Here is a 57,671-nt window from a genome sequence, read left to right on the forward strand (position 1 = left end):
AAATTAGGTACTTGTTCACATGCTTTTTCAATGATTGTTTTACTTTTTTTTCATAACTTCAATTCTTATTTTGTGAACTCCGAAGTTAGAAGTTCTTTGGCATTCCCCGAAGGGCTTCCGACGAAGGAGGTTCGTTCAACACAAACAATGAAGGAATAAGTATTCTATTAGCTTTCTCCAACCCATTGTTTATTCCTTTGGAAAGTACATAAACTGCTACCAATACAACAGCAATAAAGATGATTATGGTAATTCCATTTCCATTAGAAATATCAAGCCAAAATTGATCAAGGTATTGGGGATTTTGATTGATTGAATCTGCTATAGAAGAAGAAAACACATGTGAAAGAGCAAAACCAAAATACCTCAAGGCCCAAGCGGTAACCACCGAATAGTAAAAAGCTATGCCCAACGTGCATACTGCGATAAAGAAGCCAAGAAAGGTGTACTTTTTCCCAATTAACTCTCCGTAAGAACCAATTACTCCTTTTCTGAATTTCTTTCCTATTGAAAATTCTGCCAACAGCAAAGGAATGGACCATACAAATAAGAAAAGAATCCATAGGATAATGAAAGCACCACCATATTGCCCTGCCAATCTTGGAAACCTCCAAAGATTACCCGCACCAATAGCCATTCCCAACGATGCTAGTATGATTCCCCAACGGTTACTAAATTGTTCAGTAGTAAGTTCTTTCATTCATTATTACTAATAACTCTTAATACTAATCAAAGTAAAATTAGAATGAAAGAAGTTCGTTTGAATAAAATAAGTAAACTAAAATTTGGAATAAGAAGGTTAAAAAAGAAATTTCATTACATTTTTATCAATTCCAGATTCATTTTAATATCTACATTTTCACCAACAACCAAGCTTCCAGAATCTAGTGTATCGTCCCATTTAAGGTTAAAATCAAACCTATTGACTGTAAAGTTAACTTTAAACCCACTTACAATCTTCTCTCCGATTGTAATTGAACCAGTGTGTACAGCTTTCATAGATACTTTTTTAGTCACATCTCTAATGGTGAGATCTCCGGAAAGTAAGTATTCATTATCGGCCACTTTTTTGAAATATTCACTTTTAAATTTAATTTGAGGAAACTTTTCTGCATTGAAAAAATCATCTTCCTTTAAATGATTGTCGCGTGTCAGGTTCTCGGTAGTGATGCTCTTCACTTCTACATTAGCTTCCACTTTGGCATTTTCAAATGAGTCGTTTTTAGCTTCTACAGTACCTGAAAACTCTGTAAATTTTCCGGTAACAGTAGATACAACTAAGTGCGTGACATCAAACTGTATGCTTGAATGTACAGGATCAATTTTCCACTTGTTTTGCGCATTTATCGAAATAGGTAATACAAATAATAACAGTAGAATAGGAATAAAATTTTTCATGGTAGTAGGATTTGATACACGTAAAAGTTAGTCATTTTTTAAAATAATAGCACTATAAAAGATTGTCAATCACAAATAAATTTTAACATAAAAAAGAAAAACCTAACTTACGAACGGTAAATATTGAAATTTAAACACCTAATCAATACATGGATAATTACGGATTCTGGTCTCTTCTACCACCCATTGTTGCCATTTTCTTAGCACTCCGTACCAAACAGGTCTATTTATCTCTAACCTTAGGAATTTGGATTGGCTGGCTAATAGTCAACAATGGAAATATTTTCAGTGGATCATTCGATACTCTTAATTCATTCGTAACGGTTTTTAATGATGCCGGAAATACCAGAACCGTCATCTTTACTCTTTTGGTGGGCTCCCTGATAGCACTTATCCAACGATCCGGTGGTGTGGATGGATTTATTTCAGTTGTAAAAAATAAACTAAATAATCTGGAAGATAAAAACAATCTGAAGGGCAATAGAAAGAAAATACAATTGATTGCGGCACTCACAGGCATACTTATTTTTGTCGAATCCAACATTTCTATCCTTACTGTCGGCACATTGTACAGACCCCTATTTGACAAGCTAAAAATACCAAGAGAAAAGCTCGCATATCTTGTTGACTCAAGCTCTGCCCCTTCTTGCATCATTTTCCCTTTCAACGCCTGGGGTGCTTACATCATGGGCTTGCTCATTTTACAAGGTATAGAAAATCCATTTGCAGTGCTTTTTAAATCTATCTTCTTCAACTTCTACCCTTTTCTGGCACTCATTACAGTTTTCTACATCATTCTAACATCCAAAGATTTTGGAGCAATGAAGAAGGCCACAAAAAGAGCGAACGATGAAGGCAAATTGTTGGCTGATGATGCCGTACCTATGATATCTGATGAAATTACACTATTGTCAGCAAAACCAAATGTTCCTAACCGATCTATCAATATGATCATACCCATTGGAATGATGGTCTTATTGATGCCCATCATGCTCACTTATACCGGTTGGAATAGCTCTGATTCAAGTCTGAGTTTTTTTATGCAAGTGTTTGATGCTATAGGAAAAGGTTCAGGCTCAACATCCGTATTGACCTCAGTAACCTGCTCTATAATAGTAGCCATGCTGATGTATAGGGTTCAAAAAATAATGGGAATAAAAGAAATGATTGACTTGTCTTTAAAAGGCATGTCAGGAATGGTATCATTAGCAATACTTATGGTATTGGCGTTTGCAATTGGTAGTCTCTGTAAAGAACTGGGAACGGGTCTGTATGTAGCCGAAATGACTAAAAGCTGGCTCACTCCTGCTTTAGTTCCGGCTATTGTATTTGCTGTAAGTTGCTTTATAGCTTTCTCCACTGGCACTTCATGGGGTACATTTGCCATTATGATTTCGATAGCAATACCTATGGCTCAATCTTTCGACAGCAATATATATTTAGTGATCGGGGCGGCTTTAGGTGGTGGAGTATTTGGAGACCACTGCTCTCCTATTTCGGATACGACCATCATCTCATCTATGGCATCAGCCAGTGATCACGTAGATCATGTAAAAACTCAATTGCCTTATGCTCTGGTCGCTGGAATGGTAGCATTTCTTATGTATTTAGTGTTGGGATTTTTAGGTTAAAATCTAAGATCACTCTATTTCTTAGGTATTGGCTTGGGAATAACTTTAGCATCTTTTGCCCATTGATACCAGTCTTGAGCCATTTGACTGACAAGATCAGGATTTTGGGAAGACAGGTCATTTATTTCCGTCCTGTCTTCTTCCATATTATACAATTGCCAATCGGTTAGATTGATCTGATCTTGCTTATCAAATACGAAACTATTGCTAAGGTCTGGTTTTGAGACCAATTTCCATTTTCCATTTCTGATCGCTCTATTCCCCTCATGCTCCCAATATACAGCACCTCTGCTTAACTGTTCATTGTTTTCAAATGTAGGCAGTAAACTCACTCCCTGCATTGGTATTATTTCCTTTCCATTTTGTGTTTTTGGATATGTAGCTCCAGATACATCGACAAATGTTGCCATTACATCTATTAAATGACCATACTGATTCCTGAATTCGCCAGTAGTTTTAATTTTTTCTGGCCAGTGAACTATCAGCGGAGTAGAAATTCCTCCTTCGTTCACCCAATGCTTGTACATTCTAAATGGCGTATTGGAAGCATTTGCCCATCCAATATCATAACCAACATAAGTGTCAGCTGCCCCCGAATATACACCTCTTGCTGAACGTACAGGTCTTCCGTCACGTGTTTGCTTAGGTTGCATTCTATACTGCAATTCTCCTTTGTCCATAGGTTTCAAAGTATCCGGATCAACGTCTATTTCATTTTCCCTCCAAAAACCCCATTGTTCAGCACAAGCTCCATTGTCCTGTAAAAACAATATCAAAGTATTATCTAATTCACCTTTCCTTTCCAGTTCCGCAACGATTCGTCCAATTCCCTGATCCATATTATCGATCATAGCCGCATACACCTCCATACATGCTGCCTGCCAGTCTTTCATCTCTGTATCTTCCCATTTATTATCACCTGGCGTTGGCTCAGACATCTTCCATTGCTCTTCTATGATTCCCATTCGAATCATACGTTGATACCTCTCCTTTCTCAACTCATCCCAGCCTTTATTATATACACCTTTGTATTTAGCAATATCTTTTGGAGGTGCTTGCAAAGGCCAATGGGCAGCAGTGTAGGCCACATACATAAAAAATGGATTTTCAGACGAATGATCATTGATAAATGAAACAACAGTATCACTAATAGCATCTGTATAATAAAAATCTTCTGCAGGAGCTATAAATGTATTTCCGGATGTCAGGGAATTAGGGTCATAAAAACTACCCGCACCGTGAATAGTACCAAAAAACCGATCAAAACCTCTTTGTAATGGCCAATTGTGTTTGCTTGGATTTTTATTACCGGGTAATAGTGGAGTAACATGCCACTTACCAGCCATATAAGTAGAATAACCTGCTGTTTTCAATACCTGTGCAATAGTTAAACTATTCTCACTTAAATCTCCTCGGTAGCCATCCGCTCCCCGATCTCTCATCATGTGACCAATACCAGCCTGATGAGGATACAATCCTGTAAGTAGAGACGCTCTGGTAGGGCAACAACGGGATGTATTGTAAAATTGGGTGTATCTCAAACCATTTCCAGCCAATGCATCAAGGTTAGGCGTTTTTATTTCACTTCCATAGCACCCTATATCTGAATACCCCATGTCATCTGACATAATCAAAATGATATTAGGTTTCTTTTTTTCTTCTTTTAATTGACTGCACCCTATGACAAATAACACTACTCCGAGAAATATCAGTATTCTTGTTTTCCTACTAACCATGACAGTGATTTTATGTTATCATGCCAAAATAATGAATTTGACTGAAACGGTTGTTGGAAAAGCTAATTTCCTTGCTCTGATCACTATGTAAGTCGAATTACTAAATATTTACAAGTGTACCTAAAGGATGATATAAGTCTAATAAGGATGCAACATCCTTCTTATAGCTAAGATATTATTTTGGAAATAAGATGGTTCAATTTTTTGAACAACACCGCTGTACACGCCCACAAATTCATGCTCTGAAATAGCAATAAAAGCACCGTTGGGTCTGTCACTACCTGTATAAACAATATCTCCGGATTCTATCTCTTGCAAACCAGCCACTTCACTTCCCTGCTTCACCTGGTCGGTCAATGTCCGCCCAATCCGATAACCACAAATTTTGAAAATCTGCTGAACAAAACCACTCTCATCTATTCCAAATGGTGATTTTCCTCCAAACAAGTACGGAGAATACATATACTTTGAAACAATGGTTTTGAAAAACTCAAATTCACGTTTTTGATTCAAGCTTTTGGATGCTCCATTAAAAGCAACTTGCTCCTCTATCTTGAATAGTTCATTGGTGGAAATAGGTAAAATACTCCCCAGCAATATGCTGACATGCTTCTTTTTGAAGAAAATATTACCAGAAAGATCGGTACACACTTTGTAATCAGAGTCGTTGATTTGTTCGAAGTATTCGACTGAAATTGATTCGTGCTGATCTCTTCGAATCCAACCTTCGGAGTTGTCAAAATTTAATACAATTTTCAACCACTCCTTTTTTTTATCAATTACTGAATAGTGTTCACCAAATAAAATTTGAGAAACCATAGCCTCTGTATCCTTCGGCTCACACCTCATTGGCACAAGGCTCATGCGACAAATGCCCTTTTCATCTTCAATCATGGACTTAATATTTATTACGATCCAATTCCCTCTTTACATCCTTTTCTTTAATGGAATCTCTCTTATCATGTATTTTCTTACCCTTTGCCAAAGCTATTTCAAGTTTTGCAAATCCTCTGCCGTTTACAAACAATCGCAACGGAATTATTGCCAACCCTTTTTCTTTAAATTTAGAATCTATTTTTCTAATATCATTCTTTGAAAGCAAAAGCTTTCGCTCTCTAACCGGATCATGATTATTGTAAGTGCCTTCGGTGAAAACTGCAATGTGCATTCCCTTGATGTATAATTCTTCTTTAAAAATATGGCAATGTGCTTCCTGTAAACTGGCTTTGCCTTCCTTGATTGATTTTATTTCAGTACCCTGTAGCACGATTCCGGCCACATATTTATCAATAAATGTATATTCATAACTCGCTTTCCTGTTTTTGATGTTCACATCATTACTGAACCTTTTCTTATCTTTTGACATTACATTTTATTGTTTATAACAACTTCAAGTTCTAAAATATTCATTTAGATTCAATCTCCTTCTATAATTTCGTAGTTAAAATGGCATTCTGGGCATAGGAGCAGATGATAATAAAGCAAAATCATTTTTCAAATACTTAAAATGGCCAGCCATAGCGATCATTGCCGCATTATCAGTACAGTATTCAAATTTTGGAATATATACATTCCACCCTTGCTTGTCTCCTTCTGTCATCAACGCTTGTCGCAATCCTGAATTGGCGGACACGCCACCAGCAATGGCTATTTCATTTATGTCTTCCTTTTTAGCAGCCTTGATCAATTTTTCCATCAACATAGAAATGAGACTTTTCTGAATGCTGGCACAGAGGTCGTTCATGTTTTCTTTGATGAAATTCTCATTTTTTCTCATTTCTTTTTGCAAAAAATAAAGAATAGATGTCTTGATACCACTAAAGGAATAATCAAGATCCGGCATAGAAGTTTCTGCAAATTGAAATTTATCCGGATCACCTTCTTTAGCGTGTTTGTCGATCAATGGCCCGCCTGGATAATTCAGCCCCAAAAGCTTTGCTGCCTTATCAAAGGCCTCTCCTACAGCATCATCTTTGGTTTCACCAACTATACGCATTTCCAAACTTTCATCAACCCTCACAAGCTGAGTGTGTCCACCGCTTACCGTCAAACAAAGCATTGGAAATGTCGGTTTTGGATCATCGATAAAATGAGCGAGAATATGAGCCTGCATGTGATTAACAGATATAAGAGGTATGTTTAGTCCCAAACAGAGCGACTTTGCGAAAGAAGACCCCACCAATAAAGCACCCAACAAACCTGGTCCCTGAGTATGTGCCACAGCACTTAGTTCTTCCTTTTTAATCCCTGCCTCTACCAGTGCCCTGTCCACTACAGGAACGATCTGCTGTTGGTGAGCTCTGGAGGCCAGTTCAGGTACTACACCTCCGTACTTTTCATGTACCTTTTGAGTCGCTATTATATTGGATAGAATCACCCCATTTTGCATTACTGCTGCCGAAGTTTCATCACATGAAGACTCTATTGCTAAAATATTAATATCCATATTCAAAAAATTGAAACAAAAATACGTTACCAATATGGAGAAGACAGTAGGAAAAAAGAAATTTTGGAATCTCAAAGGCAAAAAATGGATTTTCAAACGAAAAATACCATATCTAAAACAAGTAAGTAGAAGTACTGGTAACGGATAATAAGACTGTTGGAAAAAGAAATTCTAAAGATTACAATTTAGTTTTGCATAATTGATGGAAGACACTGAAAACAAAGAAAATTTGATCTGGAACTGGAAGCAGGTATTGCTTTACATTCCGGTTTTCTTTCTGATCTTTTTTGCCTTGGTTGTAACTATCATCCAAATTCCAATTGTACAAACAAAAATACTAAACTCTCTCAGTCAGGTTGTATCATCAAAAACAGACTACAATATTGAAATAGGGCATGTTAATTTATCCTGGTATGACAATATTCTCTTTGATGATCTGAAAATCTATGACAACCAAGACAGTGTACTACTGACAACTCATCACATATCAGCTAACATTGGGCTTTATGATCTCATTGTCAACAAAAAAGTAATTTTTGATGAAATAGAATTGCAAAACCCTGCGGTACACCTGATAAAAAAAACAGACAGCACTGCCATCAATATTTCTGAATTTATTATACAATTAAAGCAAAATCAACAAAATAAGAGTAGTCAGTCCTCTCCTGTCATTATAGAATCTATCAAAATAAACAACGGCACATTTACTTATAATGATTTGACCAAACCACTACTAGAAGAAAGAAAAGATTACACTCATTTTGGTTACAAAAATATTTCTGCTACAGCCAATCACTTTGTTCAAAAAGCTGATTCTATAGATTTTGATTTGATCTCTATGAATGCCACAGATATTAAAGAGCAATTAAACATTAAAAGTTTAAGCGGTCTTTTTAGTTATTGTAATCAGTCTATTACATTTTCCAGTCTCGATTTAAAAACCGACAAGAGCCAAATCAGGGATTCACTTCGTCTGAATTACGCATCGTCATCAGCCCTAAGCTATTTTGTGGATAGTGTAAGCTTCTTCGTGAATCTCGACAGTTCTTTTATTAGTTCAGATGATATTGCTCTCTTTGCTCCTAATATTGACCACATCAATCAAACGTATGAATTATCCGGTGAAATACAAGGTTTGATAGGCGATTTAAGAGCCAAAAACATACATCTTAAATTTGGTCAAAACACTTTAATTGAGGGTGACCTCAACTTTTTCGGTTTACCTAAGGTAAAAGAGACATTTATAGACGTCAACCTTGGAAGAGCCACACTCTCACCAGAAGACTTTCTAAGGTATATCCCTGAGCAATACCGTAAAAACCTTCCCAATACGGGTACGATTGAATTCAAAGGTCAATACCTGGGTTTTCCAACAGATTTTGTATCTCATGGCACTTTTACGATGGCTGCAGGTTTTATAAAATCAGATCTCAACTTCAAATTGGAAGAAGGAAAAAAAGCCCAATATTCTGGTAATTTGATTTTAAGAGATTTCGATCTGGGGCAGGTATTCAATAACGAAAAGCTACTTCAAAAAATATACTTCAACGGCAATATCAAAGGCAAAGGGCTGGATATAAAAAGTGCCGTTTTACACCTCAATGCTAAAATAGACTCCATAGGTGTCATGGGCTATAAATATTCCAATATATACGCTAACGGAGACCTTGCCAACGGATACTTTGAAGGAATCCTACAAACTAAAGATCCCAACCTTGTCTTTGATGGTCAGGTAAACATCGATATCCGCAATCATCGGGATAAAATCAATATCAGTGCCTGTTTGGATGCACTCAACCTACAACCATTAGGCTTCTCAGAGAGAAATATTTTTATTTCATCTCGTATAGAAGTGGATATAAAAGAATTTCATATTGACAGTCTCAAAGGATACATTAATTTAAAAAATCCGAAACTAATAATAGATTCAGACAAACTAGAATTAGACTCTGTGAAATTCTTGTCATTTTTGGTAGGAGACGAACGGACTGTTTCTTTGGAAACCGATGGGCTCAGCGCAGAAGCAAAAGGAAATTTCAAAAACAGCACTGTCTTAAATGAATTTAATAATTTATATAAAGAGCTGTGGCTTAATATACGAAATAATCAAGACAGTATAGACTTATATTACAGTCAAAAGGAAGTTGAAATTGAAACTTTTGAAGTTGCTCTGAAAATAAACTTAAGAGATGCCAACAAATTCGTTCAACCATTTTACCCTAATATTCAATTATCAAAGGGAATAATTTTAGAAGGAAAGTTTGTTTCAGATAAAACATCAATATTAAGCCTTAATACCAACTTAGACAGCTTAATAATTAACAGCAACCTATTTCTTCAAAATCAATTGGATATCTCCATTTCCAAGAAAAACTCTTACAGAAACACTCTTTCTTCCTTTTTCCTTTCTTCCAAAGAGCAAAATTGGAATGGAAACTCACGCACTGATAATATTTATTTAGAATCTATATGGTCAAACAACCATGTCGATTTAGAATTCAATTTAGATCAAAAAGAAATAAAAAACACATTAAACTTAAGGGCTACAATTGACTTTTCACAAGATTCAATAAATTTTCATTTTTTGGAATCAGACATACAGGCTCTGGGAAAGTATTGGAAATTTGACAGCACAAATCAAATCACTTACATCAATGACAAGCTTGATTTCAATAATGTAAAACTTATTCAAGGCATCCAATCACTCGCACTGAATGGCACTCTATCAGACAATGCCAGTGATCAACTGCATTTTGATATCCGGGAGTTTAACGTAAGTAGTCTAAATTCCCTCCTTCCGATGCAAATAAGTGGAGTAGTGGACGGTAACATAGATATTAACAAACTGGAAAATGACGTATTGATAGAAAGTAACCTTAGAGCCAAATCTTTCTATATCGAAGATTTTCTTGTAGGAGACATTGATTGTTTTTCGGATTGGGAAAACAATAGAGACCGTCTGGGCATGGATTTTACAGTAAACCGTGCCAATAAAAGAATTATTGATGTAAATGGATATTTTTATCCTAAAAAAGACAACAATCAATTAGAAATGTCTGCTGTCTTTGATAGTGCCAATCTTAATGTCATTCAACCTTTCGTCAAAGACCAATTTAGCAATTTAAGTGGTTTTGCATCTGGAAAATTTAGCATTTCCGGAAACCCATCCTCTCCCATTCTAGACAGTAAAGATGCATCAGGAAAAATCACAAAAGGAACAATCAAAATCAATTACACCAATACCAATTACTCATTCTCAGGAGGCATCTTATTCAGAGAAAACCAAATCGGAGTAGAAAATCTGGTACTGGTAGATGCTCTCAACAATAAAGCCACCTTTAACGGGGGTATTTTTCATGATAGCTTTCAACATTTCGTACTTGATATTTCAGGAAAGTATGAAAACTTCAAGCTGTTAAATACGGGTTCTAAAGATAACAAACTCTATTATGGTTCGGCCAATGCTACCGGAGACATCAGTATCTTGGGAGCAATAAACAACCTACAAATAGATGCCAGAGCAAAAACCACTAAAGGAACAAGAATCTCTATACCTATTGGTGAATTATCCGAGTATAACGTAGAGCAAAAAGATTATATAACGTTTGTTGACCTTAAAGATCCGGAACATCAAAAAAGAATGGCTGAGATTGCAAAAGAAGAAATCGACCTAAAAGGTTTAAAGCTTGATTTTGATATAGAATTGACCAATGATGCCTACACAGAATTAATATTCGATGTGAAAGCTGGAGATATCATCAGAGGAAGAGGAAATGGAAATATTAAACTCCAGATAGACCCTTATGGAGATTTTAACATGTTTGGAGATTTACAAATAGAATCTGGTGGATACAATTTCACTCTTTACAATATCATCAACAAAGAATTTGATATTCAAAAAGGCAGTAGCATATCCTGGTATGGTGATCCGTATGGAGCAAAAATGAACATTAATGCGAGATACCGCCAGCTCGCTTCACTAGCACCTATACTTACTGGTGTCAATGCAGACAATTCCCCGGATTTAAGAACAAAGTACCCCTCTATCGTTGATCTCTATCTAAAAGGAAATTTACTTTCTCCCGAAATAAGTTTTGATATCAATATTGAGGATTATCCTGATAATGTTAACCTTAACACAGGAGGAAGCATCCCTTTGGATGCACAGATCAGTGCTTTTAAAAACAGGTTAGCAGCAAATGAACAAGAGATGAAACGTCAGGTTTTTAGTCTGGTCATATTGAGAAAATTTTCTCCTGAAAACAGTTTCCAGGTTAATGGATCACAAACTTTCGGCAACAGTCTTAGTGAATTTGTATCCAACCAATTGAGTTATTGGGCTACTCAGGTAGATGAAAATCTGGAAGTAGATGTAAATCTTCCTGTCTTAAGTGATGAGGCCTTCAACACATTTCAGTTACGATTGTCATACTCATTTTTAGACGGTAGATTAAAGGTAACCAGAGGTGGTGGTTTCGCCAACAATAACAGCAATAGCAATTCTGACCTTTCTTCCATCATTGGTGATTGGACAGTGGAGTATTTACTAACACCAGACGGCAGATTCAGAGCAAAAATGTATAGTCGCTCCAACATAAACACTGCTGCACGAGAACTGGGGGAAAATAGCACAGAGACAGGATTTAGCCTTCAATTTGTCAGAAGTTTTGATCAACTCAAAAACATTTTAATTGATTCCCGAGAAAAGAATCAGAAAAATAATGAAACCAGTGATTCAACATTAAATAAGGTTCAGGGGGTTCGTAAAGAGGAAGAGGAAAACTCAGTTTCAAAAAGTAAATAAAGATTTGCTTACAATAAATTTTCTGATAGTTTATTATTATGTATTTTTATGTAATTGATTTGTCCACCTTTTAATTCAAAAAAATGCATCTAAATGAATTTATGAAGTCATATGCTGAGGAGATTAAAGGAAACTACTCTGAATACGATGACGAAAGATCTGTAATTATCGTTCCCTTACAAGATGAGCGGTTTCAAGCTGTCATTGCAGAAATTACAGAAAAGGAGCAAAGGATAAACATTTCCTCCAAAGTATGCGACTCGGAAGAAAACCTCGATATAAGAGAATTGTTGATAGAAAATCATAAATATCCTTATTGCAAGTTCTCATTGTCTAATGGGTTTCTAAAAGTAGAATCAGTATTCAATACCAAAATTTTCAATGAAGAGTTGTTAAAAAAAGTGATACTGGATGTAGCAAATCTTGCCGACCAATGGGAGTTCAAAATAACAGGAAAAGACATTTTCTAACGTATTCTCAAAAATCTTCCTTTATAAATTCATAAAGCTCAGTCTATTCATTCTTAATTATTAAATTTGTGCTTAACAGACCGCCTTATCGCTCCATATCATGGAGAGGAAAGTCCGGGCAGCATAGGGTATCGTACTTCCTAACAGGAAGGTGTTCTTTTAACAGAGCACAGAAAGTGCAACAGAAAATATACCGCTTCTTCTGATTCGTCAGAAATGGAGTAAGGGTGAAATGGTGGAGTAAGAGCCCACCGCATTTTGAGTGATTAAAATGGCAGTGTAAACCTTACGAGCTGAAAGATCAAATAAATCCTGTTCAAAACGACCCGTTTTATCTCAACTTGTTGAGAAGCAGGAAGGGTAGATTGATAGACTTTGTCAGCAATGGCAAAGCCAGATAAATGATAAGGATCCATTTATGGATACAGAACCCGGCTTATAGGTCTGTTTTAAAAACAAATGGCATAGACATTCATCTATTAAAACACAAACAACTATTATGGCGAAGAAGATATTGATCATTGATGACGAAATAAGCATTAGAAACACTCTCCGCGATATCCTTGAATATGAGAAATACGACATTGAAGAAGCCGAAAATGGAAAATTAGGGCTTGAGATGATTCTTCAAAATGACTATGATATTGTCCTTTGCGATATTAAAATGCCTGAAATGGACGGAATGGAGGTTCTGGAAAAAGCTCAGGAATCCGGCACAAATGCTCAATTCATAATGATTTCAGCGCATGGTAACATTGAAACTGCAGTTGAAGCTACCAAAATAGGAGCATTTGATTTTGTTCAAAAACCCCCGGATCTTAACCGATTGCTCTTAACTATTCGCAATGCGAGTGAAAAATCAAATCTGGTAACTGAAACAAAAATACTCAAGCGGAAAGTGTCCAAATCGATGGAAATCGTGGGAGAATCAGAAGGGATACTTGAAGTCAAAGAGATGATTGAAAAAGTAGCTCCAACAGAAGCCAGAGTCTTTATCTTCGGAGCTAATGGTACTGGAAAAGAACTTGTTGCCAACGCCATACACAAGCTAAGTAACCGATCCAAAATGCCGCTAATAGAAGTAAATTGCGCTGCTATTCCATCCGAATTGATTGAAAGTGAGTTATTTGGCCATGAAAAAGGATCCTTTACTTCAGCTATAAAAAGGAGAATCGGAAAATTTGAACAGGCTGATGGTGGTACATTATTCTTAGATGAAGTAGGCGATATGAGCTTATCAGCTCAGGCCAAAGTTCTCAGAGCTCTACAAGAAAACAAAATCACCAGAGTAGGTGGAGATAAAGAAATTAGTGTTAATGTCAGAGTAATCGCAGCAACAAACAAAAACCTTAAAGAAGAAATTGCCAACAATAATTTCAGAGAGGATCTTTACCACAGGCTTAGTGTAATCGTCATTAATGTTCCAACTTTAAAAGAAAGAAAAGAAGATATTCCACTTTTAGTTGATAAATTTCTTGCCGACATAGCAGAAAGCTACGGAATCATGCCTAAAAAAATTGATCCAGAAGCTCTAAGTTTACTTCAAAATGGAAATTGGAGTGGTAATATTAGAGAATTGCGTAACGTATTGGAGCGACTTATAATAATGAGCGATAAAACCATCTCAGAAGCGCATGTTAAAAAGTATGCGGATATATAACTACATCCACATATCCTGATTTATTTTGACAAGTTCACACTCTTCACATCATTCTGTGCGTAAGTAGGACAAGTTCTTTGAGTACAAGCAGTTGCTGCTAAAACAACAAAAGCTAAGATTAAGGCTTTTAATTTCATAATAGTAGAGTTTAACACAATTTTACCTATCTAGGCTTAAATATATATAAAATGACAATCAGTTCAAAAAAAAATAAATATAATACAATGTGCCAGGCCAATTATACAATAAAAGATCTATGACACCAATAAATTACAACCTCTGATATCAGAGTTGTCAATTCTTCCCAAAACCTCAAATTTATTGTCATTATTTATCATTCCAATATCTTTTGTTTCAATAAATGAACAAGAATGAATATTTGCCAAATCTATTACATTTATTCCTCCGATTTTACCCTTTTGTAAAAAATTAAACGGATCATTAATATCACGTATTATAACTCTCATCCATTTTGACATTTCAAATTGACCTGCACCTTTAGAGTAAGCCTGGGACATCAACTCCGTCATACCATATTCTGAATGAATTGTTTCCACTCCAAACTTCTTTTTCAAATGAGCATGAAGTTCCTCTTTTGTCAATTCATCTCTTCTGCCCTTCATCCCCCCTGTTTCAATAATTATTAGATTAGGAAATTTCTTTTTTATATGTTCAGAAAAATCGAGAAGTGCAAAAGATACGCCGAACAACACAACATTTCCCTTGTCTTTTGATGCGTTTTCAATAGTAGTTAACAAATTTTCATAGTCATACAAATAATATCCCGAAAATTCCGAATCACTATTTTCTATAAAGAAATCTATCATATCTACCAAACCGGAATCTCCCTGCTCCTGATAAGAAGGCAATAGGGCCAGGATCACAGTATCTTTTATCTCATCAACATACATCTTTTCATAAATATCCCTTGACACCAAATGGTAAAAATCAGTATCCTCCACAAGATGACAACTCCGTACTGAAGAAGTAGTTCCACTACTCAAAAATTTCTTTTGCAACTTCCAATCCCCGGTCTTCACTTCAAAAGACTTGAAAAATTCGATTGGTAGAAATGGAATTTCTTTAATTTCGTGAACATGATCTGGAGATATATTTAAATTTCTAATATAATCGCCGTAAACCAAATTGTTGTGGTATTGATAATTAAATATTTCCAGAGCAATATCTTCAAATGAATTTGAACCTTTGTTGAAAAGAGATTTTTTAAAATCATTTAAAGAATTCACAGTGAAATTAGTTAAGGGTTTATTGTATAATAATTGTATTATATTCGATTAAATTAGCAAATGTAATTGGAATACGAATGGTGTGTAAAGAATCCTGTGGAATTTATATTTTTTCTAAGTTGTCAAAACTGATTTTAATCGTTTTTGGAGTTTTTTTATTCTCTTGTAATGCTCCTGATGACTTTCCTATTGAACCAAAAATAATAGGTTTTGATCAGGTAATATTCAAAGACCTCACCGATGCTCCCGACTCTCTTATTATATATATTAAATTCGAAGACGGAGATGGAGATCTGGGACTTAATAGGGATGAAAATGATTACCCCTATCAGGATTTCGATTTTGTGATTGATGAAGATGGCAGAATAGTCACACTTAGTGCTACCGATGTGAAACCCCCATTTCACCAGTTTGCATTTGATTCCGGAGTGAGACCCACTGAAATCAGTAAAACCGACAACAGGCCTACCTTTAGTTGTGATGATTACGACATATTATTTATAAATGAAGAACGCAATGTATTTATCCCCAAAGGAGCTAATACCAATAACATTGACTTAAGCCAATTTCATGAAGACACCATTTATGTTGTAAAAAATGAAAATCGTAATAATATTTTCGTTGATTTTTATAGAAAAAGAGGAAGTTCTTATGAATATATAGATTGGAAAAGAGCTTTTGACACCAATGGATGTGGCATAGATTTCAATGCAAGGTTTCCAATTTTTGATATTCAAAGCCTAAACTCTTCTCTGGAAGGTACAATAAAGTACGGTATGACATCCAGTGGATTTAACATATTACTCCGCACTGATACATTCAAACTGTCAGTAAAAATCAAAGACAGACAGCTTCACGACAGCAATGTCATAGAAACTGGTGATCTTACTTTGCAGGATTTGACAGAATTCTAATACAAGGACGGAAAGCTAATAGGGTCAGTTTCCGACATTACTTCATAAACCTTTTCAAAAATTTCTTCTGCATTTGGTTTAGAATAATAGTCACCGTCAGAACCATAAGCCGGCCTGTGCTCCTTTGATGATATGGTAAGAGGCTTAGAATCCAGGTACCTGTATCCTCCCTGCTCCTCCAGTACTTTTTGCATCATATAAGCAGTAGCACCACCAGGCACATCTTCATCTGCAAAAACAATACGATTGGTTTTCTTAAGCGATTTCAATATCTCATTATTCAAGTCAAATGGAGCCAATGTTTGTACATCGATCACTTCAACATCAATACCAAAATCAGCCAACTGCTTAGCAGCCTCCATTACGATTCTACACATAGAGCCATAGGTCACTACAGTAATGTCTTTACCTTCTTTTAGTATTTCCGGTTGACCAAGAGGCACCCTTATTTTTCCAATATTTTCAGGCAATTTTTCTTTTAGACGATACCCATTCAAACTTTCAATGATAATGGCTATATCGTCAGATTCAAGCATAGTATTGTAAAACCCGGCTGCCTGAGTCATATTCCTTGGCACCAACAAATAAATCCCTCTGAGAGAGCCCAATATCATACTCATTGGAGAACCTGAGTGCCACACTCCTTCCAATCTATGTCCTCTGGTTCGGATAATCAAGGGTGCTTTTTGCCCTCCTTTGGTTCTATAATGCAAACAGGCTAAATCGTCAGTCAAAACCTGAATACAGTAATATATATAGTCCAAATATTGGATTTCTGCAATAGGCCTAAGTCCACGCAGCGCAGCACCTATCCCCTGGCCCATGATAGATGTTTCACGTATCCCGGTATCAGTTACCCTTAACTCGCCATATTTATCTTGCAAACCAGCCATTCCCTGATTCACATCTCCAATTTTCCCAACATCTTCTCCCATAGTAAAAACCAATGGGTTTCTTCTGAAGATATCATCAAACGCAGCATTCAATACCTCTCTGCCATCAACCAGCTTAAACTCCTTGGCATACACAGGGTGAATTGGGGCAACTTTTAGTGCTGACTGTTCAGACTCACTATATACGTGGCTTGAATATTCATCATGCCTTAAAAGTTTTCTTTCGTTGATCCAATCAATAAGTAACTGTCTTTCCGGAAAATTTTCTTTGCGTGTCCACCTCAAACTCTTTTTTGCTGCCTTCTCAACATCCAGTTTATTAGGACTTACCGTCTCCCTTAAGGTGGTCATCAATTGAGTCAACTGTGTCCTATATTGACTCTTGGACGCCAGTTTATTTATTATTTTCAGTACTTCGCTTACCTCGCCTTTAACACTTGCTAAATAGGCTTTCCAAGCAATATTCTTCGCATTTTTGGCAGTACTCTTTGCTTCTTCTTCTATTTCATCCAACTCATTGTCCGTTGCAATTCCTTCTGACAATATCCATTCACGCATTTGCTTAACGCAATCATACTTTCTTTCCCAGTCCAGCCGTTTTCTTGACTTATATCTTTCGTGAGATCCAGAAGTGGAGTGCCCTTGGGGTTGAGTCACCTCAATCACATGAACCAAAACCGGCACATGTTCCTCTCTTGCTATTTTATCTGCCTTTTTAAATGTCTCACATAACCCTAAGTAATCCCATCCTTTTACTACAAATATTTCAATACCCTTTTCATTTTCATTTCTCTGAAAACCTGCCAAAGCTTTAGAAATACTACTTTTGGTGGTATGGTATTTATTTGGTACAGAAATACCATATTCATCGTCCCATACTGCAAGCACCATCGGCACTTGTAGTACTCCGGCTGCATTTATCATTTCAAGAAATGCTCCTTCTGAAGTAGATGCATTTCCAATTGTCCCAAATGCTACTTCATTTCCTTTATCAGAAAATGTCTTATATGAATGCAAATCAGGATTTTCTCTGTACAACTTAGAAGCATAACCCAACCCGAGTAAACGAGGGATTTGTCCGGCTGTACAGGAAATATCTGCACTGGAATTCTTCATCTCCATGAGATTTTTCCAGTTTCCGTTTTCATCTAAAGACCTTGTTGCAAAGTGTCCATTCATTAATCTGCCAGCCGAAGCAGGCTCAGCTTTCACATCAGTATGAGCATATAATTGCGCAAAGAATTCCTGTGAAGTCAACTCTCCAATCGCCATCATAAAAGTCTGATCACGATAATATCCGGAACGGAAATCTCCGTTTCTGAATACTTTGGCCATTGCTATTTGTGGGATTTCTTTGCCATCACCGAAAATACCAAACTTGGCTTTTCCCATGAAGACCTCTTTTCTACCAATGTAACTATTCTCCCTGCTCTCTACTGCCAATTTGTAGTCACTCAATATTACCTCGGTTTGGAGTTCACTATCAACCGATAACTGAGTAAGGTCTTGCATACAGACAAAATGTATTTAGTGCTGAAATGTTAAATTATTAAGCCTCAAATTTATATAATTCAATGAATTTATCAAAAAGAATAAAACGACACCAAAACCAATTTTTATATTGTTAATATTAAATAATATTAAGTAATAATAATATAATTCGTTTTTAATACATTTATTAAAATTTTATTCTTTAAATATTGATTTTATTGACTAAAGAATACTCTTACAAAATATTATTAAAATAAAGTATTGAATATTAGCCTATAGGCTCTCCTGAGGATATATTTTTTAGCTTCTCCAATATATTTGCCTCACCAACAAATAAAATCGAGCCATGATAATAGGAGTGCCAAAAGAAATTAAAAACAACGAAAATCGTGTTGCATTAACTCCTGCCGGAGTTAAGGAAATTAAAAAACACGGACATCAGGTGTTTATTCAAAAAACAGCCGGAGTAGGCAGTGGTTTTAGTGATGACGACTATAGCCAGTCTGGAGCAGAACTACTAAATACCATTGAAGAAGTGTATTCATCTGCTGAAATGATTATAAAGGTAAAAGAACCGATAGCACAGGAATACGGCCTGATCAAAGAAAATCAACTTGTATTTACATATTTCCACTTTGCTTCTTATGAGCCTCTAACCAAAGCAATGATTGCCAGTAAGGCTATCTGTTTGGCTTATGAAACAGTTGAAAAAACCGACCGGTCTTTGCCTTTGCTGGTACCCATGTCGGAAGTAGCAGGAAGAATGGCCATACAAGAAGGAGCAAAATACCTGGAAAAACCTTCCGGAGGCCGAGGCATACTTTTAGGGGGAGTACCGGGAGTAAGACCTGCGAAAGTAATGATACTAGGTGGTGGTGTGGTAGGAACCAACGCTGCAAAAATGGCTGCCGGATTAGGTGCAGATGTCACCATATTGGATTTAAGTCTGTCCAGACTCAGGTACTTAGACGATGTAATGCCTGCCAATGTCAATACATTTATGTCTAATGAATACAATATAAGAGAGCTTTTAAGCACCCATGATTTGATAATAGGTGCTGTTTTGATCCCAGGCGCAAAAGCACCTCACCTGATAACCAGAGATATGTTGAAAGAAATGAACCCCGGAACAGTGCTGGTTGATGTGGCAGTAGATCAGGGTGGGTGCATTGAAACCTGCAAGCCAACAACCCATGAAGATCCTACTTATGAAATAGATGGAATTTTGCACTATTGTGTAGCCAACATGCCCGGTGCAGTTCCATACACCTCTACTCTGGCTCTGACCAATGCTACTTTACCTTATGCCATTCAACTGGCCAATAAGGGATGGAAGAAAGCATGTAAGGAAAACAATGAGTTGAAACAAGGGTTAAATATTGTAAATGGAGATGTAGTTTATAAAGGCGTTTCTGATGCCTTTGATCTGCCTTATGTTCCTGTAGAAGATGTATTATCAGGAGTACAAATGGTTTGAAAAAACAATATTATACCTAAACGAGGTTGTCTCAAAAGACAGGTAATTCCCAGATTTATTCTGGGATCTGTTGGATTAACAACTCTTCAGGCTTTTTGAGGAGTGTCGGAATACCTGCCTAGACGACAGTCAGGAATCCGACAACAATCCTTCCAAGACAACCTCGTTTTTTTATTTCAATCTAACAACGCACAGGTTATACATTATCCATGTGAAATGGTATCTTCCAATTGCTCTAAGGATTTTCCCTTCGTTTCGGGCATCATTCTCCAAACAAAAATTAGCTGTAACACCATCATAAAACTAAAAAAAGCAAATAATGGACCTCCACTGAATTTGTTAACTATGAATGGAAATATATTGGCTATGATGGCAGCAAAAATCCAATGGATAAAACATCCAAAAGACTGGCCTGATGCTCTTACTTTATTTGGGAAGACCTCTGAAATGAACACCCAAATCACTGCGCCCTGTGACATGGCGAAGAATGCAATATATACGAACAGATAGATTGGAACTAAGGCAAACGATTCTGTAAAGAATGCATTGGACACCAGAGCCAATGTAGCAATAAGTCCAATCGATCCGATAAACATCAGCTTCTTCCTACCCATCTTATCGATAAGTGTCATACCAATCATCGTAAAAATTAAGTTGATAAGTCCTACTCCTGAGGTTGATAACAAAGCTGAATCAGCACCTAAACCTGTTAATTCGAAAATCCTTGGTGCGTAATAGATAATGGCATTGATTCCACTCCATTGATTGAAAAAAGCAATCAAAAATGCCAGTAATAAAGGAACACTGTACTTCTTCGAAAACAATGAACTTTTAATTTCAGACACATTATCCTGCTCTGCTGATTTTAAAATGGCATTATAAGATTCATCCACAGTGTCTGAGTTGATCAAAGCCAACACTTTTTTAGCTTCATCATGCAAGCCTCTTTTCACAATAAGCCACCTTGGGCTTCTCGGTACAAACATTACCAGCAATACAAAAAGCAAAGCAGGGATTCCCTCCACTCCCATCATCAACCTCCACGGAGTTTCTTCCGCACCCAACTGGATCAGGTAATTGCATAAAAAGGCAATCAATATGCCCAGTACGATATTGAATTGGAAAATGGCTACCAATCTTCCACGCTGATTGGCAGGAGAAATCTCAGAAATGTATAATGGTGCTACTACCGAAGAGGCACCCACTCCCAGTCCACCAATAAACCTGAAAACCATAAATGTATAAATATCCGGCGCAAGTGCAGAACCTATGGCAGATACAAAATACAAAACACCAATCCAGAAAAGTGTCTTTTTCCGTCCTAAGCTATCGGCAGGAATGCCACCAAGCATGGCACCTATCACTGTACCGTACAATGCAATGGCTACTGCAAACCCATGCAATCCATCACTTAAACTCCATAATTTCTGAATGGCTTGCTCTGCACCTGAGATCACCGCTGTATCGTACCCGAATAGAAAACCACCCAGTGCTACGGTCACAGACCATAATACTACTTTTAATTTCATGTTGATTTGTTCTTAGTTGAATAGTTATTCCAAACATATAATTATTTGAGGCAAATCCATTCATGAAATCAAAATATTAGGATTTATTGTAAGAAATCGAGGCTTCTTGAGTAAGTTTATATAATTGTTGTGTGTAAGGACAGAAAGAAAATATGACTCCAGAAAATTTCAAAAATCATCAACTGTTTGAGAAAATTGAACAGTTATCACAAAGGCTAAATGAAGAAGAGTCTAAGGAAAAAATTGACCTAGAGAAATTCTCTTTTTTTGAATCTACACATCAATACATAAGTGATAGAATCAAGTTAACGATTCCAATTCTTGTTCAAGCAGCAGAAATGAACGACTTAAGTAATGAAATTGAAGCGGGATTACAACAGATAAATTCATTCCTAGGCAATAACAATGTTGGGCATCTCAACAATGCAACTAATAACTTTCACTCTGCATTAGCAAGAACAAGAAATTTCCCTCTGCCATATTCAAAAAATGACTTCAACTTCTCTAAAGCCATTGCTGATTTCCAAAACTCAGTTTCTGAAAAGAATGAATTGCTTACAAATGAAAGTAAAGAACTTTCTAGCACTCTTAAATCATTTAAATCTGATTTAGAAAAAAAGGACTTAGAAATCCAAAGGCTTTTTAAACTAGTAGAAGCAAAAGAAACTGAAATTCAGAATTTAAATTCGAATTTTCAAACGGAATTTACCAGCATAAAAACAAAGGCCACTCAAGAATATGAAACTGATAGAAAGACTTTTAGAATTGAAATAGATAGTGATAAAAAGACTTTCGAAGAAGAAATTCATGCGTTAAAAGAGAGTATTGATACTGACACTTCTGGATTAATAGAAAATTTAGATGAAAAGTTAGATGAAGCTAAAAAGATTGTCAACGTTATTGGAAATGTTGGAGTAACAGGTAATTATCAAATAATCGCAAACGAACATAAAGCTTCAGCTAATTTCTGGAGGTGGGTTGCCATTATTTTCATGACGGTCTTTTCTGGGCTATTAGTTTGGACAATAATTGACTTAAGTAGTAGTGGCTTTGATTGGACGAAATCCTTACTTCGACTTATTGCTGCAGCTGCTTTATCCTACCCTGCAACCTATGCAGCACGAGAATCCAGCAAGCACCGAAAACTTGAAACTACCAATAGAACAGCCGAATTAGAACTTGCTTCAATAAATCCTTTTATTGAAATTTTAGATGAAAATAAAAAACAAAATATTAAGGAGAAACTGGTTGATAAATATTTTGGCAACAATCATTATGAACACATAATTGAAGGGAAAGAAGAAGAAGTTTCAATTGGCGGATTTGAAAAAATACTCAAAGCTGTGTTGCCGCTGTTAAAAAAGTAACACTTGCGATCCATTTCAAACCAAATATCATTAACAATTAGAGTTGTTACAAATCCGTCTTAAACTTATATTTATCCCAAACCTTACCATTGGAGTCAATCATCTCCATGCTTATCTTATTGCCATTGATTTTGACAGAAACTACAAAATAGATTGCTTCATTGAAGGTAACGTCTTTGCCTGATGACGGATGAAACCTGAATTTCTGATTCTCATCGGTACTATCCAAATCCCTGCCATAATATGCATCACCTTCTATAGCATCTTTTTCACGTTTCAAGCTGTAAATGTTGGCTCCTGCTCCTGCAGAAATCACATAATGAACGCCTTCTCTTTTTGTGCGGTAATACAAATGATCATGGCCGGAAAATACTGCCGTAACATTGTACTTGCTAAATAGCTTGGTAGTCACCGTGGTTTTTCCCTCTACATCAGAGTAGCTCTTGTTTCCTACTGTATAAAAAGGCCTGTGTCTAAAGATAAAGATGTGCATGCCCTGCGCCTCTTTCAGTTCTTTTTCCAGCCAGGCCAGTTTTTCAGGATCTTCTGAAACCTTTGGCCAGTCCAACGCTATAAACTTTGCATTGCCATAAGTGAAACTATAGGTAGGATCATGCAAACCAAAGAAATCAGCAAAATTGCTTTGACCAGATTCATATCCTCCTTCCGGTAAACCAGAAACTTCATGGTTGCCAAGTGTAGGCCATGTAGGGTACTTTCTAAAAAACCACCCTGCTTCTTCATCCAACATTTTGTATTCTTTGACACCCTGATCTCCTGCTCCTCTGTTGACTAGATCTGCAGTAGTAATACAAAACTGCGGATTCAACTTATCCGATTGATTCAATACATCCTTCAAAAACGGGCTGTGTTTGGCATCTCCAAAAACAAGGAAATGCATCGGCTTTTTCAACTTGTTTTTTTCACCAGGCCTTTTTATTTCATTTTCACTTCTCAGCTTGTCCATCCCCGGTTTAGGGTTGTATGGATCAAACTCCTGAGAAAAACCAACATGATTGAGAAAGGCTGCAAAAAATAAGACGGCTATGTGTTTTTTAAAATTCATATTTTCGATTGCTAACGGTGGGATTTAATTTGAGCAACGAAAATAGTAAAAATCAAACCACATCAAAAGCTACTCAGATCTTTAATCTTTTCATCCGTCAAAGCACCTTCATAAACCACCATTCTGTATTTCAATACCAAAGGGTTGGACTTCTCTATAAAAACCGGTTCTCTTCCAGGATAAGCTACATTCTGCATACTTTTCGCTTTTCTTAAAATCCATGCCTGAGGATGACTGGGATTTGAATGATGAGACACAACCAAAACACCTTCCTGCGCACCATGTCCAGTCAAATCTCCCCTAATATCTATCCAGGGGCCTTCATCCAAAGCCAAAGTCTGGGGCTCAACAGCACCTCTTTTTCCTGTAAATTGAACATCTTCTGAAAGAGGAATCCTCCAGGAAAATCCGCTATATCCCTTGGGGTCTTCAGAGCCACCTATTGCCAGACTGTCTTCCAATGCAGTAATCTTAATTTCAAAATCAATAATCCTGTATTTGTCTTTGGCTGCATGAACCGTAATCGCAGCACTTTCATGTGCAAAAGCCTTTTGCTCACCGTTTTCATCGAGCCATAAAGGTGATTTCCAATCTACTGAAGTGGTCACCACACAAGAATCATTATACTCCTTAACAGTAGCATCATCGATATCCCATTCAAAATCCTCCAGTGCCCAGGCATCTCCTATTCTTTTACTTCCAATATATGTTTGATGCCATGCCCAGAAAACACCACGATGATGCAAATGGTCGGCAGGAAAATCCTCTGTCAAAATATGGCCATTAGTTCCATACAATGGATGAATGTAATTGGATCTTTTAAACTTACCGTCCATTGATTTTGGTTTTTGTTGATAAAAGAAAACACTATCAGTGCCTTCCATTATCAGAAAACCCTCTTCGTTTTTAGCTACTATCCAATTGTCGGACTGCTGAGTACAAGACAGAATAGAAATAAATGCAAGGAAAAATAATATTATGCGCATGGTGTAAGTTTGTTACAATGTTTTTAAAATAAATTGATTGACTCCCTTTTTCAATGAAACTTTCACTCCACTGTTTAGTTGTTTTCCAGTGAAAGTCTCAGGCTTATCTCCATCGAATTTTACCAGGGTATAATTGGAGTTTTCTTTCGTCGTAAACCATTCGGGAAACTGGTTGATTCTTGGCCAATCCTGAGGCATGTGCATAATGGTTTCGTGCCTTGGAGAATCAAATTTCAAAACCCCTTCCCAATCGGTATCTACTTCAACGCTAATCAATACATCTTCTCCATTCATTTCAGCCCCTGCTTTTACATCTGATCTCCATGGAGCTACAGTCATCCCCTGTGTTTTCCAAAGGCAATACATAATAGTTGTTCTGGCAAAGTTCCCATCACCATGCCAGCCTTCTATCACTCCCGATGAACGCCATTTTAATGCATTTTCTCTATGACTGGAATCCTGCATAGACCACATTACCTTAATTTCGCTATCTATCCATTCCTTTGCTGACGGCACAGGTTCTCTGGCATACAAATTCAATGCTCCTTCTACCGCATCAGCATAACCATCCGAAGAACCTCTCTCCCAATCAAAGTTCCTGTATGCATCATTTAGTGTACTTAACCCTTTTAAAGTAGCATCTCTGTAAGATTTCACGGAATCAACCTGATATACCGTGTAAAAACCGTTGAGGGTATAGCCAAAATTATCGGCAATACCATTGTTTAATACTTCACCCGTTTGTGGATTGATGATATTGTAAAACAGGCCATCTGCATTTGTACCAACTTCCAAAATGCGGTCCAGCATTTGATGAATAAATGGCTGGTATATTTCTTTCTTTTCCGGTTGAGCAAAGCTTACCGTACCATAAAGCTCACACAACCCGGAAACTACTTCACAACCATGGTCACGCAATCTAAGTTTTGTAAAATCATTGGTTGGATGATTATTTCCCAATAAATAATAGTCTCCCAGACGAATAGCCCAATCCAGATACTTTTGTTCCCCAGTCATCCAGTAGATGCGAGACAACACCTGTAACATTTCACCATTCAGTTCTTCATTGGTGGATACTATTTTACCAAATTCCGTTTCTACAGGTGCATGTTTCCACATGTCATCCAAAATGGCAATCATACGCTCCGACCATGGGCTTGCTCCAAGCCACTCAGTCAGTGGCAACAAACCATCTTTGATATATTCAGAGGAGCCAAACATAATGTCGTCTATGTCCGCTTCCTCCTTATCAAAACCTTGTTTCTCAAAAGAATAAGTATCCGGCATATTGTCTATGCGGGAAGTGAGTCGCATTTCTGTTTGCAACATGTCAAGCATTCTTCCCTCAAATAGTTTTTGATCGGTAATGGCTGATGTCAAAACCATAAATGGGTAATTGTCAGCAGCAGCATCCTTGGCGTTCCAGATATCAGCACTTTCATATAAGTTTCTTGGAATAAGTCCGGTAGCAGTATCTGCGTATTCCAACCAACCATCGACAAAACGTCTGCATCTTTCCAATCCTTCGTTTACCAATATTCCGTTGAGTCGGGCTTGCTCCAAAGCTTGCTTTTCAGCTTCAGAAGGTGCTGTGGTATTTTTAGTTTTTTTTGAACATGAAAACAGTATAAATACAGCTAACAGCAATGTGAAGTGAAGTGGGATGTTTTTCATAGTTTGTATCTGAATTTTCTTGATTTAAGGATTAATAGGATTATACTTTGGGTTGAAAATTAACTACATCACACACATCTTAAACAGAGTTTTGACAATTGTTTTCTTGCCTTTACACTCTAAAAACCCAACAATCATCTATACTTTTTAGATACCTTTTCAAACGGACTGATATGCAGAATCGTATTCCTTTTGAGTCAATTTGAAAGCCGATATATTATGCTGCTCAAACTCATATGAGTTAAGTTTTTTTTCTATCTTTTCAACAAGACTAAAAATACCTCCTCTTCCTTTTATAACTTTATCAAAAATCTCTTTAAACAATAAACACAACATAAACCTTCCTTCTTTAAGACAAACTGTTTCTGACTGAATGCCTTTAGTAATTGCCGTTTCAATTTCCAATTTAGATGGTATCGAATGATTAAGCATATCTGCTATACCTATCAGCTCTGGTAAATCACACCCTTCTTTTTCTAAAGGAATACTTAATAGAATCCAGCAATCGGTTTGATCAAATTCAATTTTCTCCATAAAGTTCAAAATTGTATTAAATCAAACATAACAAAAATCATTAACACAATTAGAATTTCACGTCATCTTAAACCGTATCACTCTTTTCTCCTCCATCAAATACCACCATCAAAAACGAAATCATTCCCAATGAAATAAACAGCAACAAATCCATCCTCAATCCCATGATATCAGATGGCAAAGCACCTAGTAAGCTTCCAATAAATACCAATATAGCCGTTGCAGATACCCAAACCATTGTCATACCTATTTTTTTCTTTGACAAGATGGCTAATAAAACCATAGGTGCCATCAAACCTGTTCCTGTAAAACTAAGTCTGGCCAACAATGCCAACTGGTTGCTACTGATAAGTGAGAATATCAGGGCTGCCACTGCAAAGACCACCATTCCTATTTTCGTGGTTTTCAATACTTTTTTCTCCTCTCCTTTTAAAAGAGAACGAAGCTCACCACTCATAGCAAATATTTGTGAATCACTGGTAGAAATTGCTGCTGCAATCAAACCAATCATAGTAGCGGCAGCAATGATCCCCGGCTGATCAAATAGCAAAACCTGAGACAGAAAATCCGGTGTGGAATGATCTGCATATTTCACAGCTCCATACATCCCGATGGCAACTGTTGGCAATATAACCAACATGGCAAAACACCCTACGGCTACAGCCATTCTGTTCATGCTGGATTGATTCCGCATAATCACTATTCTGGAACTTATTTGTGGCTGTGTAACAGGTATCAGTACTATGGCAATCATCGAAACTAAAAGAAACTGTATGCTAAACAGTCCCTTGGGTCCTGGTACAGACAGCAACCCCTCATTTACTAGTCTTACCTCTTCAAACATTTGTTTGACACCATTCATATTCTGGACACATGTGTATGCTATGATCCACACCACTGTCATCAATAATATTCCCTGAAACACATCACTGTACATAATGGCCTTCAATCCTCCCGTTTCACTGTACAGTATCATGACAAACAATATGAGAGTGGCCCATCCCCAGGGTGGCAATGCGTGATTGAAAGAAGCATCCAGAAATATCGATATCCCTCTGATCTGAATAGAAACGTAAGGCACTAAAAAAAGAAAGATTCCAATAAAATAAACATAACCTGCCCATTTGCTTCCATAACAGTCGGTCAGCAGTCCCGACATTCCTCTGAATTTCTTTTCTTTGGCTTTTTTACGTAAATGATACCCAAACCATAGCACCATAAATATCATGACACCATCGGATACAGCTAAAAACATCCATGCTCCTACTCCATGATTCCTGAAAAAATCAGGCATTCCCAACAAAGTGAATGTACTAAAAAGTGTAGCAGCAAAGGTCATAAAACCCAGAAAATAGCCAATATTGAAGCCTCCCATCATAAAGTCATCAACACTTTTAACCTTGCTGCGAGAGATCAAGGCGAGGGTCACTAATATACCAAGGTATATGATTGCAAAAATTATTACCCATTTAATCATTGTGATCCTCCTCTCCATTTCCCGGGTGAACTTTCGTGCCCAGATAAGTTAAAAAAACCAAAAGAATAGCTACCAAAATACCCATCCAAAGTGAATATGGAACACCAAACAACATTGGTTCATATATTCCTACTGGTAACACCAGAGGAGTGAAAGATAAGATGCTGACCAGAATAACCCCGGCAATGCATAAATTCCAATAAAGTGATTTGTTTTTATTCATAGTTGCGTTTTATAATCTTGGAATAGAAAGTCCTCCATCTACCATAATTACCTGTCCGGTAGAGTATGCCAGTTGACCGATCGCCATAGAGGCAACAACTTTCCCGATATCTTCGGGTGCTCCCCATCTTGGTTGTAAGGTTAGACCATCCGCTATTAATTTATCGTATTTTTCTTTGGCTCCTGATGTCATATCTGTTGCTATCAAACCAGGACGAACCTCATAAACAGGAATGTTGTGTTCTGCTAATCTGGTGGCAAACAAAGCCGTTATCATACTCATTCCGGCTTTGGATATGCAATATTCTCCACGATTGACTGAAGCAACTGTTGCCGAAATGGATGAGATATTGATAATGCATTTCTGAACCTCTTTGTCTTTTTGGGCTATCATCATTCCGGCTGCTTCCTGGGTAAGAAAAAAAGTCCCTTTCAAGTTAATACTCATCACATAATCATAGCTTTCCTCAGTGGTATTCAAAATATCAATACGCTCTTTAGGTGCCACTCCTGCATTGTTGACGAGTACATCCAATTGTCCAAATTCTTTAGATATTTTATTCAATATTGAATGGCGATCACTTTCCAACCCCAAATTTCCCTGACAGTAAATCACATCTACACCATAAGTACGCAGTTGATCAAGCACCTCGCTTACATCAGATTCGTTACGGACTCCATTTACAGCCAGGTTATATCCTTCTTTCGCTAAACAAACTGAAATACCCAACCCTATACCTCTCGTGCCTCCGGTAACCAAAGCATATTTATTCATAATCAATTCTTATAGTGGTTTGTAAAAGCTGCTCAAATTACCCATTTTTCTTTAATTCTTTAAGCATATCATACTCAGGCATCTTCTTATAAATAGGATCTAAAGGAAAACATCCTGATATCAATCCATTTCTTGGTGCTGTAGTGCAATCTGAAAATGTCCTGCAAATTTTACCCCGCTTCAAAACATCACCTTTAATAATATCGTCAGGCATTTCCGGATAGGACAAAACCATTCTACCAAACCCAATGAAATCTGCCATGCCTTTGTCCAACACTTCATAGGCTACATTGGGCAGCCACTCCTGCAGGTAGGAATATGCCGATCCTACAATGGTTAAATTTGGAAATGCCTTTTTTATCTGAGCTGTAGCCTGGATTTGCCTTCCAACACCGACCAATGGATCTTCCGGCGGAAGATAACCATCGGATGGAGGAAACAGCGCAGGCCGTTGAATGTGAGGGTTGTAATACGGACTTCCTGCAGTGATACAAACCAATTGAATTCCTAAATCTTCAAAAATCTTAAGTAAATCAAATGTCTCTTTGAGATCCATTTCTACACCTGAAGTACTCCCACCAAACGCATTTTGATACTCACCTTCTACTTCACATGGTACACCTACATTATTTTCTCCGGGTTTGTAAGGAAGGTAGTCGAATGCACTCAACCTTACCCCTATTTCCAATCCCGGAGCTTCTCTTCTGATTCCTTCTACGATTGATCTCAGAAACTGTGTTCTATGGTATAAATCCCCACCATATTTACCTTCTCGCTTATACCCCGTAAGGAACTCATGTCCCAGATAACCGTGACAATGCTTTATGTCAACAAATTGAAAACCTATTTTTTGAGCCCAAACTGCAGCCTGAATAAAATCATCTACTAACTTATTGATTTGATCGTCAGTTAACTTCGGGTATTCTTTATCTATCCCCATTCTTTCATCCAAAACAGGATGATTGTAAAGTATCTGAGGTTCGTGTTTCGTCTTGCTGTTTGGCTTGGAATACCTGCCGGAGTGGGTAAGCTGCAACCCCACCAATAAGTCATCTACTGTACCAAATTTCTCCTTGTGAGTTTCGGTTACAGTATCGTACAAATTCTGAATATCAGGCAAATTAGCTTCACTCATGAGCAGTTGATTGGGGTTTGCCCTCCCTTCATGCTGCACAGCTACAGCTTCACAACCCCACAAGAGTTTTGCACCACTGAGTGCAAAATTCTCCCACCTGCGAATGGTGTGTTCCGTAGGTTTTCCGTCTTCGGTACCGTCCCAACCTTCCATAGGAAGTATGCAAAAACGATTGCCTATTTTAAACCCTGTATTCAATTGATACTCATCCGAAAACTTGTTTTCATTTCCCACTTCCCAATTTGGATCAAAAGGAACATTGGCCTGAATAGATTGACAATACTCTGAAAATGCGGATGGTGTTTTGAGTTGTGCAACTCTGGTATATTTTGGCTTTGACTTTAATGCCATATCATTTTTTGGTTAATCCCTGAAAAAAAGTATAATATGATTTTTCATCTATCATTCGCTGCAAGAGAAGCATCACTTCCCTGATGTGGTAGTCTCCCCACATGCAAGACTCACCATTTGGAATTTTACTTCCTTCGGGAATATAATCCCAGTTGTTTGGATAATGGTAAATGGTATGAAGCAACAATCCCTGATGGCCTTTATTTCTACTTAAATATGGATCGTCCAAAAGTGTGTCTGCTACACTCAATCCAGCTTGAAAATACATATCACCCCTCGGATCATTCTTTTCTTTAAGGTATTTTCCTAGCCGCAACAATCCTTGTGCACCAATGGCTGAAGCCGAACTGTCAACAGGTTCATACTCATTGAAAGGATCAGCATTTTTAGTCTGATAATCTTTCAATTCATGCATTTTTGGTGCTCCAGTATCCCAATAGGTGATGCCATCCAGAGAAGAATTGGCTATATAAAAATCACAAGTGGCTTTGGCTGCTTTTAAAAACACGGCTTTTATTTCTGCCATGTCACCCAATCCTTTCCGTTCCGATTCATCTATGGTTTCAAGAAACTCCAATTGCTCTGCAAAACCCAGCATTGCCCAACTCAGGCCTCTGGTCCAAGTGGTAAATCCTGAAAACCCCTGCTGAGAATTAGGACACCTGTAAGAGCCATTGTTTGTGTTGAATATACATTCGTGAGCTGTACGTCCCCAATCATCATATTGATCTCTACCCTCGCCATAAAAAACAGAATATTTGGCAGTGGATAGTGCATGTTGAATTGCTCGATGAAGCAAAGAGTGATTGGCATCTTGCTCAGCCTGTAGGGAATGCCCAAGCAAATGGCTGACTTCCAACGCCCTGATGGTACGCACCGTATCTACAAACAAAGAATGCGGCCCATTAAAAGAATATATGTATCCTCCCTGATCATAATTAGTCCAACGGGAAGCCTGGACTGCACCAGAAATTTTAAGAGCCAATTCGTAAAACTGCTGTTCAGCTTTATTCCCCTCAATTTTTCCTTCAAGCATCAACCGAAGAAGGTTGCCATAGGTACTTACATTGTTAAATCCATGATCATGAACTCCAATATGGCTGACATGAGAAGCCATCTTCTCCACAGTATTTTTTCTACCTATTTCCAAAAACTGGTCGTCACCGGTAGCATCGAATTGCAAAATTGAGGATCCATATTGAAACCCCTGAGTCCACTCTGTCCATCCTCTGGTAGTGTATTTACCCGCTTCTGTAAACACCGGAGCACCTTTCGACTCATCATACTGATCTTCTATTGAAAGAATCTTTTCCCCTGATAATTTCCAAAAAGACTCTAGCTTTTTGCCTAAGGAAGTAGCACTAATTGTTGTATTGATTTCCAAATTATATTTTTTAGTTATTTGAACAAAAATCCAACCTTAAACTTAGAGCTAATTAAATTTACATCAGATGTATTATTATGTCTGTGACTGGTACTTTTCGAGTTTTACCTTTCTGAAGTCCGTTGGAGAGTATCCTGTTTTCTTTTTAAATATCCTACTGAAGTAAGAAGGATCTTCGTACATAAGGTGGTAAGCAATTTCCTTACTACTCATATCTGAAAAAATCAGCAAACGTTTGGCCTCCAGCATTACCCTGTCGTGAATGAAATCACTGGCTGTTTTCGTACAAACCTTTTTTGATATTTTATTCAAATGAGATGGGCTGATATGTAGTAAATCCGCATAATAATTCACCTGCTGGTTTTTGAGGTAATCCTTTTCTACCATCTCTCTAAACAACTTGAAAGTGGCGTCTCTATTGTTGTGAAAATCATAACCTCCCACATGATTGGTTTTATAAAGGCTTTTGACATTTAAAATGAAAATGTACAAATATGACTTAATAATTTCTTCACTTTCTTCTCTAAGGTTGAGGTATTCATGCATTATCTCATCCAGTATTTTTTTGACAAACTCAAAGTTTTCAGGCTTCAAATTGATGTATGGCTGAGGTAATTCACCTATGTTTATACCAGCCAGTTTTCTATTGAGCTCAATAAATTCTTCTGTGAAAGCAAGAATATACCCCTGAGCCTTTTCATGGTTGGATATTAAATGTACTTGACCGGGAGTCACAAAATGAATGCTATAGTCATTAACAGGATATTTGTTAAAGTCAATTTCATGATTTCCTGTTCCACGATAAAAGATACAGATTTCAAAAAAATCATGTCTGTGAGGCACATTGGTCTTATTGGGAAATCCCGCCGGGTAGGAAGCTTCTACTTTCTCATCTGACTTAATGGTGTACAACTTAAAGTCAGTGAGCTGAACACGTCCTTCGGGAATGCTATATAAAGGTATATCCGACATTTTGCCAATTTATAGAATTTGAACGAAATTTTATGCAAGGAATTGAACAACTCTCTTCTTTCCAAAAGTTGTGTTTTTCAGAAATTATAATCAAACAGTACTACTTTTCATTATAATGTTTCAACAAGCCATTGACAATATTCCACTGAGCAAGCAAATAAGTCAGCATTATAAACAAACCTGAGTTTTCCATTGGCATTAGAAATTTGTTCATCGCCAAGAGCGAATCAGACAACAAGAAAAGTATTGCACCAAAAAACAGTTGATTGAAACTGGATTGGTTGGTTTGCTCCATTCTAAGAATAGAAGAAATCACCATAGCCAATAAAAGCAAGGCATATACAATAAGTGGGTACGCCAAATCGCCAGCTTCAGGAACCAAATTCCACAAAAGCACTACACCTATCAAAATAAATGGTATCGAATAACCAAACTGTCTCCCTATGGATAAAACCGTTTCATTATTGTATCGGGCACGGGAAAAAGAAAATATATACAGTATTTGAGCTACACCAAAAGCCGAAAGGCCTATGAGAAAGTACATAGAATCATTGTTTTGATACATCAATGACACATCACCAATCCAGGAAAAAATCAAAGCTAAAACAGCAATTAGAAATGATAAATTTGGTGGAGATAACAGGCTTCTTCGAAAATAAACAATCAATGCCGGCATCAGCAATGGCTTAGTGTAATGGTTCATTTCAGGCAAAACCAAAATGTGAGATGCCAGTTCCAGTACACAGATCACAATGAAAATATATTTCACAATATCTGAATCACTCTTTTTCATCTGAATGTATTTAATGTAAATCCGTACAGTATAAGTTATTCATCGACAACTGTTTCCAGTGTCAGCTTTTTTACGCCAGGTGTGAATAAATAGAAAAATCCGATAAGAACCAAAACTGCAGGTATGTAAAAAACCATGGCAATATTATTTATGTCATTACTAAAAACCCACCCGGAAATAAATGCCCCTAACCCTATACCTACTTCCAGTGCTATATACATGGTAGCTATCCCCCTTCCTCTATGCTTTTCGTCGCTCATATCAATAGTCCAGGCAAAAATAGTGGGAGAACATATTCCCATTCCAAAACCAAAAAAAACAGCACTCAAAACAAACAACAGGTTACCCTCAGTATTTGCCAATAATATCATAGACAGAGCCAATATCAACCCTCCAACTTTCAATACCGGTATTCTGCCAAACTTGTCTGAAGCTTTACCTGCAATAATCCTTACCAACAATGAGGCTATTGTAAAATAAGTAAAAAACAAGCCCCTGTTAGATATTTGTAAATGATCACTCAAATCAGGAATAACGGTAAGTATAGTGCCAAATGAAAAAACAGATAGCATCATCACCAATGAAGGGGTAATTACCTTGGGCTCAAACAATTCTGACTTGTTGATAAAAAAGTGAGAGAGCCTTAGTTTTTCAGGAGATTTGAGTGTCTCCTTCATCCCTGCCAAAACCAAGACCGATGACAATGCAAACCCACTTGAAAAATAGAACATCGTGTTCAATGAAAAATGACTCGCCAGGTACGCTCCTATAGCCGGACCTGCTGCCATACCCAGACTACTAAAAAAACCTACAAACCCCATAGCTTCCCCTCTCCTATTGAACGGCACTATGTCTGCCACATAAGCCGATGTACCTGTAGGTTTAAATCCGGTAGAAAAACCATGAAAAAAGCGCAAAGCAAAAAATCCAATCACACCACTGACCACAGGATATAACAGCGCAGCAATACTACTCACCAATGCTCCAACTACCATTACAGGCACCCTTCCCACCTTATCGGCAAGCTTGCCACTAAAAGGACGAGAAAGCCCGGCTGTAACGGTAAAAAGGGCTATAATAAGTCCTTTGTATTCTCCACCTCCCATAGCGGTGAGATAGGACGGCAACTCCGGAATAATCATATTGAAGCTCCCAAAAAAGAGGAAACCGCTAAAACAGAGTAAAATAAATTGGAGGGTGAAAATCGATTCTTTTTTATCCATAGTAATGCCGGCAAAGATAGACATTACCATCAGTTGCCCTTCCCATTACATACCTATTTACTATGAATTAATAGTTTTCATTGATGTGCCATTTGCGGAAACGAAGTATCCTAAATAAATCAGAGAATTAACGTTTCCAATCTTCGCTCTTCAGGTTTTTAATTGCCCGCATAATGTCCTTTTGGCTGATCTGGCCAATCAACTTACCATTTTCAATTACGGGAAACCTCCTTCTTCTCTTATTCAAAAACATATCCGCTGCATCAAACACATTGGCATCAGGGCTTATGGTGATTACATTGGATGCCATGTGCTCCGATACTTTTCCTGACATAATTGGAATGTTGTTGTATTTACCTTTCACCACTTCTTTCAAACAGTCGCCTTCCGAAATCATCCCCAGCAACTCATTGCGCTCGTTTACCACAGGCCCTCCTGATATTTTCTTCTGCATCAAAAGATCCATTACTTCCATGATAGTCTGATCAGGGGAAAACGTAACCAGTCTTCTGGCCATATAATCAGCAACCAAAATAGAAGGCACTTCAGCTTCTTTGGTTTGCTCCACTTGAATACCTCTATAGTTCTTTACCATGATTAAAATCTTTTGTGGGGTATTGAATTTAGTGAAAAGAAAGGGTTTTACCAAACATTATTAAGCAAAAAGCAGCGTCAATGATCAGAATTTTGATTGAATCAGGCCTTTGTAAATATCCTTTTCTATCCGGTTAAAGCCTTTGATGGCGTATAACGGAATCTAAACAACAAAAATACCTGATATGAAATATTTTAAATTACTAAAAACCACTATAAGCAGTTCTGCTCCGTTTGTCGAGCTTTAAATCGCTAAGCAACGTGGATAACACCCTGATTTCAACGAAATAGGACTGATTAGGGCCAAATGGCACCCAGTTGAAATTCAATGTCCAGCAGTGCAGGTCTCTGGACAAGTTCAGCCTGGTTACTGTGAACTCTTTATTCTTAATGTCATAACCGGAATTGAAACCAATTTTAGTTTTTTCTGTCAAGCTAATATTTCCACTAAAGCTCAATGACTGAGTTATTTTAGAATCTTCAAATCCGGTTTTGGAATAATTATAGGAATAATTGGCTCGTAAATTCCAGGGGATACTAAAGTCAACATATTGATTGGCATCATTGTATGCGGTATATTGATTTACACCTTGTCCTATGAATTCACCGTTCCTGACACCTTCTTCCAGATTGTATGGGTCGCTATAAGGATTATTTGGATCGGTCAGGTCATTGGGATCATAACCTTCCCCCCGCCCATTCTGTTCCTGACCATTATTTTGCGTATTCTTTTTCTTTGATTTTGGTGCAAGGTTTAAGCCCAGGGAAATTGTCCCTCTACTCAACTGTCCCAAACCATTTCCATTGTTCCAGGCAAATCTGTCAATTCTATGGTCATAGATTCTTTTTCCTCCTCCTGAGGTATATTTAATACTATCAAGAATATACACGTACGGATCTATCGATCCAGCAAAACTTACACTCACAGCCCTGTTCAAAAAACTTGTTCTCGCACTCATACTAACATTGCTCAGTTTAAAAGAGTCCGCTGCAAAATTATATCCGGAAGAAAAAGACAGGTTATCAAAGAGTTTTACCTTCTTAAACTCATCAATACTATCGTTCTTGGTCTTTACCTTCATTTCAATATTGTTGTTTAAAGAAAATGACATACTCGCACTCTCTCCACGGGCTGGACTGCCGTAAGCAAATCCTTCAAATTTTGACAGTGTTCGGGTGTCTCCTTTTTCATTGATCTGTACTTCATCATAATAGCCATACTTTTCTGCTCCAAAATCAGGACTGTAACTAAACCCGATACTTGGTGTCATCACATGCCTGATGGCCTGAATTTTCTTTCCCCCAATAGGATAAAAACCATAGAGTCTGGTATTCACCGACGCACCAGAACTGTAATATCCGGCACGAGAGAACCCACGTAATGTATCAATTCTTACCCCTTCTTGCTCCGGCACATAGGTATATCTAAGCTCCTTTGGGTACCACAGCTCAGTATAGTTAAAACTGGGGCTTACTGTAAAATACTTAAGTACATTAAATGAGGTAGAAATCGGAATACTATGACGCATTCCATTTTTTGCACGATCAAATATAATGTCGAAGTTCTCAGGGTTAAAAGATACCAGACTATCATCAAGTGCCCCTCTGTTTACAACTGTATATCCGGAAGGACTGGATTTTGCTGCATTTGAAAGGTCATTCTTTGCAGTCATACTGTAGGACAAACCAAGTTTACCAAGCACCGTTTTGCTCAACTTTTGTGAGTTTTTAAATAAATAAATCCGGTTGGCATTCATACTCATTTCAGGCATGGTAAGGTTGACCAGCCCTGTTTGAACATTCTGATTGTGCCTCATATTCATGGTCATATTGACCGTTCTAAAAGATTTGGAATAAGACACGTTGGAATTGAACTGCGCATTAATACTTCTGGAATAACTTTCGCTTATAAGATTTACGTTTTGGGAAAAACTTGATGTACCTGCAGAAACTGAAGCCGAAAACCTTCCCGTTCCTTTAGACTGTGGACTGTGACTCCACTGTACCCAGAAATCCTGAGAATATGGTTTATCTTCTGCCAGTGTACCCGTCACAGACTTGTTATATCTCACATTAAAACTTCCTGAATATGCATATCTCTTCCTGTATGTTGATCTGGTCTGCAATCCATAGCTCCCTCTCGTATAAATCTCCCCGGTGAGAGTCAGATTTATATAGTCATTGATATCAAAGTAATACCCCCCCTCCCGAAGGAAAAAACCTCTGGTTGCATCTTCACCATACTGCGGAACTATTATTCCTGATGCTTTTTTTCTAGGTTGAGGAAACATACCAAAAGGGAAAGCCAGTATGGTAGGTATTTTTCCAAAATACAACCTAAATGGCCCACTTACTACCTTGTTTTTAGGAATAACTTTTAATTTCTTAGAATGGATCGAAAAATGAGGCTCAGCCAGGTTACAGGTGGTATATTGAGCTTCCCTGATATACATTTCGTCCTTCTCATTTTTCTTCACTTTTTCACCATGCATAAATGCCCCGTCCTGTTCGGTGATAATTCCTTTGATTACAGCTTTCTTTGTTTTAAAATTATAAGTAATATCATCGGTAGTATATTCCTCTGATCCTTGCCTGAATACCGGTTTTCCTATTTTTTGATCTGTACTGTCCAGTACATAATTTGCTTTGAGCGTGTTTTTTACCCAATTGACTTCAATTTTTTCAGCTTCCAGTTCTATGATTCCATATTTAATTTTAGCACCTCCATACAAAAACATATCCTGAGTTTCCAGATTGAAAAACATAGAATCGTTAGCAGAATAAACAACGGTAGTTTCAATATCACTTTTCCCCGGTGGTGGACGAAATGCAATTGAATCATTTTTCACCGAATCCTGCCCCAACAAGTCATTAACCATAGGCAGGCTTTTCAGTCCGCTTCCAAGGGAATCTGCAAATTGTAAAACGTTTTCAGGATTGACTCCCAGAGAATCGGCAAGTTGAAATATTGTTTCAGGCTTTACGCCTAGCGAATCTGCCATTTCGAGCAAATACGTTGGATCTAATTTATTTTGAATAGGATTTTTGGTAGGGTTATTGTTATCCTGACCGAAAGCTGAATATAATTGGAAAAGTAATATATTGCATATAACTAAGGACTTTAAAATGCGCACTTGACTTTCAGTTTCAAGGAAAAATTTACAATTTTGTGCAAAAATATTGCCATTATCATTAACAACCACAAGTACATGAAGAATATTATATCATTGTTCGTTTTATCTGCGACATTGGTGTTAGTTTCATTTAACAATGTCGGGTTAAAGGATTATAAAATAAACAAGATAGTAATCGACGCAGGTCATGGAGGTAGAGACCCAGGTACACATGGCAAGATTTCCAAAGAAAAAGATATTGCCCTGAAAATAGCCTTAGAAACAGGTGAAACCATAAAAAAATACTTACCAGATGTCGAAGTAATTTATACAAGAGACAAAGACACTTTTCCTTCATTGGCAGAAAGGGCTGAACTGGCAAATAAAAATGGAGCAGATTTATTCATTTCCATTCACTGCAACTGGCTATCGAGACCTGAAATTCATGGCACAGAAACTTATGTAATGGGAATACATAAAACGGAAGCCAATTTCGAAGTAGCCAAAAGGGAAAATTCTGTAATCCTCTATGAAGAAAATGCGAAAGAAACCTATGATGGTTTCGACCCCAATTCCCCTGAATCTTATATTCTATTTTCACTATACCAGAATGCTTATATGAGCAACAGCCTGATGCTGGCTCAAAATGTTGAAAATCAATTCAAAAACCGTGTTGGACGCAGAAGCCGGGGCGTAAAAAGCGCAGGTTTCTGGGTGTTGTACAAAACCTCTATGCCAAGTATTTTGATTGAAACCGGATACCTTAGCAATGAAAAAGAAGAGAGAGATTTAAACGACAAATTGCAACAAACTTACATTGCTCATGGTATATTCAGAGCATTCAGGGATTACAAACAAGATTTAGAATCATTATAATACAATCAAACCGTGTCAAAAGAATTTAAAGTAGGTTTACTCGCCATCATTTCCGGTACCATCCTTTATCTTGGTTTTAACTATTTAAAAGGGAAAGACTTCTTCTCTAAAACAAATAAGTACTATACCATTTACGCCAACATTGACGGTCTTAATGTATCAAACCCTGTCATAGTAAACGGCTTTTCTGTAGGAAGAGTAAGTGCAATACGAATAATGCAAGAGTTTGACAATAAGGTATTGGTAGAGTTGGACGTGGATGAAAATGTGGTATTGGGTGATTCTACAATTGCTACCCTAACCAACGAAGATTTTCTGGGAAGCAAAGCCATTCTGCTTGAGATAGGCCGTGTAACCACTCCTGCTCAAAATGGAGACACCTTGCAATCTGGATTTGATAAAGGGCTGGCAGAATTGTTTGAAAGAGCTCAACCCCTTACCGACAATATTGGAATCACCATAGGTAGAATCAATGAAATACTTATAGGTCTGGAAGGTGCCGGAGAAGATGTAAAAACTGTACTTCAAACTTTTAATCAAACATTGCTTGAAGTGAATGTAGTACTTAAAAGCAATAATTCTAAAATCAACAGGACTTTTGAGCAAATCAACAAACTGCTGGCAAATATTGATTCCAAAGTAGAAAAGATAGATCCATTGATGGACAATGTAAACCGGTCGCTAGACAAGGTAAATGCTCTGGAACTGGAAGCTACTTTGAGTACTCTAAATGGAACTATGAACGAACTCAAACTGGTGATCTCTACGATCAACAATGGTGACGGTACAGTATCCAAATTGCTCAAAGAGGATTCATTGTACCAAAACATCAACAAGGCGATGATAGATTTGGATTTACTTCTTGTTCATTTCAATGAATACCCTAGACACTTTATGGCTCCTCTGGGAAAGAAAAAGAAGAAAATTGATAAAGAAATGAATAAATAGTATTCATCATTTCTGTAATATCGAAGTTTTCAATATTACTCAAAGCATTTTCACTCTTCCATCCCACTTGCTTCCCGAACTATTCAATGTCCTTTACACAACGAATACCTACGGGATAGTTAGCAATTTTTTCCGGTAGTACATAATAGCGCTGAGAAGTACGGATAAATGAATGATTGTTGAAATTGGATCCTCCACGCATCACTTTGTACTTTTCTCCATACTGCTCCATAGGCACATCATTGCCAGGGTAAGGATGATACCAGTCTGCTGTCCATTCCCAAACACTACCAGCCATGTCATAACATCCATAAGGACTTTGCGGCTTTGCTATAGATCCTCCTCTTGAGCTTTTTTTATCCCAAACAACGTAGGTATTATCATAAGTATTTCCCCATGGGAAAATCCTCCCATCAATTCCTCTGGCTGCTTTTTCCCATTCAATTTCGGTTGGTAATCTCTTTCCAGCCCATTTGGCATAAGCATTGGCCTGACTCCAGGTAACTACTGCTGCGTTATTTTCTCTTCCTTCAGCAAACTTATATTCAGGATCAAATAATGCGTATTCAGCATTACTTACTTCATTCCGGTCAATAAAAAATGCTTTGGTACTGGCAATTTGTTGAGGTCTCTCGTCAGGGTCTCCATACTTACTCCCCATAATAAAAGTACCTTCCGGTACATACACCATGCCTTCAGGTGGCTCTGGCTGACCAGAAACAGTTGTTGTGCTCAAGACCACACCTACTGTAAATAATATAATTAATGTTCTGTTCATTTTATTTCCTTTTTGCCTTACCATTTCGGGTCAATTAAATTGTAATATCGGCCAAACCAATAATTTCGGATCATTGCTGCTGCGGTGCGTTCCTCCTCGGATTTCACCATTTTAGTATCTCCGGTTTTAGTCGGAATTTTAAACACTTTTGAGTTACGCTCAAAACCCCACATGTCTTTTATTGCTTGATTCCGTTCATCAGTCATTATGTTTTCCTCGTTCAATACCTGATATACCATGACAAACCAAATGGTACTTTCCCAGGTAAATTCTATGTCTTTCCAGTCGTACCAGTGCCGGTTTAAATTCATCCGGTATTTATTCAGCAAATTCTTGTCCTTTTCATAACGCATCAACATATACAATGAGCGTGCGGCATGATAATCATCTCCCACGTTTCGCCACTCCGGAGGAAAAAGAATTTTAGCATTAATTTGATGATCATCGTAATGATACCGGTCAATGAGCATGTGATATGAAGCATTGTAACGCTCCTTTCCGGTAATTACATGTGCCATTTTGAGTCCCATAAGCACTTCAAGTGAATTAAGGGGCTGATGAGGCAAATCAGGACAAAAATTTCCCCACAGAGTCATTTTCCCATCAAGGTCTGTAAGTTTAAAATTGTTGTCAACGATACGCCCCATAAAACGATCCAACAGACCTGCAGCCTTTTGTTTGTATGCATCATCGGCACACAATTCCCAGAAAGTGCTTACACCATAAAATATGGACGTAAACTTATCTGCACTCAGGTCTCCCAACCAACGGTATCCCGGCATAGAAGTAGATTGATGCCATTCATGGTACCACATCACTTCTTCATGCCAAAGCGGTTCATCTGTTTGGTTAAAACTTCGAGCCACCAATCCAGGCACTCCTGTTACCTTTTCCAGTTTTAATACAGCTTCAAAAATCTGATTGGAAACTTCTCTATCTTTGGGATTTCTGGTGATTGCATATTTATGAGAATAAGCAGCCAGCATTTCCGATGTAGGGTCTAAGCAGTCAGCCTGGGTGCCTACAATAGGCCGGTCCAGCCCTGCCGGAGGGAATATTACGTGCTGCATGATGGCACCTTCATTCCAGTGATTCCCCAACATCAATTTATCAAACTTGTCCACTTTTACATGAAGTGGATCTGTCTTCTTGGGGAAGTCATTTACCTTTTGTGCATAAATGGCATTATGCCACACCATAAAGGAAAATCCACAAAGGAATAATATCAATCTTTTTTGCATACTATCTTCTTTTTTCACTTTCGAGTTAAGAAAGCTAGCATATTCCGGCTTACATTTTCAAAAAAAAGAATCAGTAATCGGAATTTAAATGATAATATGTGAGTATTTACCCCATCCTTATAGAATATTGCAAAGCGACCAACTCGAAAACTCTAATATTTAATTTAGCCGTACAGGTTTGATTAATAAATGTAATTTTCTGTATTTGGCTATGGTTCCCGGCCTATTTATACAAAATAATAAACATTGAAAGTTACATCACCACACCTATCTCTCTTCTCTCTGCCAACCCGACAGGCATCTGAATGTTATTCTTTTTTTTTGAAATGTCACTCAGCGTCTGGTAACTGTTTTGGTTTAAAACTTCTTCATCAGATAAGACATTATGAACCAGATATTATAAAAGATACCACAAATATTCTATTATTGAATTAATATTGTATTTTAGTCTAGCATTACTCCAGCAAAATGCGCATTTATATTCAGTCTCTTTTTAAAATATGAAGAGTGTAACACCAAGAATTTATGGCATTTGTGGATTGGTTTTAATCATAGGAGTAACTCTTTCCTTTGTCGTTTACTTTGCATTCGAGGGATCAAACAAACAAAAAAAGGATAAAATACTCTCCAGCAACTTCGCCACAATTCACAATCAGATTCAGCAGGAAATAGACCGAAACTTGAATTCATTATTTGCTTTGAGAGCCAACTATAAGGCTCATCGTGGTATGAGCAGGGCTGAATTTAACAGTTATGCTAACTATTATACTTCCAATATAAAAAGCATACAGGCTCTGGAATGGGTACCTGCCATTAGCCTACATCAAAGAGATTCATTTGAATTAGCCGGACGTTTAGAAGGATTTACGAATTTTCAAATAAAGACTACTATCGGAGATAGTGTTACAAGAGCTGAATCCAGACCAATGTATTTCCCGATCTATTTTATTGCTCCTTTTGAAGGCAATGAAGTTGCCCTTGGCTTTGATCCCGGAAAAGCGAATGCCACAAGGCAGAATACCATTGATCAGGCAATTGCTACCGGTACAGCTGTGGCTTCTGATGTAATGACTATTATACAAAAAAGTGATTCACAACAGGCAATATTGGTATTCGTCCCCATTTTTAAAGATGACAAGGCAGGCATAGACAACATCATTGGCCTGGTAGAAGGAGTCTATCTGATAGACAATCTAATTGAATCTGCTATTAGTTCGATTGATTTACCTGATTCTGTTAACATCATCATCAAAAACTCAAACGGGGATTTGATGTTTGGCAAAGAACCGACAAAAACAAAATCTAAAAAATATGATTCTAAGGAAGGAAAGATAACAATTGCAAATCAAACCTGGGATTTGCAAATTATCTATTTGGGAAATTTTAATCTACCATTTATTCGTCCAATTTGGTTATTTTTTGTGTCGTTAATTTTTACAATGCAGGTAGTAAAAGTAGTATATGATACACTTACTCATAACCGTAGGGCTTTGCGAAAACATGTGAAAGAGTTGGAAAAAAAGAATCAAGACTTAGAACAATACGCTTATGCGGTCTCTCATGATTTACAAGAACCACTGCATTCAATGCAAAGTCTTATTAACCTTCTAAATTTGGAATACAAAAGTAAATTGGATGATATGGGACAACAGTATCTTAGTTACATATTAGATTCCTCCAACAGAATGCGTACCCTCATTACCAATTTATTGAATTATGGTCGATTGGGGCAAGAAGAAGTCAACGATAGAGTAAATACCGAAGCTATTTTGGATAAAGTAAAGCAAGACCTATTTCAAATTATTGAAAAATCAGAAACTCAAATAATAAAAAAAACACCTCTTCCAACACTCAAAGCTTACCCAACTGCCCTTCATCAATTATTTCAAAACCTCATATCAAATGCGATAAAGTTTCAACCTAAGGGCAACAAACCAATCATAGAGATTTCAGCCAAATGGGAAAATAATAGATGGTTTTTTATCTTTAAAGACAATGGTATTGGTATTCCTAAAGAATTTCAAAAAGACATTTTTGTTATTTTCAGACGTTTACATAACAATTCTGAATATTCAGGTACAGGGGTAGGACTGGCAAATTGCAAAAAAATAGTTAGCCTTCATAACGGGAAAATTTGGATTGAATCTGAAAAAGGCCAGGGAAGTACATTTTTCTTTACTCTGAATTTATAGTAACATAATCTTTAGCCATCTCATATATTCAGGCCAAAACATCGTGATAAAACTATTGTTGAAGTAAGCAGAATTTCACTTGCCTATTTATCCACAACAAAACTAAACCCAAAGGAAAAGATATTGGATTTTAACTTGTCGCTTCTTTTGTAGTTTTGGTATCTTAAATCTATTTTTTTCAAAGCAAGTCGGAAGATTTTAAAACTAGTAAAGATATCGGTATAGCTTACACCAAATCCAATGCTTTTACTATTGAAAGTTGATAAGTCATAATCAGAAGTGTAATACTGTTCTGAAGAAAAATGTGTGTTGTAAGGGGCAAAATAATCTGCCTTTGTTTGGGTGTAATAACGATAACTTGGGTAAAATGTAAACTTTTGACTCAGCTTTATTGGCATCTCTATGCTAGCCGTCTGAGCTTCAAGCTCCCAATCGTCTTTGTAGTATCGATAATAGGTTCGAAAAGTAATAATCTCATTGAAATAGTAATTGAGACGTAATCCAATTGGGATTTTAAAACGAGTATCCGGCAATCTCTCCACATCATCAGCCAAATGATATACTCCATTATTTTTGGTTGTCTCATAATACTCAATATCAGATGATTGTCCTATGTAATAATTGGGACGGTCCTTAAAATACACCCGTTGATAAGGTGTTGATAATAGACCACTTTGCAGTATCAAATCCATAAAAACTGACATTTGTAGATTTTTACTTAGTACCTGAGAAAAACTCAAAGACGCAGTGTAACTATTCCTATTGGTTTTACTCATAGAGGAAAAGGCTGAAGGATTGTAGGCATCACTAGTCACATTCATATCCTGATCATATACCTCCACCCCATTAAAATAACCACTATTCAAAAAATCATCTCCATATAAGCGGTATTCATTCAATTCTGTAGGATAAATCACCAACCATTGGTCAAGATAAGCTGATCCTTTTATGCTTAATTCAGTATTTTGTTGATTGAAAAGTCGTGTATATCCGGCCCCAAAACCTAAGGAAGAGTAATCATACTCTTTGGACACTGCCATATTCACGCTAATAATTTCGTTCCTGTCGTCTGAGCTGTGAGCATAGCTAACATTCAGACTTTTAAGAGCATCACTCTTAGAAGCTCCCGATGATGCATACCAGGGACTGCCAATAGGTTTGGGACCCGTACTCACCGGATCATCATCTACATCGTCCACCGCAGCACTGGTTTCCAGATTAGCAGCACCAGTTTGAGAAGCTCCGGTTTGCACAATGATAGTACTTCCGCTTTGGGTTTTCACTGGAAGCGTATAAAATGGGTTGACATTGCTGGATGAGGCAGAAGAATAAGCAGAAATACCTGCATCGACAGTCAACACATCATCATTACCCAAAGGTATATTAACTACCAATGTTGGTGTATTATCTTTTAATTTTTCAGAACCTACTCCACCTCCAACAGCAGAATGCTGACCATTCTGACTATAAAAACTCATTAAGAAATCAACCTCAACTGCTTCAAGAACCTTTTTCTTATATACTCTGGATGAATCCTGAGATTCTGTTTGTGCAAAACTCAACACAGAACTAAAAATAAATAGTATGGAGTAGAAATATTTCATAATCAATTGCAACCACAGCCTCCACCTGTTTTTCCTCCATTAGCTCCTGATGCACCTTCCCTATATACCTGATAATTGGTTTCAAAACGCTCCGTTTTGTGCGCCGATAGTTTCATATCAGAATCATTCAAATTGACCTTCTGATAAGGCTTCACTACTGTACATGAAGACACCAACACAAAAGACAATATCAGCAACATGTACAACTGTAGAACAAATACTGATAAAGCATGCTTTTTTTGACTTGTGAAACTAATTTTCATTTTCAATTGGGTTAAGCCTGATATTGGTTGAGGTATGCAATTTGTTGTTTTTATCTACTATAATGCATTCCAAACCATCTATCTGATTGATAAAATCCAAGCCCACTTCCACGCCCATCACAAAAAGCGATGTGGCCAAGGCATCTGCCAGTTCGGCACTCTGAGCAAATACTGTTGTACTTAACACTCCTGTGCTGGGATATCCTGTTCTTGGATCAATAATATGTGAATAGCGCACTCCGTCAAACATTACATATTTCTCATAATCACCAGAGGTCACAACTGCCTGATTATCTACAGGTAACCAGGAAAAAATCTTTTTAGGATTGAGCGGGTTGGTAATTCCTACCTTCCAATCCGACCCGTCAGGCTGCTTTCCCCATGCATACAAATCCCCTGATGCATTGATAATTCCTGATTTCACTCCTTTGGATTTCAATAAAGCTTTTGCCTTATCTGCAGCATACCCTTTCCCTATAGCACCAAAACCAATTTTCATCCCTTTCAGTTTTAAAAATACAGTATGACTCGCATAGTTGAGCATGATACCACCATACCCCACCTTGGATATGGATTGTTCGATAAGTTTGGAGTCTGGCAGTTTCGTCATACTGCCATCATATTTCCAAATCTTGTCCATAGAAGCATAACTAATATCAAATGCACCTCTGGTCAAGCCGGATATCTTTACTGCTCTATGGATCAAATTAAAAAGCTCTTCATCCACTTTTACAGGTTCAATTCCAGCATTATCATTGATCAATGAAGTTTGAGAATTGCTATCCCATGACGAAATGAGTTTTTCAATACGACTGATCTCTCCAACAGCCATATCAATGTATCTGTCAGCTTCTGACTGATCCGAAGCGACCACTGTAATATCCATTTTACATCCCATCAAATGCACTTCTCGGATATATGCATTTTCAGCACTCACAGTGAGACAATTAAAAAATATAAAAAAACAGACAATCAGGTACTTCATATCAACCTTCAAATGAGTTTAAAAGACTGATGTATTTTTCAGGAGTCATTTTTTTGTAACCTGTTTTTCCCAAAACCTTGCCTTGAGCATCCAGGATCAAAACCAGAGGAAAATACCCTTCAGGATCGTATTTTTCAGCGAGCAAATCATTGTGTTGTTGTTGCTCTTTAGAAAGCTTGTTTTTTTTCTGTCTGGGAAAGTCTGCTTTGAGCAATACAAAGTGTTCTTTAGAATATTTGATGAATTCAGAGCTATTCCAAATCTCCTTTTCCAGCTTGATACAAGGTGCACACCAATCTGAGCCAGCAAATACCAAGACAATATTGTTATCAGTCTCAGCAGCTTTTTTCTTAGCAACATCAAAATTATGAAGCCACTCTTGCCCAAAAGCGATTTGGCTTAAAAACAACAAAACTCCAATAAAAACAAATTTATTCATAAGGTACATTTTTTACTCAAAACACCAACAGTAAGTTAAAAATGTCTGACTTTCTAAAGTTATTCAAATTATCAAACTACAAAACACTTAAAATAGAATGTCCGCACCCCTAATACAATCAAAACGTCTATCCCCTTACATTTAATTAAAATATTTAAGTTTCCCTGGAAAAGAGAAAGGAAATCCTGTTGTCTTTTTACTTCAATTTATTCTTGTGGTATTCCTTGAGAGACTTTAAATAACTTTATTCAACTCCGCAAGTACCATTGTTAATGGTCATTTCAAATACATAAGGTGTTATCATTTTTCAGAAATTAAGGTATCCTGTTTTCTTAATAGGTTATGTTATTCTTATTTGTAGAAATAATTGAATATTATCTATATTGCTATGTCTAACTAAAGTGACTATGTTTGAAAAAACGAAATGGTTTATAGCAATTTTATTGCTGACTTTCACCTCAGGCACAATTAATGCCCAAGGTTGTAGCGATGCGGGTTTTTGCACTATGGGTGCATTGAAGCCAGATCAGGGCTATAGCAAAAGACTATCTGTACAAATTAGATCCATAGAGCTGAGCCAATACATTGGACTAACTCATTTCAAGGATGTTATTTTTAATTATACCGCTGATGTGAATATCGGTATTGGTGACAAAACCACCATTCAGGTGAAAGTACCTTATGTATATGTTGAAGGCGTCCTCAAAAACACCAATGGCATTGGAGACTTATCATTGGGACTTGCGCAAAATCTGGTATCGAACGAAAGATATCAAATCAACCTAACTCTGGGAACGAAATTACCCATAGGCAACTCTAATTTGGCATTAGACGGCAAACCCCTTCCGATGTACTATCAAACAGGCTTGGGAACTTATGACGTGATCGCCGGTATTTCTCTCATCTCGAAGGGATGGATGGTAGCTACTGGCTATCAGCAGTCGCTCAATCGGAATGACAATGACTTCTGGTGGTCGGATTGGGAGGGTCACCCTATGGAAGCAACTGTCAGAGCATACAAACAATCGAGAAGCCTCAACCGTGGGAAGGACATCATGTTCAGGGTAGAGCGAAATTTCAGGTTTTCTAACTTTAATTTCAATATTGGCTTACTGCCCATTTACAGATTGACTAAGGATACCAATATCAGTCGGGGAGGAATTGAAAGCAAAATAGATGGATCTGATGGGCTGGCATTGACATTATTAGTGGGTGGAGGATACCAGTTTTCAGTAAAATCAGGAATAAAGATAATGAACGGGTTTAGGTTAGTAAAGCGACACTTCAATCCAGATGGTTTGTCAAGGGAATTTGTATCAAATATCGGTTATGTATATAAATTCTAAAATCAGGCTTTTATTAATCGCTTCTCTACTTCTTTCACTAGATGGATGGTCGCAGGATAATTCCATAAAAATAGCAGACAAATTGTTCAGTGAAGGGAAATACGCAGATGCAATACTTAAATACAAAGAATCTTCATCTACCTACCAAACACAAAATCAATACATCAACTATGCGTTTGTCAATTTAAAAATTGCGACAAGCACCATTCGGCTTGGTCGAATTAACGAAGGACTTGAACTCAGCCAAAATACTCTCAATTACATTGAATCTAACAATATAAATGATTCAAGACTCCTTGGAAAAACCTACAATGTGATTGGCGATGGATACCTAAACCTGGGGCGAAATGACCAGGCACTGGAATACCTTCTCAAATCACTTGAGCAATACCAACTGACCGGAGACACCAATACTCCTGATATGGCAAAATGCTACAATGACCTTGGCATAGTATATTGGAACAATGGTAACAACAACCTGGCTCTTCAATACCATGAAAATGCGCTGAACATTAGAAGTAAACTTGACGAAAAGAATCAAAGTACCGAAAAAGCAGACTCTTACAATAACATTGGGCTGATTTATTCTGATTATGACTTCACAAAAGCAACGGATAATTTTAACAAAGCACTAAATATTTACAAAAAAGTTCTGGGGCAAAATCACCCTAAAGTTTCACTTTGCCTTAACAACCTGGCTCTGGTCAGCGACCGACAAGAAAACTATATTCAAGCTCAACAATACCTAAATGAGGTGTTGAATATTTGGAATAATATATTCGATGGAGACCACCCCAATAAAGCTTTTACTTATTTGAGCATAGGCAGGGTAAACTATCACGAAAAGGAATACGACCTGGCCATCTATAATCTGGAAAAAGCCCTTAAATCATACCTCAACCTATATGGAAACAAGCATCCTGAAGTAGCCAATACATACAATCAATTGGGAGCAGTATTACTGGCTCAGGGAAATTTTGAAGAAGCAATTGACTCATACCAGAAAGCAATATATGCCAATTTATATGACCAGGAATCTACCGATATATATTCAAATCCTGAGTTGAAAAATTACTATAATGCGGATATCCTACTCTATTCATTGCAACAAAAGGCTAAAACACTGGAATCATTACATTACAACAAGACATTGAAAATGAGGGAATTAAAATATTCTCTTTTAACTTTAGAATTAGCCGATCAACTGGTTTCGAGAATAAGAAAAATAAGATTGAGTGAAAAGGACAAACTGAGCCTCAGTGAGAAGGCCTCTGAAATATATGAAGCAGGGGTTCAGATGTGCTTTGAAATGAGTGAAATGAGTATCAACTCAAAATACTATCTGGAAAAAGCTTTTGACTTTGCTGAAAGAAGTAAATCCTCTACCCTGCTATCTGCCATTCAAGACACCAATGCCAAACAATTTTCAGGTATTCCTTCAGAGCTTTTGGAAAAAGAGACCAACCTAAAAAATGACATTGCCTTTTACGAAAGGAAATTAGCTGAAAACAGTGGAGACAATCAGGAAAATATGCTGAGAACCAAACTGCTTACATTGAACGGTGAGTACAACAACTTTATCCAGGAGTTGGAAAAGAATTACCCTAAGTATTACAATCTAAAATTCAACGAAAATCAAATAAGCCTTACCAATCTTCAAAAAGCATTGGACATCCAAACTGCATTTGTCACCCATTTCATTACAGAAGAAAGAGTATATTATTTCTATTGTACTCGTAACAAATTCAAAATCTACAATACTCCAAAAATGGAGAAATTCAACAACTATGTATCAGGATTGAGAAATGCAATAAAATACGACAGTAGAGAGCATTTTATAACAGCAGCGACTGATCTTTACACACAACTATTCCCTGGAAAAATATCAAAAGACATCAAAAACCTGATCATAGTACCTGAAGGAAACCTGGCAACCATTCCATTCGAAGTACTGTTACAAAAAGAAAGCGAAGATAACAGCTTCAACAATTTACCCTACCTTATCAAAAAATACAACATCAGTTACGACAACTCCGCTACGCTTTATGCACAAAGAAAAAAAGAAATAGAAGCATATCAGGGAGAAACTGAAGACATACTATTGGTTGCTCCTATCAATTTCAATCAAGAGTACTATGCTAATACTTCATCGAGTCTAAACGACCTGCCGGGCTCTGAAAATGAAATTAATGAAATCAAATTACTCTTTAAATCCAAGGAACATAGTACTACAGTTCTGTCTGGTGGAGATGCTACGGAGATCAACTTAAAAGACCAGCAATTGCACAAATACAAATACCTGCATTTTGCAACTCATGGTATGGTGGACGAGTCTAAACCGGAACTTTCAAGGATTTTTCTCAGACCTACATACAACGACAAAGAGGACGGTAGTTTATATTCAGGAGAAATCTACAATATCGACATTCATGCTGACCTGGTGTGCCTCAGTGCCTGCCAGACAGGTTTGGGAAAAATATCGAAAGGAGAAGGTATCATTGGCTTGTCCAGGTCATTGTTGTATGCCGGAGCTGAAAACTTAATTGTCTCACTTTGGACAGTTTCAGACAATTCCACATCTCAACTGATGATTGATTTTTATAATAATCATTTGTACAGCAACACTTATAATACTTTTAGCAGCGCACTCAGAAAAGCAAAATTAAAGCTGATAAGTGATGAGCAGTTCAGCAAACCCTATTACTGGGCTCCTTTTATTTTGATAGGAGAATAGTATAAATATCAAAAAAAGAAATATTCAGACTTATTGTTTGTAGCCAAACCTTCTGAGATGACGTTCACTCTTCCTCCAGTTTTCCTCTACTTTCACAAAAGTTTCTAAGAATACTTTTTTACCAAAAAACGCTTCCATTGCTATCCTAGCTTCTGTCCCCATTTTTTTAATTGATTCCCCTCCTTTTCCAATAAGAATCCCCTTTTGTGTTTTTCTTTCCACAAAAATCTCCGCTCTCATTCGGATAATATGCTCTTCTTCTTTGAAAGATTCTATTTCAACTTCGGTGCTGTATGGCACTTCTTGTTTGTAGTTTTCAAAAATTTTTTCCCTGATAATCTCTGCAGCAAAAAACTTTTCGGGTTTGTCTGTCAATGTATCTTCCGGGAAATATGCCGGATGCACCGGAATATGATTCATGACCTGTTTAAGCAACACATCTATATTATCGTTATTAAGAGCTGATACAGCAATGATTTCTTTGTCAGGCATAATTAACTCCCAATAATCGGTTTTGTCCTTTAAACGACTTCCCTCATTCAAGTCCGACTTATTTATCACCAACATCACAGGGGTATCAATTTCATTCAATACATCTATGATTTGTTCATTCTCATATTTATCCATCAAGTCAACCACAAACAATATCAGATCAGCATCTTCCAAAGATTCGTTGACAAACTTCATCATAGACTTGTGAAGCTCATATTCCGGTTCGAGAATGCCAGGCGTGTCTGAGTAGATGATTTGAAAATCATCACTGGTGAGCATGCCCATAATCCTGTGACGGGTAGTTTGAGCTTTGGAGGTAATGATGGACAACTTCTCACCCACCATGGCATTCATCAATGTTGATTTACCTACATTAGGTTTTCCGATAATGCTTACAAAACCAGACCTGAAATTTTCTTTTCCCATTTATTAAAATTAAAAGCCAAAGGTACTTGTTTTTTAAAACTAAGCCTTCTAGTTTTGCATCGCAATTGAAACAAAAATACCAGCATTTACGTTGAAATTGACTATATCGCGGGATGGAGCAGTTGGTAGCTCGTCGGGCTCATAACCCGAAGGTCACTGGTTCGAGTCCAGTTCCCGCTACTAAAAATTAGAGGAGTTGTATTAATTTACACCTCCTTTTTTTGTCGCCAAAGTGTCTAAAATACCAGCCAGCTTTTTGGTCAGGTTGATACGGGTATAATTTTTCACCTTTTCGGACTTTAATGGACTTGTTCCATTCTTGTAATTATCAAATGCTGATTTCAGAAATGATTTGATTTTTTCTTTATCATCAAAAGCATATACTTCTCCTGCATTACACTCCAAGAGCACATCTCTAACATCACTTTCGGGTTCGCCCAAGGTTAGAATTGGTTTTCCTGAAAACATGTATTCGTACATTTTACCAGGTAAAATCCACCTGGCATTTTCGGATTGATTCAATAGCAACAACAACACCGAAGAGGATTCATAATAATCAAACACCTTTTGGTGAGGTATGTAATCCAGGTATGTTACGCAATTGCGCAATTGCTCATTTTGTTGCAGAAAGTCCAATATTGACCCACTTACCATCCCTGCCAATACCAACTCTAACTGACCCTTAAAACCATCTTCTTCTATGCAAAGCTCTTGGAGCGCATCCCACAATGATTCAGGGTTTCTAATTTCATTCAACAAACCTGTATGTACGATTGAGAACCTGACCTTTTCTTGAATAACTCTTCCCATCTGAAAGTCAGCTTCATCTACTCCGTTATTTACCACTTGAACATTTTCAGCAAAATGCTTTTCCTGAAGAGACTGAGCCAATCTATTAGACACAGTTAGTAATACATCACAATTTTGCATCACCTTTTTCTCCATTCGTCTGTGTATAGCATGGGCTATTTTAGATATATTCAATTTTTGAAGCACATCCCAGTCGGACCAGGGATCTCTAAAATCCGCTACCCATTTTACCCCTGTCGATTTTTTCAGCCTTTGACCAATCAAATGTAAACTATGAGGAGGCCCTGTAGTTATCACCACATCTATTTCATTGCCAATTATAATTGACTCCAAAAATTTTGCAGAGGGTTTCACCCAAAAACACCTTGGATCTGGAATGAACAAATTTGCTCTGACCCAAATAGACAGTTTATCGGCTAAAGAAAGTTTAGACTTCTCTATGACTATTCCCTGCTTTACTGTTTTACCTGAAGTTTTAAATATTTTTTTGTAGATACCAAATGGTTCCCAAATAGGAAATCGAATGACTTCCAGGCCAGGGTCAACATCCTTCATCAACGAGTCATCCTGCAAAGAAAAGTCAGGGTTTTCAGGAGTAAAAACTATTGGTTCCCAACCAAACTCGGGCAGGTATTTGACAAACTTTAACCATCGCTGTACTCCCCCTCCTCCACTAGGAGGCCAGTAATATGTAATAACAAGAACTTTTTTCACTCTATGTTTATTTTCACACACAAATAAAAGTCATTTAAAACGGCTCATTAACAAAACTGTATGTTTATTAGCTTATTTTTCTAAAAACGAGTATTTCCTTTTTATTTATTGAAAATAGTTACGTAATCGGCAGGAATTTTATAATTTCGACCTTTCTTAGGAAGGGTTACCAGCTTATTTAAAACCTAAGTTAGAATTAATAAAAGAAGAAACAAAAATGAAAAAGATAGCGGTTTTAACTTCCGGTGGTGATGCCCCTGGTATGAACGCATGTGTGCGGTCAGTCGTCAGGAGTGCATTATACCTCGACTTGGAAGTATATGGTGTAAGGTATGGGTATGACGGGATGATCAAAGGAGACATTCACAAAATGAAATCTTACTCAGTAAGTAACATAATACAACGAGGAGGAACCATCCTCAAATCTGCCAGAAGTAAGGATTTTATGACAAAAGAGGGCCGTAAAAAAGCTTTTGAACAATTAAAATATTACGGCATAGAAGGGTTGGTCACCATAGGAGGTGATGGCACTTTTACCGGAGCTAATATATTTTACCAGGAACATGGGATTCCTGTGATTGGTATTCCTGGTACGATTGATAATGACCTTTACGGTTCTGATTTCACAATAGGATTTGATACAGCAGTAAATACGGCACTGGATGCTATTGACAAAATCAGAGATACTGCCAACTCTCATGACAGGGTGTTTTTCATCGAAGTAATGGGACGTCATAGTGGTTATATTGCCATTCAATGTGGTATTGGTGGTGGTGCTGAACTGATAATGGTACCAGAAACATCCACTACTATCGAGGATGTGATTAATAAGCTCAAAAAAGACAGAGACAGCCAGAAAACATCATCAATCGTAGTAGTAGCTGAAGGCGATGAACAAGGAAACGCTCATGAAATCGCAGAGAAAGTAAAAGTTCACCTGCCTGAAATGGATATGAGAGTTTCTACTCTCGGTCATATTCAGCGTGGTGGAGAGCCTACTGCCAGAGACAGGATTCTTTCTTCAAGATTAGGACTTGCTGCCGTAGAAGGTTTGTTAAATGGTCAAAAGAATGTAATGGCAGGAATTGTTGACAACAAAATTGTATATACCAACCTCAAGGTTGCCATTTCAAAATCCAAACCAATACAGGATGAATTACTAAGGCTTACGGAAATATTGAGTATGTAGCAGTTAGAATTGGAATCAATAAAAAAAAGGGAAGAACTTACATTAGTTCTTCCCTTTTTTATTGAAATCAGGACACTTTACTTACCTAATTTCACCAGATCATAACCTACAGAAATCTGGAAAGTATTATTCTTAACTGAATCAGTGCCTGCATCATTAACTTTGCTTAATCCTTTTACATATCTCAAAGTGAAATTTAATCCAAATGGCAAATCTATACCAGCTCCTACCACGGCAGATAAGTCACTACTTTTAAGTTGATCCTTAATATCTCCATCTGCATCTTCTGCTCCCATCAATACACCAAACTGTGGCCCCAAATGAAAGTTTAATACTGGCACTGGATTAAATCTTAACAAAACAGGGATATTCAGATATTTTGTATCAATACTTTCTTTGATCGTACCTGCGTCAATTTTACTTCCTTGAGCAGAATAGTAGGCTTCAGGCTGAAGACCAATCCCACCAAGTTTAATTCTCGCATAAGCACCAAAATGAAAACCCGTTTTAGTAGCATTATTCTCAATGTCACTCAAAGTGGACATATTCAATCCTCCCTTAATACCCACACCAATTCCCTGGGCACTGGAACCAAAAACTACAAGCAGACACAATGCTGCCAATACACCTAATTTTTTCATAGTTTTAAATTTTAGTTTTAATAATATTCAAATATAGAATTTAATTATTAGAAGAAAAATTTGAACTATTCGAAATAATGAAAGTAAATATCAAAGATTAACCAGCCTTTTCTAAATGACCATTTTGATACAACCGCATCACCTTTCCCAAAGTAAGCCCCTGATAGAGTACAGAGCACACTACAACAACATAAGTCATGGTAACAATTATTTCCTGTCCTTTGAAATCAAACAATGAAAGAGAAACTGCCACAGGCAAACCACCCCTCAATGCTCCCCAAGACAATACTGAAATGGTACCTCCGTCAAATGACCTGTTCATCGACATCAACCTGATAGGAATAAACACGCTCAGCCACCTCGCAAAAAGTACGATATTGATAGCAAAAAAACCAGCAGCAAAATAATTCAATCTCAGAGGGATAACCAGCATCTCAAAGCCTATCAATACAAACAACATAGCTGCCAGAGATTCTTCCATCAATTGCCAAAATTTATAAACATAAGTACCCACCGCACTTTCTCCGTCTTTCTCCCTACCCAAGTTTCCTACAATCAATCCTGACAATACTGCCACCAGCATAGATGACACGGATAAAAAATCCGCTACAAATGAACCTACCATCACTAA

The 57,671-nt window shown here is 37.3% G+C and carries 46 protein-coding genes, 1 tRNA gene and 1 other RNA gene (1 of these 48 running past the window's edge); 15 read left to right on the plus strand and 33 right to left on the minus strand.

Going from position 1 to position 57,671, the window contains the following annotated elements:
- Nucleotides 1-85: 85 nt before the first annotated feature.
- A complete protein-coding gene (locus AAOP42_RS06630; RefSeq protein WP_349527690.1) occupies nucleotides 86-700 on the minus strand; it encodes a hypothetical protein in 615 nt (204 codons plus the stop codon).
- A 116-nt stretch (nucleotides 701-816) separates the two neighbouring features.
- Nucleotides 817-1,398, minus strand: a complete 582-nt coding sequence (locus AAOP42_RS06635; RefSeq protein WP_349527691.1) for a YceI family protein — start codon at nucleotides 1,396-1,398, stop codon at nucleotides 817-819.
- A 149-nt stretch (nucleotides 1,399-1,547) separates the two neighbouring features.
- Here AAOP42_RS06635 and AAOP42_RS06640 point away from each other — a divergent pair, with 149 nt between their 5' ends.
- On the plus strand, nucleotides 1,548-3,029 hold the full coding sequence (locus AAOP42_RS06640) for a Na+/H+ antiporter NhaC family protein (protein WP_349527692.1): 1,482 nt from the start codon (nucleotides 1,548-1,550) through the stop codon (nucleotides 3,027-3,029).
- Between the two features lie 14 nt (nucleotides 3,030-3,043).
- On the opposite strand, the gene AAOP42_RS06645 is transcribed toward AAOP42_RS06640, so the two are convergent.
- The 4 genes from AAOP42_RS06645 to tsaD form a co-directional block, all read right to left on the minus strand.
- A complete protein-coding gene (locus AAOP42_RS06645; RefSeq protein WP_349527693.1) occupies nucleotides 3,044-4,765 on the minus strand; it encodes an arylsulfatase in 1,722 nt (573 codons plus the stop codon).
- Nucleotides 4,766-4,903: 138 nt separating this feature from the next.
- Nucleotides 4,904-5,659, minus strand: a complete 756-nt coding sequence (locus AAOP42_RS06650; RefSeq protein ID WP_349527694.1) for a C40 family peptidase — start codon at nucleotides 5,657-5,659, stop codon at nucleotides 4,904-4,906.
- Nucleotides 5,660-5,663: 4 nt separating this feature from the next.
- Complete coding sequence (gene smpB, locus AAOP42_RS06655) at nucleotides 5,664-6,131, minus strand: SsrA-binding protein SmpB (protein WP_349527695.1); 468 nt, start codon at nucleotides 6,129-6,131, stop codon at nucleotides 5,664-5,666.
- Between the two features lie 75 nt (nucleotides 6,132-6,206).
- A complete protein-coding gene (gene tsaD, locus AAOP42_RS06660) occupies nucleotides 6,207-7,211 on the minus strand; it encodes a tRNA (adenosine(37)-N6)-threonylcarbamoyltransferase complex transferase subunit TsaD (RefSeq protein WP_349527696.1) in 1,005 nt (334 codons plus the stop codon).
- A 202-nt stretch (nucleotides 7,212-7,413) separates the two neighbouring features.
- On the opposite strand from tsaD, the gene AAOP42_RS06665 reads away from it, so the two are divergent.
- The 4 genes from AAOP42_RS06665 to AAOP42_RS06680 all read left to right on the plus strand — a co-directional run bounded on the left by AAOP42_RS06665 (nucleotide 7,414) and on the right by AAOP42_RS06680 (nucleotide 14,145).
- Nucleotides 7,414-12,015: a translocation/assembly module TamB domain-containing protein gene (locus tag AAOP42_RS06665; protein WP_349527697.1), complete on the plus strand. Its 4,602-nt coding sequence runs from the start codon at nucleotides 7,414-7,416 to the stop codon at nucleotides 12,013-12,015.
- Between the two features lie 101 nt (nucleotides 12,016-12,116).
- Nucleotides 12,117-12,485 carry a hypothetical protein gene (locus tag AAOP42_RS06670; RefSeq protein ID WP_349527698.1) on the plus strand — a complete coding sequence of 123 codons (369 nt, stop codon included), beginning with the start codon at nucleotides 12,117-12,119 and terminating at the stop codon, nucleotides 12,483-12,485.
- A 72-nt stretch (nucleotides 12,486-12,557) separates the two neighbouring features.
- An RNA gene (gene rnpB, locus AAOP42_RS06675) (RNase P RNA component class A) lies at nucleotides 12,558-12,940 on the plus strand.
- A 44-nt stretch (nucleotides 12,941-12,984) separates the two neighbouring features.
- Complete coding sequence (locus AAOP42_RS06680) at nucleotides 12,985-14,145, plus strand: sigma-54-dependent transcriptional regulator (protein WP_349527699.1); 1,161 nt, start codon at nucleotides 12,985-12,987, stop codon at nucleotides 14,143-14,145.
- A 254-nt stretch (nucleotides 14,146-14,399) separates the two neighbouring features.
- Here the strand turns inward: AAOP42_RS06680 and AAOP42_RS06685 are convergent, their stop codons facing one another.
- On the minus strand, nucleotides 14,400-15,392 hold the full coding sequence (locus AAOP42_RS06685; protein ID WP_349527700.1) for a LuxE/PaaK family acyltransferase: 993 nt from the start codon (nucleotides 15,390-15,392) through the stop codon (nucleotides 14,400-14,402).
- Nucleotides 15,393-15,511: 119 nt separating this feature from the next.
- Here AAOP42_RS06685 and AAOP42_RS06690 point away from each other — a divergent pair, with 119 nt between their 5' ends.
- Nucleotides 15,512-16,306 carry a hypothetical protein gene (locus AAOP42_RS06690; protein WP_349527701.1) on the plus strand — a complete coding sequence of 265 codons (795 nt, stop codon included), beginning with the start codon at nucleotides 15,512-15,514 and terminating at the stop codon, nucleotides 16,304-16,306.
- On the opposite strand, the gene AAOP42_RS06695 is transcribed toward AAOP42_RS06690, so the two are convergent.
- Entirely contained in the window at nucleotides 16,303-18,711 is a 2,409-nt protein-coding gene (locus AAOP42_RS06695) for an alpha-ketoacid dehydrogenase subunit alpha/beta (RefSeq protein ID WP_349527702.1), read from the minus strand. The genes AAOP42_RS06690 and AAOP42_RS06695 overlap by 4 nt on opposite strands.
- 325 nt (nucleotides 18,712-19,036) lie before the next feature.
- Here AAOP42_RS06695 and ald point away from each other — a divergent pair, with 325 nt between their 5' ends.
- Complete coding sequence (ald, locus tag AAOP42_RS06700) at nucleotides 19,037-20,167, plus strand: alanine dehydrogenase (RefSeq protein WP_349527703.1); 1,131 nt, start codon at nucleotides 19,037-19,039, stop codon at nucleotides 20,165-20,167.
- A 203-nt stretch (nucleotides 20,168-20,370) separates the two neighbouring features.
- Here ald and AAOP42_RS06705 read toward each other — a convergent pair whose 3' ends face one another.
- Nucleotides 20,371-21,696, minus strand: a complete 1,326-nt coding sequence (locus tag AAOP42_RS06705) for a sugar porter family MFS transporter (protein ID WP_349527704.1) — start codon at nucleotides 21,694-21,696, stop codon at nucleotides 20,371-20,373.
- 152 nt (nucleotides 21,697-21,848) lie between these two features.
- Here AAOP42_RS06705 and AAOP42_RS06710 point away from each other — a divergent pair, with 152 nt between their 5' ends.
- Entirely contained in the window at nucleotides 21,849-23,063 is a 1,215-nt protein-coding gene (locus AAOP42_RS06710) for a hypothetical protein (RefSeq protein WP_349527705.1), read from the plus strand.
- Nucleotides 23,064-23,109: 46 nt separating this feature from the next.
- On the opposite strand, the gene AAOP42_RS06715 is transcribed toward AAOP42_RS06710, so the two are convergent.
- The 14 genes from AAOP42_RS06715 to AAOP42_RS06780 all read right to left on the minus strand — a co-directional run bounded on the left by AAOP42_RS06715 (nucleotide 23,110) and on the right by AAOP42_RS06780 (nucleotide 39,251).
- Nucleotides 23,110-24,129 carry a metallophosphoesterase family protein gene (locus AAOP42_RS06715; RefSeq protein ID WP_349527706.1) on the minus strand — a complete coding sequence of 340 codons (1,020 nt, stop codon included), beginning with the start codon at nucleotides 24,127-24,129 and terminating at the stop codon, nucleotides 23,110-23,112.
- 62 nt (nucleotides 24,130-24,191) lie between these two features.
- Nucleotides 24,192-25,115 (minus strand): DUF6807 family protein, encoded by a 924-nt coding sequence (locus AAOP42_RS06720; protein WP_349527707.1) that lies wholly within the window; start codon nucleotides 25,113-25,115, stop codon nucleotides 24,192-24,194.
- Between the two features lie 12 nt (nucleotides 25,116-25,127).
- The gene (locus tag AAOP42_RS06725) at nucleotides 25,128-26,789 is read right to left on the minus strand and encodes a hypothetical protein (RefSeq protein WP_349527708.1); all 1,662 of its coding nucleotides are present in this window, start codon (nucleotides 26,787-26,789) and stop codon (nucleotides 25,128-25,130) included.
- Between the two features lie 159 nt (nucleotides 26,790-26,948).
- Complete coding sequence (locus AAOP42_RS06730; RefSeq protein WP_349527709.1) at nucleotides 26,949-27,323, minus strand: hypothetical protein; 375 nt, start codon at nucleotides 27,321-27,323, stop codon at nucleotides 26,949-26,951.
- 67 nt (nucleotides 27,324-27,390) lie between these two features.
- On the minus strand, nucleotides 27,391-28,800 hold the full coding sequence (locus tag AAOP42_RS06735; protein ID WP_349527710.1) for a sodium:solute symporter family protein: 1,410 nt from the start codon (nucleotides 28,798-28,800) through the stop codon (nucleotides 27,391-27,393).
- A complete protein-coding gene (locus AAOP42_RS06740) occupies nucleotides 28,793-29,023 on the minus strand; it encodes a hypothetical protein (protein ID WP_349527711.1) in 231 nt (76 codons plus the stop codon). Before AAOP42_RS06740 ends, AAOP42_RS06735 begins: the two co-directional genes overlap by 8 nt.
- A 9-nt stretch (nucleotides 29,024-29,032) precedes the next feature.
- The gene (locus AAOP42_RS06745) at nucleotides 29,033-29,797 is read right to left on the minus strand and encodes a 3-ketoacyl-ACP reductase (protein WP_349527712.1); all 765 of its coding nucleotides are present in this window, start codon (nucleotides 29,795-29,797) and stop codon (nucleotides 29,033-29,035) included.
- 37 nt (nucleotides 29,798-29,834) lie between these two features.
- Nucleotides 29,835-31,283, minus strand: coding sequence for an oxidoreductase (locus AAOP42_RS06750; protein WP_349527713.1), 1,449 nt, complete (start codon nucleotides 31,281-31,283; stop codon nucleotides 29,835-29,837).
- Nucleotide 31,284: 1 nt separating this feature from the next.
- Nucleotides 31,285-32,667 (minus strand): glycosyl hydrolase, encoded by a 1,383-nt coding sequence (locus AAOP42_RS06755; RefSeq protein WP_349527714.1) that lies wholly within the window; start codon nucleotides 32,665-32,667, stop codon nucleotides 31,285-31,287.
- A 75-nt stretch (nucleotides 32,668-32,742) separates the two neighbouring features.
- Nucleotides 32,743-33,639, minus strand: a complete 897-nt coding sequence (locus AAOP42_RS06760) for an AraC family transcriptional regulator (protein WP_349527715.1) — start codon at nucleotides 33,637-33,639, stop codon at nucleotides 32,743-32,745.
- A gap of 100 nt (nucleotides 33,640-33,739) precedes the next feature.
- Nucleotides 33,740-34,432 (minus strand): lysoplasmalogenase, encoded by a 693-nt coding sequence (locus tag AAOP42_RS06765; RefSeq protein ID WP_349527716.1) that lies wholly within the window; start codon nucleotides 34,430-34,432, stop codon nucleotides 33,740-33,742.
- 35 nt (nucleotides 34,433-34,467) lie between these two features.
- The gene (locus AAOP42_RS06770) at nucleotides 34,468-35,655 is read right to left on the minus strand and encodes an MFS transporter (RefSeq protein ID WP_349527717.1); all 1,188 of its coding nucleotides are present in this window, start codon (nucleotides 35,653-35,655) and stop codon (nucleotides 34,468-34,470) included.
- Between the two features lie 127 nt (nucleotides 35,656-35,782).
- Nucleotides 35,783-36,250 (minus strand): CBS domain-containing protein, encoded by a 468-nt coding sequence (locus AAOP42_RS06775; protein ID WP_349527718.1) that lies wholly within the window; start codon nucleotides 36,248-36,250, stop codon nucleotides 35,783-35,785.
- A 202-nt stretch (nucleotides 36,251-36,452) separates the two neighbouring features.
- Nucleotides 36,453-39,251: a putative LPS assembly protein LptD gene (locus AAOP42_RS06780; RefSeq protein WP_349527719.1), complete on the minus strand. Its 2,799-nt coding sequence runs from the start codon at nucleotides 39,249-39,251 to the stop codon at nucleotides 36,453-36,455.
- A 207-nt stretch (nucleotides 39,252-39,458) separates the two neighbouring features.
- On the opposite strand from AAOP42_RS06780, the gene AAOP42_RS06785 reads away from it, so the two are divergent.
- Together AAOP42_RS06785 and AAOP42_RS06790 are read left to right on the plus strand one after the other, a co-directional pair.
- A complete protein-coding gene (locus AAOP42_RS06785; RefSeq protein WP_349527720.1) occupies nucleotides 39,459-40,238 on the plus strand; it encodes an N-acetylmuramoyl-L-alanine amidase family protein in 780 nt (259 codons plus the stop codon).
- 12 nt (nucleotides 40,239-40,250) lie between these two features.
- Nucleotides 40,251-41,186: an MlaD family protein gene (locus AAOP42_RS06790; protein WP_349527721.1), complete on the plus strand. Its 936-nt coding sequence runs from the start codon at nucleotides 40,251-40,253 to the stop codon at nucleotides 41,184-41,186.
- 79 nt (nucleotides 41,187-41,265) lie between these two features.
- Here the strand turns inward: AAOP42_RS06790 and AAOP42_RS06795 are convergent, their stop codons facing one another.
- Both AAOP42_RS06795 and AAOP42_RS06800 read right to left on the minus strand, forming a co-directional pair.
- Nucleotides 41,266-41,964 carry a formylglycine-generating enzyme family protein gene (locus tag AAOP42_RS06795; RefSeq protein ID WP_349527722.1) on the minus strand — a complete coding sequence of 233 codons (699 nt, stop codon included), beginning with the start codon at nucleotides 41,962-41,964 and terminating at the stop codon, nucleotides 41,266-41,268.
- 17 nt (nucleotides 41,965-41,981) lie between these two features.
- Nucleotides 41,982-43,205 (minus strand): hypothetical protein, encoded by a 1,224-nt coding sequence (locus AAOP42_RS06800; protein ID WP_349527723.1) that lies wholly within the window; start codon nucleotides 43,203-43,205, stop codon nucleotides 41,982-41,984.
- 500 nt (nucleotides 43,206-43,705) lie between these two features.
- Here AAOP42_RS06800 and AAOP42_RS06805 point away from each other — a divergent pair, with 500 nt between their 5' ends.
- A complete protein-coding gene (locus AAOP42_RS06805; RefSeq protein WP_349527724.1) occupies nucleotides 43,706-45,397 on the plus strand; it encodes a CHASE domain-containing protein in 1,692 nt (563 codons plus the stop codon).
- 83 nt (nucleotides 45,398-45,480) lie between these two features.
- On the opposite strand, the gene AAOP42_RS06810 is transcribed toward AAOP42_RS06805, so the two are convergent.
- From AAOP42_RS06810 to AAOP42_RS06825, 4 genes are read right to left on the minus strand one after another with little or no spacing between them, the layout of a single operon-like run.
- Nucleotides 45,481-47,001 (minus strand): DUF3570 domain-containing protein, encoded by a 1,521-nt coding sequence (locus AAOP42_RS06810; protein ID WP_349527725.1) that lies wholly within the window; start codon nucleotides 46,999-47,001, stop codon nucleotides 45,481-45,483.
- A 2-nt stretch (nucleotides 47,002-47,003) separates the two neighbouring features.
- Nucleotides 47,004-47,201 (minus strand): DUF4266 domain-containing protein, encoded by a 198-nt coding sequence (locus AAOP42_RS06815; protein WP_349527749.1) that lies wholly within the window; start codon nucleotides 47,199-47,201, stop codon nucleotides 47,004-47,006.
- Nucleotides 47,202-47,253: 52 nt separating this feature from the next.
- Nucleotides 47,254-48,201: an FAD:protein FMN transferase gene (locus tag AAOP42_RS06820; RefSeq protein WP_349527726.1), complete on the minus strand. Its 948-nt coding sequence runs from the start codon at nucleotides 48,199-48,201 to the stop codon at nucleotides 47,254-47,256.
- Nucleotides 48,202-48,250: 49 nt separating this feature from the next.
- A complete protein-coding gene (locus AAOP42_RS06825; RefSeq protein WP_349527727.1) occupies nucleotides 48,251-48,688 on the minus strand; it encodes a thioredoxin family protein in 438 nt (145 codons plus the stop codon).
- 407 nt (nucleotides 48,689-49,095) lie between these two features.
- On the opposite strand from AAOP42_RS06825, the gene AAOP42_RS06830 reads away from it, so the two are divergent.
- Together AAOP42_RS06830 and AAOP42_RS06835 are read left to right on the plus strand one after the other, a co-directional pair.
- Nucleotides 49,096-50,034: a hypothetical protein gene (locus AAOP42_RS06830; RefSeq protein WP_349527728.1), complete on the plus strand. Its 939-nt coding sequence runs from the start codon at nucleotides 49,096-49,098 to the stop codon at nucleotides 50,032-50,034.
- Nucleotides 50,018-52,768 (plus strand): CHAT domain-containing protein, encoded by a 2,751-nt coding sequence (locus AAOP42_RS06835; RefSeq protein ID WP_349527729.1) that lies wholly within the window; start codon nucleotides 50,018-50,020, stop codon nucleotides 52,766-52,768. Before AAOP42_RS06830 ends, AAOP42_RS06835 begins: the two co-directional genes overlap by 17 nt.
- A gap of 30 nt (nucleotides 52,769-52,798) precedes the next feature.
- Here the strand turns inward: AAOP42_RS06835 and era are convergent, their stop codons facing one another.
- Nucleotides 52,799-53,686, minus strand: a complete 888-nt coding sequence (era, locus tag AAOP42_RS06840; protein WP_349527730.1) for a GTPase Era — start codon at nucleotides 53,684-53,686, stop codon at nucleotides 52,799-52,801.
- 107 nt (nucleotides 53,687-53,793) lie between these two features.
- Here era and AAOP42_RS06845 point away from each other — a divergent pair.
- Nucleotides 53,794-53,866 (plus strand) — tRNA-Met (locus AAOP42_RS06845).
- Nucleotides 53,867-53,887: 21 nt separating this feature from the next.
- On the opposite strand, the gene AAOP42_RS06850 is transcribed toward AAOP42_RS06845, so the two are convergent.
- A complete protein-coding gene (locus tag AAOP42_RS06850; RefSeq protein ID WP_349527731.1) occupies nucleotides 53,888-55,210 on the minus strand; it encodes a glycosyltransferase family 4 protein in 1,323 nt (440 codons plus the stop codon).
- A 217-nt stretch (nucleotides 55,211-55,427) separates the two neighbouring features.
- Between AAOP42_RS06850 and pfkA the strand changes: the two genes are divergently transcribed.
- The gene (gene pfkA / locus AAOP42_RS06855; RefSeq protein ID WP_349527732.1) at nucleotides 55,428-56,399 is read left to right on the plus strand and encodes a 6-phosphofructokinase; all 972 of its coding nucleotides are present in this window, start codon (nucleotides 55,428-55,430) and stop codon (nucleotides 56,397-56,399) included.
- A 77-nt stretch (nucleotides 56,400-56,476) separates the two neighbouring features.
- On the opposite strand, the gene AAOP42_RS06860 is transcribed toward pfkA, so the two are convergent.
- The gene (locus AAOP42_RS06860) at nucleotides 56,477-57,040 is read right to left on the minus strand and encodes a porin family protein (RefSeq protein WP_349527733.1); all 564 of its coding nucleotides are present in this window, start codon (nucleotides 57,038-57,040) and stop codon (nucleotides 56,477-56,479) included.
- A 97-nt stretch (nucleotides 57,041-57,137) separates the two neighbouring features.
- Nucleotides 57,138-57,671, minus strand: partial view of a cation:proton antiporter gene (locus AAOP42_RS06865; RefSeq protein WP_349527734.1) — the 3' end only. It continues 729 nt past the right edge of the window; the window shows 534 of its 1,263 coding nt (coding positions 730-1,263); the start codon falls outside the window, past its right edge; its stop codon occupies nucleotides 57,138-57,140.

Source organism: Reichenbachiella sp. MALMAid0571 (assembly GCF_040151475.1).
Taxonomy (GTDB): Bacteria; Bacteroidota; Bacteroidia; order Cytophagales; family Cyclobacteriaceae; genus CAXBNB01.

What these genes read in the sequence shown, in the direction of transcription:
- AAOP42_RS06630 (WP_349527690.1), bottom strand. Translation starts at nt 700, where the DNA reads ATGAAAGAACTTACTACTGAACAATTTAGTAACCGTTGGGGAATCATA.
- AAOP42_RS06635 (WP_349527691.1), bottom strand. Translation starts at nt 1,398, where the DNA reads ATGAAAAATTTTATTCCTATTCTACTGTTATTATTTGTATTACCTATT.
- AAOP42_RS06640 (WP_349527692.1), top strand. Translation starts at nt 1,548, where the DNA reads ATGGATAATTACGGATTCTGGTCTCTTCTACCACCCATTGTTGCCATT.
- AAOP42_RS06645 (WP_349527693.1), bottom strand. Translation starts at nt 4,765, where the DNA reads ATGGTTAGTAGGAAAACAAGAATACTGATATTTCTCGGAGTAGTGTTA.
- AAOP42_RS06650 (WP_349527694.1), bottom strand. Translation starts at nt 5,659, where the DNA reads ATGATTGAAGATGAAAAGGGCATTTGTCGCATGAGCCTTGTGCCAATG.
- smpB (WP_349527695.1), bottom strand. Translation starts at nt 6,131, where the DNA reads ATGTCAAAAGATAAGAAAAGGTTCAGTAATGATGTGAACATCAAAAAC.
- tsaD (WP_349527696.1), bottom strand. Translation starts at nt 7,211, where the DNA reads ATGGATATTAATATTTTAGCAATAGAGTCTTCATGTGATGAAACTTCG.
- AAOP42_RS06665 (WP_349527697.1), top strand. Translation starts at nt 7,414, where the DNA reads ATGGAAGACACTGAAAACAAAGAAAATTTGATCTGGAACTGGAAGCAG.
- AAOP42_RS06670 (WP_349527698.1), top strand. Translation starts at nt 12,117, where the DNA reads ATGAAGTCATATGCTGAGGAGATTAAAGGAAACTACTCTGAATACGAT.
- AAOP42_RS06680 (WP_349527699.1), top strand. Translation starts at nt 12,985, where the DNA reads ATGGCGAAGAAGATATTGATCATTGATGACGAAATAAGCATTAGAAAC.
- AAOP42_RS06695 (WP_349527702.1), bottom strand. Translation starts at nt 18,711, where the DNA reads ATGCAAGACCTTACTCAGTTATCGGTTGATAGTGAACTCCAAACCGAG.
- ald (WP_349527703.1), top strand. Translation starts at nt 19,037, where the DNA reads ATGATAATAGGAGTGCCAAAAGAAATTAAAAACAACGAAAATCGTGTT.
- AAOP42_RS06705 (WP_349527704.1), bottom strand. Translation starts at nt 21,696, where the DNA reads ATGAAATTAAAAGTAGTATTATGGTCTGTGACCGTAGCACTGGGTGGT.
- AAOP42_RS06710 (WP_349527705.1), top strand. Translation starts at nt 21,849, where the DNA reads ATGACTCCAGAAAATTTCAAAAATCATCAACTGTTTGAGAAAATTGAA.
- AAOP42_RS06715 (WP_349527706.1), bottom strand. Translation starts at nt 24,129, where the DNA reads ATGAATTTTAAAAAACACATAGCCGTCTTATTTTTTGCAGCCTTTCTC.
- AAOP42_RS06720 (WP_349527707.1), bottom strand. Translation starts at nt 25,115, where the DNA reads ATGCGCATAATATTATTTTTCCTTGCATTTATTTCTATTCTGTCTTGT.
- AAOP42_RS06725 (WP_349527708.1), bottom strand. Translation starts at nt 26,789, where the DNA reads ATGAAAAACATCCCACTTCACTTCACATTGCTGTTAGCTGTATTTATA.
- AAOP42_RS06730 (WP_349527709.1), bottom strand. Translation starts at nt 27,323, where the DNA reads ATGGAGAAAATTGAATTTGATCAAACCGATTGCTGGATTCTATTAAGT.
- AAOP42_RS06735 (WP_349527710.1), bottom strand. Translation starts at nt 28,800, where the DNA reads ATGATTAAATGGGTAATAATTTTTGCAATCATATACCTTGGTATATTA.
- AAOP42_RS06740 (WP_349527711.1), bottom strand. Translation starts at nt 29,023, where the DNA reads ATGAATAAAAACAAATCACTTTATTGGAATTTATGCATTGCCGGGGTT.
- AAOP42_RS06745 (WP_349527712.1), bottom strand. Translation starts at nt 29,797, where the DNA reads ATGAATAAATATGCTTTGGTTACCGGAGGCACGAGAGGTATAGGGTTG.
- AAOP42_RS06750 (WP_349527713.1), bottom strand. Translation starts at nt 31,283, where the DNA reads ATGGCATTAAAGTCAAAGCCAAAATATACCAGAGTTGCACAACTCAAA.
- AAOP42_RS06760 (WP_349527715.1), bottom strand. Translation starts at nt 33,639, where the DNA reads ATGTCGGATATACCTTTATATAGCATTCCCGAAGGACGTGTTCAGCTC.
- AAOP42_RS06765 (WP_349527716.1), bottom strand. Translation starts at nt 34,432, where the DNA reads ATGAAAAAGAGTGATTCAGATATTGTGAAATATATTTTCATTGTGATC.
- AAOP42_RS06770 (WP_349527717.1), bottom strand. Translation starts at nt 35,655, where the DNA reads ATGGATAAAAAAGAATCGATTTTCACCCTCCAATTTATTTTACTCTGT.
- AAOP42_RS06775 (WP_349527718.1), bottom strand. Translation starts at nt 36,250, where the DNA reads ATGGTAAAGAACTATAGAGGTATTCAAGTGGAGCAAACCAAAGAAGCT.
- AAOP42_RS06780 (WP_349527719.1), bottom strand. Translation starts at nt 39,251, where the DNA reads ATGGCAGATTCGCTAGGCGTAAAGCCTGAAACAATATTTCAACTTGCC.
- AAOP42_RS06785 (WP_349527720.1), top strand. Translation starts at nt 39,459, where the DNA reads ATGAAGAATATTATATCATTGTTCGTTTTATCTGCGACATTGGTGTTA.
- AAOP42_RS06795 (WP_349527722.1), bottom strand. Translation starts at nt 41,964, where the DNA reads ATGAACAGAACATTAATTATATTATTTACAGTAGGTGTGGTCTTGAGC.
- AAOP42_RS06800 (WP_349527723.1), bottom strand. Translation starts at nt 43,205, where the DNA reads ATGCAAAAAAGATTGATATTATTCCTTTGTGGATTTTCCTTTATGGTG.
- AAOP42_RS06805 (WP_349527724.1), top strand. Translation starts at nt 43,706, where the DNA reads ATGAAGAGTGTAACACCAAGAATTTATGGCATTTGTGGATTGGTTTTA.
- AAOP42_RS06810 (WP_349527725.1), bottom strand. Translation starts at nt 47,001, where the DNA reads ATGAAATATTTCTACTCCATACTATTTATTTTTAGTTCTGTGTTGAGT.
- AAOP42_RS06815 (WP_349527749.1), bottom strand. Translation starts at nt 47,201, where the DNA reads ATGTTGCTGATATTGTCTTTTGTGTTGGTGTCTTCATGTACAGTAGTG.
- AAOP42_RS06825 (WP_349527727.1), bottom strand. Translation starts at nt 48,688, where the DNA reads ATGAATAAATTTGTTTTTATTGGAGTTTTGTTGTTTTTAAGCCAAATC.
- AAOP42_RS06830 (WP_349527728.1), top strand. Translation starts at nt 49,096, where the DNA reads ATGTTTGAAAAAACGAAATGGTTTATAGCAATTTTATTGCTGACTTTC.
- AAOP42_RS06835 (WP_349527729.1), top strand. Translation starts at nt 50,018, where the DNA reads ATGTATATAAATTCTAAAATCAGGCTTTTATTAATCGCTTCTCTACTT.
- era (WP_349527730.1), bottom strand. Translation starts at nt 53,686, where the DNA reads ATGGGAAAAGAAAATTTCAGGTCTGGTTTTGTAAGCATTATCGGAAAA.
- pfkA (WP_349527732.1), top strand. Translation starts at nt 55,428, where the DNA reads ATGAAAAAGATAGCGGTTTTAACTTCCGGTGGTGATGCCCCTGGTATG.
- AAOP42_RS06860 (WP_349527733.1), bottom strand. Translation starts at nt 57,040, where the DNA reads ATGAAAAAATTAGGTGTATTGGCAGCATTGTGTCTGCTTGTAGTTTTT.